Consider the following 57,671-nt stretch of genomic DNA (forward strand, 5'->3'; position numbering starts at 1 on the left):
GTTCGGTAAACTCTTGTTCTTTTTCTCTCCTCAAAAATCGCAATTTCCTATAAAGTGAAAAAGAAAAATCCCGATACCGCCGTGATTTTTTTGACTGCCCGAGACTTGGAAAGCGACCAGTTAAGGGGGTTTGAATTGGGCGCTGACGACTATGTGATAAAGCCTTTCCCTATAAGTGTTTTTCAGAAAAAAGTGTCAGCCCTGCTCTCCCGCATTCAAAAGCAAAGCGCCATAGACTGTTATGATGACGGGAATCTGTTCATCAATTTTTCGGAGATGAGCGCTACGCTTGCAGGAGAAGATATTTCATTCACAGCTATGGAATACCGTATCTTAAAAATATTGACGGCAAATATGCAGATTGTTTTGACAAGGCGTATCTTATTGGAAAAGCTATGGGATGCTGATGGGAATTTTGTTGACGAACACGCATTGACTTGTGCCATCAGCCGCATCAGGGCAAAAATTGAAGCGGGAAGTTTCCAATATATCAAAACGGTTTACGGAATGGGTTATATGTGGGTTGGAGGGCTGAAAAAATGAAAACGGTAAAGTTCTCCATTAACAGGATTTGTGCAGTTATATGTACTTTATTGGCTTTCCTATTTGCAGCCGTCGCTGTTTTTCTTTATCTGTTGACGGATAATGCCGCTGCCGTTTATGCCATCTTGTTTTTAGCCGTTCTTGTTTATGGCGGCATGTTTTCTTTTATTGCCATTGTCCGCAAAAAGCTGACTGCTTTTTCCGATATGCTGTGCAGACAGCTTGACGGGATGATGCAGGGAAATGCAGCGAATTTGGAGTTTGCAGAAGAAGAAAGCCTTTTTTATAAAATCAGCCACCGACTCTCCCGTTTATATGGCATCATGCGTGAAAACCGCCAGAGCATAGCCAGAGAACGGGAGGACTTGCAGGAATTGATATCTGATGTATCGCATCAAGTTAAAACGCCGATTGCCAATCTGAAAATGATAGAGACAACTTTGTTGGAACGGGATATACAAAAGCAAAAGCAGAAAGAATTTCTTTCTGCGATGGGCGAGCAGCTTGACAAACTTGATTTTCTTATGCAGGCGCTTATAAAGACATCCCGATTGGAAACAGGCATTATTTCTCTGGAAAAGAAAAAGCAGCCGATTTATGATACGCTTGCGTCCGCATTGGGCGGGATACTATTAAACGCTGAAAAGAAAAACATTGAGGTTTTGGTGCATTGTCCAGAAAGCATAGAGGTTACGCATGATAAAAAATGGACGGGCGAAGCCCTGTTCAATATTTTGGACAATGCGGTAAAATATACGCCAGAAGGCGGTGAAATCCGTGTCAAAGCAGAAAAATTGGAAATGTATTTGAAAATCGACATCTCTGATAATGGAAAAGGGATTCCAGAAAAACATCATGCGGAAATCTTTAAACGTTTTTACCGTGAAAGCGAAGTCCACGATATAGACGGGATAGGTATCGGTCTGTATCTAACCAGAGAAATCATCACAATGCAGAGCGGATATGTAAAAGTAACTTCCAGTTCTCAAATGGGAGCAACTTTTTCCGTATTTCTTCCTGCTGACTGAAAGCGAAATGTCATCAAACTGCGAGAATTAAAACGTAAATTTCCCTGATACCGTGACATTTCTGCGAGGATTGAATTCTATAATATAGCCATCAAAACGAAAGGATGGTGTTCTTTATGAGCATTTTACAAGTGACAGAGCTAAAGAAATACTATGGGACAGAACCGAACATCACGAAAGCGTTGGATGGCGTGACGCTTGCGATTAACGAGGGGGAGTTTGTTGCCATCGTCGGAACGTCAGGCAGTGGCAAATCAACTTTACTGAACATGATGGGAGGTCTGGATATTCCAACTTCTGGCAAGATCAAGGTCAGGGGAAAAGAACTGTCAGAGCTGAAAGACGAACAGCTCACAATTTTCCGCAGGCGGAATATCGGATTTATATTTCAGAATTATAACCTTGTTCCTGTCCTAAATGTATATGAAAATATTGTACTGCCCGTAGAATTAGATGGGGACAGCGTAGACCAGAAGTTCATGGATGACGTTGTGGGGATGCTGGCACTAAAGGATAAGCTGAATAATATGCCCAACAATCTGTCTGGGGGGCAGCAGCAACGTGTGGCGATTGCCAGAGCCTTAGTTTCAAAACCGGCAATCATTTTGGCGGACGAGCCGACAGGAAACCTTGACAGCAGGACGAGCAGCGATGTTTTGGGGCTTCTAAAAGTCACTACAGGTAAATTCAACCAGACAATTGTAATGATTACCCATAATAGCGAAATTGCCCAGCTTGCTGACCGTATCATCCGTATTGAAGATGGCAGAATTTCACAGCAAGGGGAGGTATCAGCATGAGCGATATTCTATTTGGCAATAATAACCGCCATGCCGTCAAAAAGTTGTCAGACCGTTATTTTAAATCAAATAAGAGCAGAACTATTATTGCCGTTATTGCCATTGTCTTAACAGCTGTATTGTTTACTACTATTTTCACATTAGGCTCTGGATTGATTGACACCGTTCAGGAGCAGAATATCAGAAAAGCGGGCGGGGATGGGCAGGCGGTTTTAAGCTATATCAGTGATGATATTTATAATGACATTGAGGGCAATTCCCTTATCGAAAAGATTGCCTACACGAAAGCAGTTTCCTATCGCATAAAGAACGAAGGATTGGAAAAATGGCGTTCTGATCTGTGGTATATGGACGATACGGCCTTAGAGTTTGCCCGCTATGAACCGACGACAGGTCGTCGACCAGAAGCTGAAAATGAGATTATTGCGGACACAAAGACATTGGACGCATTAGGCATAAAAGCGGGGATTGGTGAAACAGTTTCCTTAAAGTATGAAATCAAAGGGACAGAATATGAGACGGATTTTGTTCTTTGTGGTTTTTGGGAAACAGACAGCCTGAGTAATATTGGACGGATGATTGTTTCCAAATCCTTTATTGACAGCCATTCAGATATTCTGGAATACACATATCGGGAAGATAATGATTATTCGGGTGTTGTGACCGCTTATATCATGTTTCATGGTAAAGGGGACATAGAATCGAAGCTAAGCAGGCTGCTTTCTGAAACAGGCTATACCTGTGACATAATGGGCGGAAGCCCGAAGGAAGAAAACTATATGATTGCCCGTGTCAGCCCTGCATATCAAAGCTCTAACCTGTTTGAAAATCCTACGTTGCTCATTTCTGGCATGGTAGGTATCCTTTTAATAATAGTCACTGGATATCTGATTATCTATAATATTTTTCAGATATCCGTAATACAGGATATTCAGGCTTATGGGCAGTTAAAGACTTTAGGAACAACAAAGCGGCAGATAAAAAAGATGATTAACCGTCAGGCAGCCAATCTTTCTTTGATAGGAGTTCCCATTGGTCTGCTGATTGGATTCTTTCTGGGACGTGCATTAGTGCCATTCCTAATGAATGGGACAATTTATACTGCGGATGCCGGCATAACCGTAACTGCCAACCCGCTAATTTTTATAGGAGCTGCTGCGTTTGCAGTCTTTACCGTCTTGATTAGCGTGCAAAAGCCTGCCAAAATTGCAGGAACGGTATCTCCAATTGAAGCAATCAAATATACGGAAAATGATTCGTCTGCATTTAGAGGAAAGAAACATGCGCTTAAAAATTCTACGCATGGAGCAAAAATCTATCGTATGGCACTGGCAAATTTAGGACGAAACCGTAAGCGTACCGTGCTTGTAATCGTTTCCATGACACTATCGTTGGTGTTGTTTAATACAGTATTTACTTTTTCCAGTGGCTTTGATATTAATAAATATATAGCAAAATTTGTAAATACTGATTTTGTGATTTCGACTGCGGATTATTTCCAATTTCGGTATGAAACCAGCAGCAATGATTTGTCGGAATCTTTTATAGAAACAGTTATGGAAAGCGACTGTTTTGAAGCGGGCGGAAGATTATATACAGCCCGTGTGTTGGAAGAAGCCTTTTCTGCTGAAAGCAACGCTTTTTCAAATTACAATACCGATGAAAATGGCAACCCGCTTGTGGATTTGTATGGGGCAGATGACTTCCTGCTAAAAAATATGGAAGTCGTGGAAGGGGAGATAGACTGGCAGGCTCTTAAAACAGGAAAATATGTTTTGCTTAATGTGGAATGTGACGATAACGGAAATATGATTGACAATCCAGATGTGAAAGTGGGAGATACCGTCCGTTTCAATCATGTTTCGATGGACGGTCTTTCAAGCGTTACCGATAATCGTTTTGACCTTATCGTAATGGCAAAAGTCTGTGTAAATGAGAATACGGCTACTACCCGAAATACCGGCGCAACTCGGTTTTATATGCCGACCGAAAATTATTTGCCGCTTTGCGCTTCGCCGCACCTTGTCAGCTTTCCTTTTAATGTAAAGGGCGGGACAGACACACAGATGAAAGAATTTTTAGATGGTTATGTAAAAGATATAGAGCCAGGCATGGATTTTGACTGTAGGGAAAACTATGTAAGCTCTTTTGAAAATCTGACTTCGTTAATTGTGACAATCGGCGGGACTTTGAGCATCGTGATTGGCTTTATTGGAATTGTAAATTTTGTAAACTCCGTCCTGACAAGCATTATTACCCGCAGGAAAGAGTTTGCCATGCTGCAGAGCATCGGCATGACGGGAAAACAGTTGAAAAAGCTGCTTTCCTATGAGGGTTTGTATTATTCTGCAGGAACAATTCTTGCATCTGTTGTATTTGGAACGCTATTTTCAGTCATAATTGTGAAAGGCATTTCTGACGGTATCTGGTTCTTTACCTACCGCTTTGTGATGTGGCCTATGCTGATTATATATCCATGTCTTATCATTCTGACAGTCTTAATACCTGCATTGCTTTATAAACAGATAAGTAAGACGAGTATTATAGAGCGCCTGCGTCAAAACTAAATTTATCTGTCTAAAACCGAGGAGCGATTTGCCCTCGGTTTTTAAATGTCACAAAGCCGCGAGATTTCGTTTTAAAATTTTGCCATACAAGCGGTTGTCTGTGATATTTCTACGAGATTCTTGTTTTACAATAAAGAAATACAAAATATCATTGCGCCGAATAAAAAAACGATGTTTCGGTGAGCCTATTCGCTATGCTCTAACGTCTCTCCGACTTCGCTTTTTGAAATTTGAAGGGATTTCTTTTGTCTGCAAGCAGCGGATTCTACTTATATATACCATACCAAGAATTGGTAGGTAACTTGTTAAAAAAATCCTCATCAACTTATGACCTGCTGAAAATGCAGGATTATTCCACAAAGGAAATCGCCCGCTTGTTGGATTGACAACAGGGGCTATCTATGCACAAAAGGCACGGACTATAAGCCGACAAGCCCGCTGATGAAAGAGGAGCTTCGGAAACTGGACGAGATTACCGCACAGGTAAGGTATATGTCAAAGCAGAGCATTTCCACCCTCTCCGAGTTACACGCCGACAGGGAGCAAAACCAGAATGAAATGAATAAACCTTATCCACTACCGCCAGCACTTGCGGAATAAGGCACGCCAGGCCATACCAGCCGAAAAAGAAACACTTCGGGCCGAAAAACAGGACGTGACGGAGCAGATAACGGAGCTTAGAAAGCGGCTGAAATATGCAAACAGGATTAAAAAACGCTCTGCCCATATCGACAATTGCTTAAACCAAATCCACGACACGATGGAAAATCGGCGGTTAGATCGGCAGAAACAGCCAGTTAAAACAGACCTCAAGAGGGAGGAATCATTGCGATGAGCAGACTGTCCGAGGAAGAAATACAGGCGATTATGGAGAAATACAAGGACGCCCCTATGGTAAATCCCGACAAAATATATCCCCCTCTGCCGCCTGTCCAGAATGTCGCGCCCCTTGTCCGCATCCCAGAGCTGATGAGCTTTACCGAGAAAATCGGCGGCACGGAATACACCGTCACCGCCCATTTCCGAAAAGACGGGCGGGACTTGCTTGCAACGCTTACGGATATTTTTCGGCATGGCACTACAAAAGAAACATTACGAAAATCTTTAGGCTATGAAATATCACAGTCCACATTCAATCGTATTTTGAATTGTGACGGCGTATATCAAACTTTAGAAGCAAACTTCGTGGCTGCTTATGCAAAATATTTTAATGTAACCGCTGATTATCTTTTGGGAATACGGAAAACCTCTATTGTGAATGAGGATGTTGCTATGATGGAAAAGTCAACCGGGCTTTCAGAAAGCGCTATCAATGTTTTGCGCACAGAAATGAATATAGGATATAAACGCATGATAGAAGCCCTTAATCTTCTAATATGCGATATGTACTATCAGGAAGAGGGGCGGCGGTATCGTCCTTTTGTAGAATTGTTTGCAAATTATCTCAATTTTCAGGATGATAATAAAATGTATGCTCTTAATCAAAGAGAAAATATGAAAGAAGCTCAGCCACATACTATAGACAACGGCATTATATTTTGGGATAGCAAAAACCTTTAGATAACCAAAAAGCAAAAAGAAGAATTGTTCTTAATGGAAATGGAACATATATTGAAAATCTTAAAAGAAGAATATAATAAAAACCTAATTTTTTAGATTAAATTCACATCAAAAAGCACCTGATACCAATTAAAGTATTGAGTGCTTTTCTCTGTTCCATAATCCTATATTCTTCTGAATTTGTCACAACATTGTCACAAATCTTTGCTTATAACCTCTGAAAGTGGCTTATTTACTGCATTCCTGTGAAATACATATCAAGTATTTTTCTTGACGCCTGAGCTTTTACAAATTCTGAAACTTTTCCACCTCTTCTTTCAGGGTATTGGAAATCCTGGTGTTGGCGTCCATATTTTCATGGATGGTTCCCATGGAATCCACAAGCCCTGCGGCGCCTGCAGCCACTGACTCAATGGCCCTTGCACTGTCGTCAATGGTGGCGGCAATGGAACTGACAGAGCCTACCATGGAATTCATGGTATCCTGCAAGCCGGCTGTTTCGGCAGAAAAGCGCTCCATTACGGAAGCAAACATCCCTGCATCCGCATCGTATTGTTCCCCGGTATGTACCAACGCGGCGTAATCCTCCATCACATTCCTGTTTAAGTATTCCATCATTTCATTGGCATTTGCCGCCAGTTCCTCTACCGCTTCCGTAACGATCCGGCTGATTTCCTGAATGCTGCCGGCCGTATTCCGGCTGCTGTCCGCCAACTGCCGAATTTCATCCGCCACAACTGCAAATCCTCTTCCCGCCTCTCCAGCCCTGGCCGCCTCAATGGAAGCGTTCAGCGCCAGCAGATTTGTCTGGCTGGCAATTTCCAGAATCTCTTCCGTCAAATCATTTATCATAGCGACTTTACTGCTGTTTTCCACAGAAGCTTTCAAAATCCCTGTCATATCCGCAACCATGCCGCCGGTATTCTTTTTGCTGGCATCGGCGTTCTCTTTCAGCTCATTGGCGCGCTTTCGTACCTCCATGGCGTATTTCGCCGACTCCTGGGCCTCCTTCTGCATTCTCTGAACTGTTTCACTGACTGTCTCAATCTGGCCGCTGATCCCCAGGGAAGTTGCCGATACCTCCTGCATACTGGCAGACAATTCCTCGGTTGCCGCAGAAGTGTCATTGACGCTGCAGGATACCACTGCCACCTGTCCGTTCACCGCCTCCACGGAATTCTTAAGCTCCAGGGAATAGCCCTTTACATCCTTCATAATATGCTGCAGATTGTCAATAAACGTATTAATTCCCTGCACCATCTGCCCAGTTTCATCCCTGGATCTGGTTTCCACCCGAAGGGTCAAGTCACCCTCGCCCCTCTGGATTTTCCCGATAATTCCATCCAACTGCTTTGTTGCGCTGCGTATGGGCCTTGCCACGCCGCCCACCACATAAGCCACTCCTGCGGCGGCTGCCGCAAGAAAAACAGCAACGCAGAGAACCAGGGTCTGATAAGCCGTCTGGATGCCCTTATTCTGTTCCTCTACTGCAGTATCCATAGCCCTGGCAATCAGATTGTCCAGTTCCGTCAAATCAGCCTTTACCAGCTCGTCAAACTCCACCAGCTTGGAGGTAGCCGTCCGAAAAGCCGCCTGACTGCCGATATCGCCGGAGCTTTTTTTCTGAATCCGCTTATAAATCTTATCGTAGGCAGCCATATTCAGTTCTATGTGTCCTGCAATTTTACTTCCTTCTTCCTCAGGAAAAGCTTCTTTGATTTCCCCCATTCTTTCCGTCAGTTCCAGATCCAGCGCTTCAATCTGACTGGTCAGCTCCTGTATCTGCTCCTCTTTGCTGGTCATCATCATCTCATACAGCAGGGTTTCCTTTTCCTGATATGCACTCCGGAATTCATTTACCAGGTACACATTCGGCACCTGACTGGCTGTAATTCCTTCGCTTTTCTCCTGAATCATCCTGATCTGTCCAAGATTAAACACGATACTGACTCCAAATACAAGAGAAAGCCCTGCCAGTACGGCAATCATTTTTGCAGTGATTCTCCTCATACTCCGTCACACCCTCCTTCGTATCTTGCATACTGTCTGCAATTCTCCCCGGCCGGAATGCTTCTACAGGCTGGTTCTTACCGTCTTAGGCTGATACCCTTTCTGCTCCAGCGCCTTCAAAATCTGCCCCTTATGATCTGTGCCGAAAGCTTCCATGGTAATGCGCAGTTCCACAGCCGCATTCCGGTTGGTGGATACAAACTGGTTATGCTCTAATTTTATAACATTTCCCTGCTCTTTGGCAATGGTATCTGCAACTTTGCACAATTCTCCCGGCTTGTCTGGCAAAAGAACCGACACAGTAAAAATCCGATCCCGGAAAATCAGACCCTGCTGCACAACGGAAGACATGGTGATCACGTCCATATTGCCGCCGCTTAAAATCGCAGCCACACGCTTATTTTCCACCTTCAGATGGCGCAGCGCCGCCACCGTTAAAAGCCCGGAATTTTCCACAACCATTTTGTGGTTTTCCACCATATCCAGAAAAGCCACAACCAGTTCATCATCCTCTACTGTAATAATTCCATCCAGATTTTCCCGGATATAAGGAAAAATCTGTTCTCCTGGCGTCTTTACTGCAGTACCGTCTGCAATGGTGCTGACCCCGGGCAGAGTGGTGACTTTTCCTGCCTTGATGGATTCCTCCATACAGTTTGCCCCGGCAGGCTCCACGCCGATGACTTTGATTTTAGGATTCAAAAGCTTGGCAAGGACAGAAATTCCTGTGGCAAGCCCGCCTCCTCCGATGGGAACCAGAATATATTCCACCAATGGCAGCTCCTTAAAAATCTCCATTGCAATGGTTCCCTGCCCGGTAGCCACTGCCAGATCGTCAAAGGGATGAATAAAGGTATATCCATGCTCTTCTGCCAGTTCATAAGCCTTCTGGCAGGATTCATCATACACATCCCCGTAGAGAATTACCTCTGCGCCGTATCCCTTGGTCCGGTTTACCTTAATCAGTGGCGTTGTGGTAGGCATCACAATGGTCGCTTTCACTCCATAGCATTTTGCCGCATAAGCCACACCCTGGGCATGGTTGCCGGCGGAAGCGGTAATCAGGCCCTTTTCCCTTTCCTCTTCTGAGAGGGTGCTGATCTTGTAATAGGCGCCCCTCACCTTGTAAGCTCCGGTAAACTGCATATTTTCCGGCTTCAGATATACCTTGTTTTTCGTCTGTTCGCTTAAGAAATCACTATATACCAGTTTGGTTTCCAGAGTTACCTCTTTTACTATTTTGCTTGCTTCCTCAAATCTTTCCAGAGTCAACATTCTACTCTTCCTCCTCTGTTTTTTCATCGGTTTCAAACAGCGCCTTTACAAACTGTTCTGAGTCAAACTTCTGCAGATCGTCTATGGTTTCCCCCACTCCGATATATTTTACCGGAATGCCAAGCTCTGACTGAATTGCCACGGCTATGCCGCCCCTTGCGGTTCCGTCCATCTTGGTAAGGATAATCCCGGAAATCTCAGCCACCTCTGAAAACTGCCTGGCCTGGGAAAGGGCGTTCTGGCCTGTGGTTCCATCCAGTACCACCAGTGTTTCCCGAAACGCTTCCGGATATTCTTTTTCTAAAATCCGGTGAATTTTCTTTAACTCTTCCATCAGATTTTTCTTATTGTGGAGACGGCCGGCAGTATCGCACAGCAGCACATCCGCATTTCTGGCCCTTGCCGCCGCCACCGCATCATATACCACTGCCCCAGGATCTGCTCCCTCCTGTCCGCCGATCATTTCCACTCCTGCCCGGCTGGCCCACTCGCCAAGCTGTTCTCCGGCGGCTGCCCGGAAGGTATCTGCCGCCGCAAGCACCACGCGTTTGCCCTGGGCCTTCAGCTTGCCCGCCAGTTTTCCAACGGAGGTGGTCTTGCCCACGCCGTTTACGCCGATCACCAGCACCACAGATTTCTCATTTTCAAACTGATAGGCGGTTTCTCCCACATCCATCTGTTCTTTGATACTGGATATCAGCAGCTCTTTGCACTGGGCAGGCTCCTTGATATGCTGCTCCTTTACCTTTACCTTCAGATTCTCGATAATTTCTGTGGTCGCATGGACGCCCAGGTCCCCCATAATCAGAATCTCTTCGATCTCTTCGTAGAATTCATCGTCAATACTGGAAAATCCGCTGAAAATAGAATCTATCCCGGATACAATATTATCTCTGGTTTTCGTCAGTCCCTGCACCAGCCGTTTAAAAAACCCTTTCTTTTCCTTTTCTTCACTTCCCATTGCTTTTCGCTCCTTCCTGTTATTGGTTACAGCAATCTCTGCTTTCTATCCTAATTATTTTGAATCCGGCTCCACTATGCGCTTAAATCCTCCTCGATTAAGTTCACAGACACCAGAGTGGACACCCCTTTCTCCTGCATGGTAATTCCATACAGCCGATCTGCCGCCGCCATAGTTCCCCTTCTATGGGTAATGACAATAAACTGGGTATGTTCCGTCAGCTTATGCAGATATTTTGCAAACCGCCCCACATTGGAATCGTCCAGCGCCGCCTCAATCTCATCCAACAGACAAAAGGGCGAGGGCTTCAGATTCTGGATGGCAAACAAAAGGGAAATGGCGGTCAAAGATTTTTCCCCGCCGGAAAGCTGCATCATATTCTGCAGCTTCTTTCCAGGCGGCTGGGCAATAATGCGGATGCCGCATTCTAAGATATCCTCATCCTCCACCAGCTCCAGCGTCCCTTTTCCGCCGCCGAACAGTTCTTTGAACACCTTGTCAAACTCTTTCTGAATCTGGGCAAACTTCTCCATAAACTGCCGGCGCATTCCGGTATCCAGCTCTTCAATAATGTCCAGCAGCGTTTTTTCCGCTTCCACCAAATCATCATGCTGGGTTTTCATAAACACATACCGCTCTGACAGATTCCGGTAATCTTCAATGGCATTGACATTCACATCCCCCAGCTTGCGGATTTCATCTTTGATTTCGGAAATCCTCTTTTTCATCTCCCCAGGATTGCTGAATTCCTCCCTGCGCAGCGCCATGGCATTGTGAAAGGTCAGTTCATATTCCTCCCACATATAACTGGTCTGATGCTCCACCGATTCATTCAGCTTCTCCTTCTGGCTGTTTAAGCGGTACATTTCTTTGTCCAGATCATTGATACGTTTGGACAATTCTTCCTGTTTCTGGAAAAATCCCTTGTATTTCTCGGACATCTCTTCTCTTGCTTTCTGTCCTTCCTTAATCTGCTGTTCCAATTCTTCTCGGCTGGCCTCCGATTGTTCCATGTTCTTTCTAATCTCTTCAATTTCCTGCTCTTTTCTCCGGATATCTGTCTGAGACTGGCCCCGTTCCCGCTCTGCTGCCTGCAAATCCTCTTCCAGCTTACGGATTTCGGCTGAAATACGGGACATATTCTCCTGCACGAATTCCGCCTTCTGCTGAAAATTGGCCTCTTCTAACTGCACTCTGGAAACATCATTCTGGCTCTCCTCGGCCAACTTATTCTGCCTCTCCAGAATTTGCTGAAATTCTCCCGTTTCTTCTTCTATTTCCTTTTCCCTGCGGCTGGCCGCCTGAATTTCTTCCTGAATCTGTTCTCTGCTTTCACTGATGTCCAGTAACTGCCGCTCAATCTCCCTGCTTTCCGCCTGAAGGGATACAAATCGGCTGTCATTCTCCGCTTTTAGCTCCCTTGCCCGTTCCAGATTCATTTCCTCCGTGTTCTGTCTCAGCAGCGCCTGTTTCAAATCTTCTTCCTTCTGATGGATATCTTCTTTCAGCAGCTCTCTTGCTGTACTGATATCCTCCAGACGTTTTTTGTGTCCGGCAAGGGCATGCTCCAATTTCTCTGTTCCCTGCTGCAGATCTTCGATTTCCCGTTTTCTTCCCAGCAGATTGCTGGTATTTTTAAAAGCTCCGCCTGTCATGGAACCGCCGGGGCTTAAGGATTCTCCCTCCAATGTCACAATCCGCAGGCTGTACTGATATTTCCTTGCCAGCAAAATGGCATGATCGATGGTATCCACTACATAAGTTCTGCCGAGAAGATATATCTTTAATTCCTGAAATCTACTGTCCGCCTGCACCAGATCGCTTCCGATTCCAATCACGCCGGGCTCTCTTAAAACAGCCTGGTTCACAGCAACCGGCTTCTTTCCCACACTGGTTAAGGGCAAAAATGTAGCCCGCCCATACCGATTCTGCTTCAGATAGCCAATCATTTTCTTGGCCGTATTTTCATCGCTGGTGACAATATTCTGAATGCTGCCGCCTAACGCCGTCTCAATGGCAACTTCATACTTTTTTTCCACCTGAATCAAATCGGCCACTACCCCTAAGAGTCCTGGCTCCGTCTCTTTCTTCTCCATCACCCGGCGGATGGAGTTGCCATAGCCATCGTAGCGTTCCGCAATATTAATCAGAGATTCCAGCCGTGACTTTTCCCTGTGATAACAGGCATTATCCCGCTCCATCTGCTCTAAGGTTTCCGCCCGTTTCTTCTGCCACTCCTGATTTTTTGCTTCCAGCTTTTGTCTCTCTTCTTCTAATTTGCTGCAGCTTTCCCGGGCTTTGCTGCAGTTTTCCTCATACTCTTCCAATACGGACTGCAGCTCCTCCTCTTCGCTTTTCTGTTCCAGCAGCCGTTTGTTTAACTGGGCTCTGCGTATGTTGATCTGCTCCTGCATAGTATCATAACGCTGCTGTCTTGCCTTGATAGAAGCTTTATTGTTCAAAAGCTCAATAATCTCACTTTTTCCGTCCTCAATTTTCCTGCTGCAGCGGGCAATTTCTTCCTGGATTTCCTGATACTTTGCCATCACCTGGCTTTTCTGCTCCTCTAAAGACTTCATCTGATCGTCCAGCTGTAGCTTTTCATTCTGGCAGGCTGCTTTCTGTTCCTGGCGCTCCTTAAGCTCTTTGTCAATGGCCTGCTGTCGTGACTGAAAATGCTCTTCGCTCTGCCTTGCCCCGTGAATCTGCTCTTTCAGCACATTGATCTGGCCCTCCAGCCTGCCCTTAAGCACTGTAGTATTTCCCAGTTCTTCCCGAAGGGCCAAAAGTCTGCCGTCTGCCTGCTGCATCTTTTGTTCCATCTGCTCATATTCTGTCCGGATATTAATATAAGACTGGTTGGATTCTTTCAAATCCTGCTCCACAATCCCCGTTTTTTCTCCCAGGGATTTCACCTCCTCCTCCATGCGCTCCATGTCCATAAGAAACATGTTCACATCATATTCTTTCAGTTCTTCCCTCTTTTTCAGATACAGCTTCGCTTTCTCCGCCTGCTTCTCCAAAGGGGCCACCTGCTTCTCCAGTTCGGAAAGAATATCGTTCACACGCAGAAGATTTTGACGCTCGTCTTCTAATTTCTTCTGCGCCGTTGCTTTTCTCCGCTTAAACTTCACAATTCCCGCCGCCTCATCAAACAGTTCCCGCCGCTCCTCCGGTTTTCCGCTTAAAATCCGCTCAATCTGACCCTGTCCAATGATGGAATAACCTTCTTTGCCAATTCCCGTGTCATAAAATAATTCATTTACGTCTTTCAGACGGCAGGTTGTCCCATTAATCAGGTATTCACTTTCTCCGGAACGGTAGACGCGTCTTGCCACCGTAACTTCCTTATAATCCACATTTAACTGCCCGTCTCCGTTATCCAATGTAATTGCCACATAAGCATAACTTAAGGGCCTGCGGTTCTCCGTACCGGAAAAAATAACATCCTGCATACTGGCTCCCCGAAGCTGCTTCACCCGCTGCTCTCCTAACACCCAGCGCACAGCGTCTGCCACATTGCTCTTTCCGCTTCCGTTGGGCCCTACAATTCCGGTAATTCCATTGTGGAATTCAAACAGAATCTTATTGGCAAATGACTTAAATCCATGAACCTCTATACTTTTTAAATACATCTGTCCCTCCGACGCTATTCCGCCAAATTACGGGGAATCTTAATGTTTTTCTCTTCCTTCAGCAAAAGCAGCGTCTCATAGGCCGCCTCCTGTTCTGCGCTTTTCTTGGTTCTTCCGCAGCCTTTCCCGTAGGGCGCATGACCGATTCTGGCTTCCACGATAAATTTTTTATCGTGATCCGGCCCTTCTTCCGCCAGAAGGCAATACTTCAGACCTTCCCCGTAATTGGCCTGCACCACTTCCTGCAGGATAGTCTTGCTATCATAAAAGAGCTGCTTATGCTCTATGTCGTTTAGCACAAAACGGTGCACAAACTCTTTTGCATTAGCAAAACCACCATCTAAATAAATTGCCCCAATCAACGCCTCTAACACATCGGACAATACTGATTTCCTCTCTCTGCCCCCAGTTTGAGCTTCCCCTTTTCCCAACAAAAGATATTTTCCCAGTTCTAATTCTCTGGTACAGAAGGCAAGGGTAGGTTCACAGACAATACTGGCCCGCATTCTGGTTAACTCCCCTTCCGGATTCCTGGGATATTTATGAAACAGAAATTCGCTGGCTGCAATCTCCAGCACCGCATCCCCCAGAAATTCCAGCCGCTCATAATCTGCCAGCTTGCTCATATGATGCTCGTTCACATAGGAGCTATGGGTCAAAGCCTGTGTCAGCAATCTGCCGTTCTGAAAATGATATCCGATTTTATCTTCCAATTCTTTCTGCAATTTCATCTTAAACCTCCGACGCACTTTTCGAAACCTGTCATGAAATGGCTGCGCAGATATTTCATAGCAGCTCCTTACTCTAACCAAATGCAACCACTTCCCGCAAAATGTGAAAGTGGTTGTCATCTGATATCGCCTGCTCCAGGCAGGCAATTAATCTTTATGCTCACTGTACGGTTCTTTCATCAGTTTGTTGCATTCTTAATCTGCTCTACTGCATCTGCTACCGTTACAATCTTTTCTGCTTCTTCGTTGGCAATCTCAATGTCAAATTCTTCTTCCAGTCCCATGATAATCTGGAAAATATCCAGAGAATCCGCCCCCAGGTCATCTACAAATGTAGTATCCATTGTAATTTCATCCACGTCAACGTTTAATACTTCTGCAATGATTTTTTTTAATTTTTCAAACTCCATTCTTGTTCCTTTCTACTCCTCCATGGGAGATGTTCCAATATTCTTTCTGATTTTTTCATTGATTTCCTGCTCACTGAAAGTGACGCACTGGATAATGGAATTGGTAACTTCCTTGGCCTTAGCACTTCCATGAGTCTTGACTACCAGACCATTCAGCCCCAACAGCGGCGCACCGCCGTATTCTGTAGCGTCAAAGGCTTTCAGAGTCTTTTTCAAAGATGGCTTCACAAGCAGCGCGCCGATCTTGCTTCTGAGGCTTGCCAGCATTCCCCGCTTTATAACGCTTACCAGCGTCCCGCTTAATCCCTCATAAAGCTTCAAAATGACATTTCCGGTAAACGCCTCACACACAATCACGTCTGCTTCTCCATGGGGAATCTCTCTTGCTTCAATACTTCCCGTAAAGTTAATGTCCGGGCAGTTCTTCAGCAGAGGAAATGTTTCTTTTACCAGTGCATTTCCTTTTTCTTCCTCTGCACCAATATTGACAATCGCTACCTTCGGCTTCTTCACGCCCAGCACATTCTCCATATAAATAGAGCCCATCTTCGCAAACTGAACCAGATGCGATGCCCTGGCGTCTACATTTGCCCCGCAGTCAATCAGTAAAGACACTCCCTGTTCCGTGGGAATTAACGGCGCCAGCGGCGGGCGTTCCACGCCCTTAATCCTTCCGACAATAACTTGTCCGCCTACCAGTATGGCCCCAGAGCTTCCTGCTGACACAAAAGCGTCTGCCTTTTTCTCCTTCACCATATTCAATCCCACTACAATGGATGACTGTTTTTTCTTTCGAATTGCCATCACTGGAGGTTCTGCGGTTTCAATTACCTCTTCGGCGTGAATTACTTCAATCTGTTTCCCGTTGTAGGAATGCTTCTCCAGCTCTTTTTTTACCGCATCCTGACGTCCAATCAGATATACCTTAATGTCCTGCCGCAGCGTAACAGCATTGATTGCCCCTTTTACCATTTCGGCAGGTGCGTAATCGCCGCCCATGGCATCGACTGCCACTCTTATCATTTCCTGCATGAAAATTCCTCCTTATGGCTCGCAAACAGGCAATTCCTGTAAAAAATTTCCTGTTTATCGAATACCCACCTAAGAATATACTATAAGTATCCGGAGAAATCAACATAAAAATCAACGAACTGCCATATCATCGTCCGCTTTATATTTGGCGTCCTCTGCTTTGCGGTCTTCTTCACTCATATATTTCCGAAAAATCCGCTCCAGCACATAACTCTGAATCCATGTATAAACAGAGGGAATAATAAAGATCACAAGAGGCGCAATATAAAGCGCAACCCCCGTTACCGCAGCAATCACCAGCATCAGCGCCGTCATAGGCAGATGGGCAATCACCATCAGCGCGGCATTCTTCATAGACTGTTTCCTGGTATTCTCAAAACGGGCCATGTAGGGAAACAGATAGGATATCCATGCAAACCAGATTACAAGCCCCAGAAAGCTTACTGCAGAAAGGGCGGAAAAATAGGTGACGGAAGCGGCGTAAAAATTCGCAATCCGCAAATCAAGCCCCAGCACAATCCCGATTACCAGGGCAGCCAGCCACACCGGCGTGGTCTGCTTAAAATTCTCCCGGAAAGAGGTAACGTAATCCCGGAACATATATCCCCTGTCATGGCGGAGCACCTTATGTACCGTGTAATACAATGCTGTGGATGCAGTTCCTATGGTAATAATGGGAATACAACTTACAAAAAACAGCAGGCTCAGACAAATACAGTCTGTAAATTTGGATAATGACCTCATAATACCGCTGTCCGGATTAAATAGCTTCATATGGCAAATTCCTCTCTCATTTGATATTTTAGTCCTTTCACTTATTCTTACCTATTTCCTCTGAAATGTCAATGTCTGCAATCATAAAATTTCTTTAAACATGAGAATGCCGAAAGAAAAAGAGCCTTCCTAAAGATAGAAAGACTCTTTACGCATCCCGGATTAATCCTGAGGGATAATCTCTTTTTTGTTATAACATCCGCAGTTCTTGCATACTCTGTGAGGCATCATTAACTCGCCGCATTTGCTGCATTTTACCAAAGCCGGCGCAGTCATTTTCCAGTTTGCTCTTCTTCTGTCTCTTCTGCCTTTGGAAGATTTATTTTTTGGACATATCGACATGGTCACACCTCCTTAAATTTGTTAAAAATATCCTGGATTGCTGCCATTCTTGGATCCGGCTCCGTTCTCTGGCACTGACATTCTGCCTGATTCAGATTTGCCCCGCACCGCTTGCAGATGCCCTTGCAATCTTCTCTGCACAGAACCTTCATTGGCCAACTCACCAAAATTTCTCCAAAAATAAGTTGATCTACATCCAGACTTGTTCCTGTCATATAGTTCAGATTCTCCATGCTCTTCTCCTCATTGTCTCCAGTAAGATCAATCTCCTTATCCACCTTAATGGAAAAAGTCCAATCTACCTCCTCCAGACAGCGATCACATGGAATCCGGATTGTAACTTCTGTTTCCCCCTGAATCAACAGGCGTTTCCCGTCTTCATTGACAAACTCCATTACAAAAGGTTGTTTCGTCCGAATGGGAAATTGTCCCAGCCTTGAATCGAAGGACGATAATTCAATTTCTACCTGTCTTGACATTTCCTTATTCTCACAGGAAATTATGTCCGCTAATTCTACTCTCATGACAGTCTCCTATCCACACTTGGTATATTATAACTGTCAAAACATGGTTTGTCAATCATTTATTTTATTTTCTTGTCAGTTCTACCGTTTCACGGGCAATAGCCAGCTCTTCATTGGTAGGCAGGCAAAGTACAGTCACTTTAGAATTTGGCGTGGAAATCACTTTCTCTTCTCCTCTTACCTGATTGGCTTCGTCGTCCAGTTCCACTCCCAGGTATCCCAGATAATCGCAGACGCCCTTTCTGGTATCCGGCCCGTTTTCTCCAACTCCTGCCGTAAAGCAAATCACATCCACGCCGTTCATGGCTGCCGCATAGGAACCGACATATTTTGCCACACGGTAAATATATGTTTCCAACGCCCGGATTCCGCCCTGATCATTCTTCGCAGCGGCAGCTTCCAGATCACGGAAATCGCTGGAAATATGGGATAGGCCCTGAACGCCGGATTTCTTATTCAAAATAGTCATAACTCCTTCCAGATCCAGGTTCTCCTTCTTTGCCAGATATTCCATGGCTCCCGGATCAATGTCGCCGGAACGGGTTCCCATAATCAGTCCTTCTAAAGGCGTCAGTCCCATGGAGGTATCTATAGATTTGCCATTTTTCACCGCACAGATGGAAGCGCCGTTTCCAAGATGGCAGACAATGGTCTTCAGTTCTTCATAAGGTTTTCCAATGATTTCTGCCGCACGTTTGGACACATAGCTGTGGGAAGTCCCGTGGAATCCGTATTTTCTCACTCTGTATTTCTCATAGTAATCATAATCAATGCCGTAAAGGTATGCCTTCTCCGGCATGGTCTGATGGAATGCGGTATCAAACACGCCCACCATAGGCACTCCCGGCATCAATTCCTGGCAGGCCCGAACTCCGATCAAATTGGCCGGATTATGCAAAGGAGCCAAATCACTGCATTCCTCCACAACCTTCAGCACTTCTTCATTCAATACCGTGGAGCATGCAAATTTCTCTCCGCCATGAACCATTCTGTGGCCCACTGCCCCGATTTCCTCAAGGCTGTTCAATGCTCCGGTTTTTTGATTCACCAACGCGTCCAATACCAGCTGAATGGCCTGTTTGTGGGTGGGCATGTCCGCATCTGTGATCTCTTTCTCACAGCCTGCTTTCTGATAGACCAGCCTTCCGTCCAGACCGATTCTCTCGCACAATCCCTTTGCCAATACTTCCTCTGTATCGGAATTGATTACCTGATACTTCAGGGAAGAACTTCCGCAATTAATCACTAATACATTCATTTTCCTTCTCCTCTTCTTTTCCATATTATAGTTCTAACATGTATGTTCCTATTATAAACCAATCTAAATTATGATACAAGGGGCTTTTTTCCAGTTCCTCCTTGTAAACCGGAACAAAATCCTGTACCATATAGGGAAAGCGCATTCAACCTATGCATTTCTTCGCTTCCATATGCAAAGAATGAACCATAAGAACTTCAGGTGCGCCTGAAAAACAAAAGGAGACTGTCAACTATGGAAAATACCGAAAAAACAGAATTATTTGAACAAATGCCCATTCCCAAAGCGGTTATGACACTGGCGGTTCCCACCATTATCAGCTCTTTGGTTATGGTAATTTACAATCTGGCAGACACATATTTTGTCGGCATTTTAAATGATCCCATCCAGAACGCCGCTGTCACATTGGCGGCTCCGGTGCTTCTGGCTTTTAACGCAGTCAATAATCTCTTCGGCATTGGCGCATCCAGCATGATGAGCCGGGGGCTTGGCAGAAAAGATTACGATACTGTCTTTCGCAGTTCCGCTTTCGGCTTCTATTTTGCACTGATGAGCGGAATCCTGTTTTCTGTCCTCTGCACCATATTTCAGGCTCCCATGCTGACGTTGCTCGGCGCAGACAGCCAGACTGGGGCTGCCACCGGAGAATACCTGAAATGGACGGTAAATTTCGGCGCCGCCCCTTCCATCCTGAATGTGGTGCTGGCCTACCTGGTGCGGGCGGAAGGCTCCTCTCTTCACGCCAGTATCGGCACCATGAGCGGCTGCCTGTTAAATATTATCCTGGACCCCATATTTATCCTTCCTCAGGGACTGAATATGGGCGCGGCCGGCGCAGGGCTTGCCACGTTTCTGTCCAACTGCACCGCCTGCGGCTATTTTTTCATCCTGCTGTATGTAAAACGGGGACATACCTATGTTTCCATCCGGCCTTCCCACTTCGGCTTCCGGAAAATCATAGTTTCCGGCATTTTTGCCGTGGGAATCCCCGCCTCTATTCAGAACCTTTTAAACGTAACAGGCATGACTGTGCTGAATAATTTTACTTCCTCTTACGGTGCAGACGCGGTAGCCGCCATGGGAATCGTACAGAAAATCAACATGGTGCCTCTTAACATTGCCTTGGGGCTGTCCCAGGGCATTATGCCCCTGATCAGCTATAATTATGCCAGCGGAAATATCAAACGCATGAAAGACACATTGATTTTCACTGTAAAAATCACCCTCTCTTTCATGATACTGGTTTCTGCCGGTTATTATCTGGGAGCCGGGCCTCTCACCTCGCTCTTTATGAAGAGCCCTGCCATCATAGAATACGGCGCCAGATTTTTACGGGGCCTGTGCCTGGGAACGCCGTTTCTGTGCATGGATTTTCTTGCAGTGGGCGTATTTCAGGCCTGCGGCCTTGGAAAGAAATCCTTTCTCTTTGCCATACTCCGCAAGATTGTCCTGGAAATTCCGGCGCTGTTTCTTTTGAATTATTTCTTCCCACTGTACGGACTTGCCTATGCGCAGCTGACTGCCGAATTTATCCTTGCCATTGCCGCTGTAATTGTCCTGATCCGGCTGTTTCGCCAGCTTGAACAGACATTCGGCAAAGCTGAAAAACCTCTGAACCAAACTTTGTCATAAAAGCCTGTATCACCAAAATGGAACATCTGCCCCCAAAGAAAGGAGACCTCATGAATGTACTTGGAATTATTGCAGAATATAACCCGTTCCACAAAGGACACGCTTATCAGATCGAAACTTTGAGAAAAGAAACAAACGCCGATTACGTCATCATTGCCATGAGCGGAAATTTCGTCCAGCGGGGTGCGCCTGCCCTTATGGACAAATACAGCCGCACCCGAATGGCTCTAAGCTGCGGCGCAGATCTGGTACTGGAACTGCCTGCGCTCTATGCCTGTGCCAGCGCAGAATATTTTGCAAGCGGCGGCGTTGCTTTACTGGAAAGCACCGGCGTGGTAACGCACCTGGGATTCGGCACGGAAACGGAAGATTTTGGTTTCCTGCAGGAAATTGCAGATATCCTCTGCCAGGAGCCGGAAGCCTTCCGGGATGCTTTGCAGCAGGAATTGAAAAAGGGACTGTCATTTCCTGCCGCACGGGCCCAGGCGTTAAAAACCTGTTTTATGGAGCAGCATCCCACATACGCCAAACCGGAAGAAATCTTGGCTTCTCCAAACAATATACTGGCTCTGGAATACCTGAAAGCTTTGTCCCGCCGCTGCTCTGGGATTATTCCCTGTCCTCTGCTGCGCCGGGGGCAATCCTACCACGACACTGCGCCGGGACAGACATTTTCTTCCGCCTCAGCCATACGGGCCAGAATTGCAGAAACGAATTCCCTCTCAGAAAATATCATTCCAGACGCAGAATCAAAAGCCGGCTGTCCCCATAATCCCGGCCGTCTGGAACTGCTGCGCCGCCGAATTCTGCCTGATTTGGATACTTCCATGCCAAAAGCCGCTTCCGACATCTTACTGGCGTATCCCCACCCCTTTTTGCAGGAAAATGATTTCTCCCTGCTGCTTCACTATAAGCTGCTTACAGAATCCTCAGAGCAACTTTCCAGCTATGCAGACAGTTCTCCAGATCTTGCCCGGCGCATGAAGCATGAATCTGGCGCTTTTCTTTCCTGGAGCAGCTTTTGCAGTCATTTAAAAAGCAAAAACTTCACCTATACCCGCTTAAGCCGGGTGTTTTTGCATGCCATTTTGAATATTTACGGAGAGGATTACCAAACCTTTCCCCAACCTTCTTACCTGCGGGCGCTGGGCTTTCGCAAAGAAGCCGTACCTCTGCTGTCGGCCATAAAAGCAAAGGGAAGCCTGCCCTTTATCACCAGCCCGGCTTCCCTATGGGACGGCAAAAGTTCAAGCACTTCTCTGGAATATCTGCCGCTGCCCCATCGTTTCACTGCCTCTCCTACCCAACGTCTCTTTTCCCTGGATCTGACGGCTTCTGACCTGTACCGCATCGGCCTGACTGCCAGGGGAGACAACAGTCTGCAGAATGATTTTAAGCAGCCTCTAATTTTACTGTAGGAATCTTGCCGCATGCCCATAAGCGCAGACGCAAAACCTTATGTTCTCTGCATGCTGAACGATAATTCTTCTCCTGCTTTTGCCGCCCAACATTTTAGAGGCAGAACGCCCTGCTAACACGCCTTTCTAATGATGGAATAGCCGGATTCCAGTAAAGCACATTGCCATATTGTATTTATTGCAGGTCTCAATAACATTGTCATCCCGAATAGAACCGCCTGGTTCCGCCACATAGGCAACGCCGCTTTTGTGCGCCCGCTCAATATTATCGCCAAATGGGAAAAATGCATCGGAACCAAGCGCCACTCCGCTCATCTGATCCAACCATTCCCGCTTCTCCTCTCTGGTAAATATCTCCGGCTTCACCTTGAATATCTTCTCCCAGGCGCCGTCTGCCAGAACATCCATATAATCTTCTCCAATATACAGATCAATGGAATTATCCCTGTCAGCCCTACCGATGCCGTCTACAAATTCCAATCCCAGCACCTTGGGAGACTGACGCAGAAACCAGTTGTCCGCCTTCTGTCCGGCAAGGCGGGTACAGTGGATTCTGGACTGCTGTCCTGCGCCGATGCCGATGGCCTGTCCGCCCTTGGCATAACATACCGAATTGGACTGCGTATATTTCAGGGTAATCATGGCAATTGCCAAATCAATTTTCGCAGATTCCGGAATCTCTTTGTTCTCTGTTACCACATTGCCAAAGAAATCACTGTCAATGTTTAACTCATTCCTGCCCTGTTCAAAGGTAATGCCAAATACCTCCTTCCGTTCCAGAGGGTTCGGCACATAATCCGGATCAATCTCTATGACATTGTAATTCCCTTTCTTCTTGGCTTTCAGAATCTCCAGCGCCTCCGGCTCATATCCCGGTGCAATTACGCCGTCAGAAACCTCCCGTTTGATAATTAGAGCCGTGGCTTTGTCACAGACGTCAGACAGAGAAATAAAATCTCCGAAAGACGACATACGGTCTGCCCCTCGGGCTCTTGCATATGCATTGGCAAGAGGAGTAAATTCTTCCATATCATCCACCCAGTAAATTTTTTTCTCCACATCCGTTAAAGGCAGTCCTACTGCAGCCCCGGCAGGTGAAACATGCTTAAAAGAAGCAGCTGCCGGAAGCCCTGTGGCCTTCTTCAATTCCTTGACCAATTGCCATCCGTTGAAAGCATCCAGAAAATTAATATAGCCTGGCTTGCCGTTTAACACTCTAATAGGAAGCTCTCCTTTCTCCATATAGATTCTGGATGGTTTCTGATTGGGGTTACATCCGTATTTCAATTCTAATTCCTGCATAATTCCCTCCACTCCGTATCTTTTCCGTATTGTATGCCTCGCTTGCTCAGACACAGGCAGGTTTACTTGTTCTTATTAATAATAACAGTTTCACAGCTCCCTGTTTCAATCTCAATATATCTCACAAAAAGGGAAACTTTATTCTCTTCATTCAGGCTGTCCCAAACTTTCCTGGCGAACTCATGAATCTCCCCGTCCAATTCCACCAACTTCGGCTCTCCTTCAAAACTGGGCAGCGGATTCCCGTCTCCCATATAAGTATGGATAAAATGCCCTTCCCCGGCTGATGGATTCTCATAGGCAAAAGTATAGCGGTTACAGGAACCTGGTTCTCCGTGGTTGCTCTTTAAAATAGACATTGCATAATTGTAGCTGCCATGCTCCACATGCATAATACCGGAAATCCGCGGGGTATAGTTGGGCGCGTCCGGCTCAAATTCTCTGGTACGCAAAGACTGTTCAAAGGTCTGCTGCTTATCCATCAATTCATAAATGGTATCTGTTTGATCCCCGTTTGTTACAATTGTCTTATTGCCCAGCACTCTCACCGGCGCATAGATAATCAAACTGGGATCGCTTAGCTTAGACGGATCAAAGGCCTGGGTACGGATGCCTTCTCCATCCTCCACAAAAATACGGTTCCTGCTGTTCTCGCTTCTTCCCATAATAAAATAGGCGGTCACCGCATACCTGCCGTCTTTGGACTTTCCAATTACAATTCCCCTTCCCGGATATGAATTACCCTTTAACTCTGTTTCCAACGATAACTTATTCACTCCTTGGTATCCTCCTTATGCTTGATGTCTTTGATTTTTTTAATTATGCCGTTCTCAGGGCATATTTGAAAATGTTTTCCGCAAAACCCGCATCAGAAAAATTTCCTTTTTTCAATTAATTTTAGGATGCCCTATGCCCATTCTACCATGTACTTTTTCCCATTACAAGTAAAACAGGGAAGAACTTGTTACTGTTCTTCCCTTCGGCAGCCCTTACCTTAGAATGTATCTGAAAATATCATAGCGCTGTTCCTCTCTTCAAGGATATCTTATCACTTTATTCTACTGCTGTATTATTCCTGTTTCTGCGCCAGAAATTCTTTTCTCTTGTCCAGAAGCTCATCAATTGCATTTACCAGCTTGCCGATCTCCGGTTTGGTCAGCTGAGCGTCTGCTCCCAGCATCTCACCCTTACGTCTCATTTCCTCATTTACAAGAGATGAGAAAATAATAACCGGGATATGCTTCAGGTCATCATCCTCTTTAATCAGCTTGGTAAGACGATGTCCGTCCATCAGCGGCATCTCTATATCCGTAATTACCATATGTACTTTGTCATTCAAATCCCCGGACTTCCTGAAATCACAAAGTTTATCCCAAAGTTCCTGCCCGTTGTTGTTCACATTCAGCTTAGTATATCCTGATTTCTTCAGACAATCTGTAATCAGTTTAGACAACAGCGGAGAATCCTCGGCTACCATAATCGGGGAATCGCTTCTATTGCGCTCTTCCAAATCATCAAGATCAGAAATCTGTAAGCCTGTCTCCGGACTGATATCCGTTACAATCTTCTCAAAGTCTAAAATTACAATTAATCGATCTTCCAGTTTAATCACTCCGGTGGACACTCCATTCTCTTCTATATTAATGGTAGCGTCAGGAGTTATAATGTCTGCCCAGGAAAGCCTGTGGATGCCGCATACTTCATCCACATGGAACGCAATGTTCAGCTTATTAAAATTAGTAATGATAAATAATCCGTCTCTGTCAATATCTGGAAGTCCCAGACAATTGCGCAGATTAATTACACTTATCATGGTATCTCTTGGCATAAATATACCTTCCACACTTGGATGTGCATTAGGAATCGGAGTAACGGGCTGATATGTCAAGATTTCCCGTATTTTCGCTACATTGATACCGTAATGATTTCCAGCTAATGTAAATTCTAATACCTCCAGCTCATTTGTTCCATTCTCCAAAAGAATATTTGTATCCATAATAGTAACTCTCTCCTCTCCGGTATATTTCCGTGCAATGTTCAAACATGCTTTGCCTACATTATAGCACATACTTTCTGAAAAATATATAATGTTTTTTCAATTTATTCAAAATTTATTTCATATTTATCTCAGTTGTCGTTTCATTCATCTGCAGCATGAGCTGAATAGATGAAATACTCTCTGCGTTTGCCGCCGGCACTTCAAAAATCAGAATTCCCGCAACAGTCTGTCCTGCTTCCAACGTACCGATATAAGTAGACAAATCATTCTCCAGCATGGTGACCTCATTCTTCACTCCGGATTCTCCATTTATCTTCAACGTAAAAATTGGCTGTTTTCCTAACAAATCACAGGTCACCGCTTCTGCCCCTGTATTGGTTATATTCACATTCAATATTACGTATGTATTTCCGTCCTTCGCATCCAGTGAAAAATAATCTCCCTGCTGATAAGAATTGCTGACAGAATAATCCTTGTAAGAAAATTCCAGACCCGGAACCGCTAAAGCTTCCGTCATGGTAACTGCGTTAACCGCCGTGTCCTCTGAGCCGGACGCCTCGCTTTGTTCTCCGCCTCCCTGCTCTTCGCTGCTCTCGATCTGTTCTTCCGGTTTCTTCTCATCCTGTTCTGCCGGGATTTCCTCTTCCTCTTCTTCCTTCGGGTACACTGCCGCCATTCCTTCTTGCTGATGAGTATTATGTTTTGCAAGGGTTCCGGCAGAGTAATTGACAATAACCATTGCTTCACTCTCTGTTAATGGGACCATCTCTTCTCCGCAGCCGGCAAGAAGCAATGCTGCAGCCACCAGAACTGATCCCTGTTTTATGAATTTCTTCATAAGTATGTCTCCTTTTTATGCTAAAGCATATTCCTGTTTCTCTATCTTGTATTTTACCATTATTTATTCCATAGGGCAACCACAATTTCTTGTTTTTCTTTTCCGTTCTCAGAAACCTGGAAATATATGTCAGGCTACTGGCTTCTGCAATCCAGTTCAAACCAGAATTTTACGCCGTTTTCTTCGTTGCTGACGCCGCACTCCCTGTGAAAAGAATCCATAATTGCCTTTACAATGGACAGTCCAATCCCATTCCCGCCATATTCCCTGGTTCTGGCCTTATCCACTTTGTAAAATTTATCCCAGATATGTTCCAGTTCTTCTTCGGGAATATGATTGCCTGTATTAAAGACCTCCACCCTCACAGTCTCTGTTTTGGGCCGTACAAATATTTCTATCCTTTTTTCACCGGAAGCATAATGAATGGCATTACTGATATAATTAGTCAGCACCTGCTCGGTCTTGAATTCATCCGCCCAGACATACAGCGGCTCATTGCCATGCATCTGCAGTGCAATACCGCTCTGTTCCCGCAAGATAGCGGTGGCGTTGATGACGCCCCGAATTACTTCTATCAGATCAAACCGCTCGAATACTATCTGGTCGCTGCCGGATTCCAGTTGGTTTAAAGTAAGGAGATTCTTCACAAGCTGATTCATCTTATCCGCTTCATCCATAATCACATCACAATAAAATTCCCGGCTGTCCGCATCATCATTAATACACTCCTTAAGCCCTTCCGCATAACCCTGAATCAATGCAATGGGCGTTTTCAGTTCATGGGAAACATTGGAAATAAATTCTTTGCGCATCTCATCTATTTCCGTTTTCTTCTCAATATCTCTTTTCAGCTCATTGTTTGCGCTTTTTAATTCGGAAATGGTCTGTTCCAGCGTTTCCGACAACTGATTCATATGCTCTCCCAGTATATCTATCTCATTCTTTCCTTTGCTTTGGAACTTTGCATCAAAATCTAAATTCGTCATCCGGCTTGATATCTCCGCAAGCTGCAGAATAGGATTTGTAATTCTGCGTGTTACCGCATAAATAATCACTGCGCAGAGAATTACTGCCGTAACCCCTACATAAGCCAGAAAGCGATTGGCAATGTCCACGCTTTCTTTGATGCTCTCAAGGGCTGTGCGCATCAGGAGAAAATTTCCATCCGGCAGATTTCCCAATAAAACAAGATATTCTGTTTTGAGCCTTTTATCTGTGGTCTTTTCCACCATATATTGTTCGGTATTTAAGAGCGTCTCAGCATTTTTATCTTTCCGAAAAACCAGTTCCAGAAACTGCAGCAGCAATGTTTCATTGTCCCCTACATTGGAATCTATAATGGTACTGTCAGAACTGATAATCATTCTGGTAATATTGCTGTTGGAGCATTGCTTTTCCAGACGTATCGCAAACTCTTCTGTCCAGCCTTCCTCTGACATACTGACGCTGTTGACCATTTCAAAGGTATCCAGAAGCTTCTGCTGCTTATCCTTCACATAATAAGGCTCTAAAAGGGATGTATTAATAAACCAGCACAGTAACACTGTGCCGGCAACGATACTGAGCATAATAGCTGTCAGCTTACCTGTAATAGAATATTTCATGATTCTACCTCAAACTTGTAACCCATGCCCCAGATAGTTTTGATATAATTCCCTTTCTCTCCTAATTTACTGCGTAATTTCTTTACATGGGTATCTATGGTTCTGGCGTCGCCGAAATAATCATAATTCCAGACATGATTCAGGATTTTTTCTCTGGAGAGGGCGATTCCTTTGTTCTCAATGAAGTAAGTAAGCAATTCAAATTCCTTATAGCTTAATTCCATCTCTCTCCCGTCCACCAGAGCCTGATGCCCCAGCCGGTCAATGAGAATTCCGCCGATTTCCAGGGTTTCTTCATCCTTCTTCCCTGTGCGCCGCAAAATGGCTTCTACTCTGGCCACCAGAATCTTGGGACTAAAGGGCTTGGAAATATATTCATCTGCGCCGATATCAAATCCCATCAACTCATCGCTCTCTTCTCCCTTTGCCGTCAGCATAATAATCGGAACCTTAGAATTCTCCCGTATTTCCTTGCACACTTCCCATCCGTTGAATTTAGGCATCATTACATCCAGAATAATCAGCGCAATGTCTTTCTGCTCATAAAATATATTTAACGCTTCTTCTCCGTTTTCCGCTTCCACCACTTCAAAATCCTGTTTCACCAAAAAATCCCGCACAAGCTTACGCATCCGGCTCTCATCATCCACTACCAATATTTTCAGCTTCTCCATTTACGTTCACACCCTCGCTTCCATCAATAATAATCATCCACATGGTATCATGTAATTATGGAAAATCTGTGAAAAACCCAATATTTTCGCACTTTCTGCTAATCCAGGCTTCTTACAGACAAGCATTTCCTTATCGCTTCCCTGATCCCTGTTCTACAGTTCCAATTCCTGCTCCCTGTTCTACAGATCCAATTCCTGCTCCCTTTCTTTCACTCTCTGCTCCCTCTCGTTTAACTCCTGTTCCCATTCTGTGTATTGATTGATGATTTTATTCTCATAATTGATGATATTCGGACTGTTATCCAGCAGCGTAATCACAATCATTCCGATTGCCACAAGGAGCAGAAAGAAATTGACTGCGATACTGAACCGCAGCATCCCCCTGCTGCTTTTCAGTCTCTCTTCCGTCCGCCGCTGCTTTAACTCAGCTGCACGGCGTTTCTGCTTCTCCTGTTCCAAACTCTCCTCATACCACTCTGCCATTTCTTCTTCGCCAGAGAGAGGCGCAGAATTCTCTTTTCTTACCTGCACAGCCTTTTGCACCTGCTTCCTTTCAGGCGCCGATACCGATTCCAAACCATTCTTAGAATTTTCCTGCACTCTGGTAAGATAATCCCTGAGCTGTTTTAAATACATCTTTCCTACCGGAGTCTCAAAAACCTGTTCCTCTGTCAGCTTCCGGTACATTTCCTGTACCATCCGGGGATTGTCCATATCCAGTTTTTCCTTGACATATTTTATGTTTTCCGCTTCATGCAGCGCCTTGCGAACTTCTTCCGGATCCGTAAATGTAATTCCTTCCACTGTGATACTGTTCTTTTCCATATTTTACCCTGCCTTATTCTGCCTGTACCGTTCTTTACCGTTATTATATTCTATCCTTCTTCCTTTGACAAGCCGGAATCGCCTGCCCCTGCCGGCAGATACCGGGCAAAGACGGTTTTTCCAGATTTTTCAGAAAAAGAAACAGCCGCCACATTGTAGCAGTGACGGCTGACCGCTGTTCGCGGAATCATACATTATCTTGCGGGAAAAACCGATTTTCATAGCTTCTCCGAATGGAATAAAAAGTTCGTCTTAATTCGTCTAACTGGAGCTGAGGGGAATCGAACCCCTGTCCGAAAGTCAATTCACTATGGCGTCTCCCATTACAGTCATTCCTTTGACATTCCCTCTGCCGAACGCCGAGTGACAGGCTTCCGGTTTCAGTAGCTTCATCATACGCCCGCATGCGCAAAGCTTTGCATACGTCGTTTCCCACATCGTCGAAGCCGGTTGCTTAAACTGTGGGTGGTCTAAGGCCGACTGCTGCAACTAGGCAGCGATTGCTAAATTATCTTCAGCGTTTATATTTATTGTTCCCGTTGTTGAGGCGGTCAGGAGCCGCCAATGGCTTCCATAGCTGCACAACCCCCGTCGAAACCAGTACAACCCCTGGTTCGCTGATGTCTCTAGCTTCCATCTATTATAAATTCATCCTTACTTTTTGTCAAGGATTTTTTCCGCTAGCCGGAAATTATGATTCTTTCCGTTTTCCGAAAATCTTATCCGCCAGCAATTCCAAAATAACCGCCAGCACAAAGAAAAACACCACTGCCACCACTGCTTTTCCAATCAGGATTTCAAAGGAATGCTTCTCCTGCCATTCATTGTCAATCGCATACCAAATATACTCTGTGGAAACCTGGTTCTCCTGGCAAATGTCTGCCAGCATGTTTTTTGCTCCCTGGGAAAATCCATGTTTCCTCCCGATAGGAATTGCGTCTGTTTCTCCTTTTTTAAGGGCTTTTGCCGTATTCTGGCTGACCTGGGCCAGAATTTTGCTTCCATCCTCCAATTCCAGAATATAGTAGGGAACATAATCCAAAGAAACATCTATTGGCGACTGTTTCACCGTCGGTTTCTGTCTGCCAACTGCTCCGTTTCGCCGTCTGCGGAAAGGATCTGCCCAATCTGCCAGGCTGTAAACATTGGTTTTCTGTATGGACTTCGGAACCACTTTGACGTAATCCACATCATTCAGCACTTCCTCCCATTCTGACTGGCTCTTCACTTCCGGAATTCCTTCTCCTGCAGGATATCCCATATAGGCAATGCCTGGATTTGCTTCTATTTCCTGGCTGCCGATGGATTCCGGCTGATTCATCTTCAGCAAAATCCCTTCCATATTAAATCCGCTGAACACAAATGTGGCTGCCACCAATGAAACGATTACAATGATAAAATCCAATACTTTTTTCATGACATATTCTCTCCGCAAATTATTTTTCGGCATGTTTCAGACAATCATACCCTCATATCAAATCTCTGGTACATGCTTACAGAATTTTCTCTTTTGGACATACTCCGCAAACGCTGCAGCTCTTCGGAATTCTCCTCAATATTTTCTTTCTGCATATCAAGCTGCTCTGACATACTTTCTGCAGCTTCTTCTGTTATTTCCTCTGCCATCTGCTCCTGAGTCTCCTGCAGCTCTTCTTGAACCTCTTTCATAGACTCTGACACTTCGTCCAGCATTTCGTCCAGAATGCTTTCGTTCTCTTCGGTGCCCAAAGCTTCCTCCGCCATTTCTTCCTGTCTTTCTTCCGGCGTCTTGGGCTCCAGCTTCTTGGCTGCCTCGGCGTTCTTCTTGCCCTGTTCTTCTGCCTCATCCAGAATATGAGACATCTGTTCCTTATTGTAAGCCGCCTTAACTGCCGCAATCTCATCCTCATAATTATGAAGTAATTCCAGCTTCTCGGCAATTTCTTCTACGGTGCCGCATTCCTTCTGCTTCAGATTTTCTTTCTGCTTCTCCCAGAATGCAATCTCATTTCCTGCCTTTTGCTGCCGTTCCATTTTCTCTTTTGTGCTCTTTAACATACTATTATGTAGACCTGGCAAACTTCCGGCAAAAATGCTTTTTGCCTGATAACTGCCGGCAACATGGCTTCCTGTACTAACTGTAAACATATTCATAAAAATCACCTGCACTTTCCTGTACTGCCCCGGATGAAAAAACGAATTTACCATTTTCTTCTATCTTTATTTCGTCACAACCGTCCTGATTATTAACGGACAATGCGATAAAATATCTTATCATTTACAACTGGATATCTACAAACCTGCCGCTGGTTTTTACTTTATCCTTCTCATCCTCATTCTTGTTCTCTTCTGCTTTTTCCGAAGGATTCTTAAGCTTTTCTTCCCGCTCCTCTTCCCCTGACTCTTTCATTTTCTGGCCGGCTTCTTCCAATGTATCAACCTGAGAAGCCGTTGCTTTTTGAATCCGTTCTTCCAGTTTGGCAAATTTTCCTTCCTTCTCTTCCACGTTCAGGCCCCTGTCCTGATCCAACTTGATTTCACCCTGGAGAACTCTTGCTTCTCCTTTTAAATGCTCTGCTGTATTTCCATAAGTTTCTGCCTGCTTCATGGCAGTGTCTGCAGATACCAGGGCCTCCATGCCTGCCTTTGACATGCCAAATCCCGACGCTGATTCCCCTTCTCCCTGCCTTTCTTTCTCTATTCCCTGCTTTGCAGATTTCTGTGCCTGCTGTTTTTCCCGCCGCAATTCAATCTGACGCTGGCGGATCTGGTTATTCAAATCGGTAATCTTCTGCTGCAGCTCCTGGCGCTTCTTCATTTTTTCTTCTGCACTCATCTCTTGATCGGCTGCAAGTTCCTGCAGGCTTTTTTGTGCATCGGCGATCTGCTTTAGCAGGCTTTTGGTCACTGCATCGGTTGTCTGAGAAATATTTTGCCCTGCCATGCTGTTGATTCCGTTGTTTCCATTAATCTTCATTTTCTTCCTCCCTGTCTAAAATGATTCTTCTTATACTTTCACCATTGCTCACCATAAGGTAAGGAACGTAAATCCCTCCGTAAGCCGCCGCAACGTCCCTTGCTTATACCTGCACGTCTAACCGGCTGCCAGTTCTTTTGTTTCTGGCTGTACGCTGGGATTCCTTCTTTTTCGGAACAATCCGCGACGCCCAACTCTTCTTATCCTGTCTGGGCAGCATGCACTGGAACGCATTTTTTTCCTTACTTCCTGGTGATTTAGAAATGCTCCATGCTCCGAGTCCGCCATTGCTGTCTATAATAAACCCAAAAGCCTGCAGCCTGCTTCCATTTTTCTGAAAAGTTCCAGGCAAAGTTTTCTGCAGATTTGCGCAATCATAAATCAATGCCTCATAATCCAACTGTTTCTCCGGATTCTGTTCCATCTCTTTTAAGATATTTGGCGATATCGCAATATTGTTCACGCCTTTTCAGGAAAAGGAAGCTGTGTTTGTAGAAAAATCCGTATCCGGAAATTTTTCTGACAGCTGTGACAACATTGCTTTTCCTTCCTTCGGTTCTGCCTGTTTTGCCTTGGCGTAGGCGTACGCCTCTTCTGTAACCCAGCTGTTTCCAACCTTTACCGCCATCTTTCCTACCTCCATTCTTCACTTTGACCGAATCATCATTTGGCTGCATGCGGTTTACCCGCTACAATACTTTTAAAATACTGTTCAGTAAATCTTTCTGTTCTTCATAGGGAATCACGAGGCCGCCCTGCCCTTCTCTGTAATCCACAAAAACGCAGCAAACGCCGCCTCTCATGCCGGGCAATTTCATAAATCCGCCGAATCCCAGATAAAAAGTACGTTCCCAAATCCCATATTCTGTAAGCAGCTCCTCCATCGCTTCCGGTTCAATATATACATTCTGTCTGTCTCTGAAAACGACCTGTTCCAGAGCTTCACTGTCATCGTTCAAAACCTTGTTTCCCTGGGCGTTCACCAGTATATATTGATCCAGTTCCGTATACCTGGGATAGGAACTATAAGATACAAAGGCAAGCATCCCTGTCAGAGTTAACAGGCAGATCCCGCTAAGACAGACAGCTCCGGCTTGTTGGTAAGGCCGAAAAGCCATAATATTACGGATGCGCCGCCTAAATTCCCGATATCCTCCAAATCCTGCCTGAAATATCCAGTGCATAAGGTGAGGAAGGGATTGGGCCAAAGCAGGCACCGCAGCAAATCCCACAAAAAATAAAACCACAAATGCCCCAGACGGATATGTATTTTCTCATGGAGTATCATAAGCTCTGTTTCTTCTCTGCTGCAATGGTCGATTAATTCTACCCAAAGGAGTTTTCCCGCCGAACCCCCGGCCTGGCCAACAGAACTCTTCCTGATACAACGCCATTTGGGTTAGCAGCCGCTTCCTCTTTCTTCTCTGCCTGCAAAAAACAAAAAGCTTCCCAACGCCCCAAACAGATAAATCCTGCAAATCCATGGCTGAGCCACGCAGAGATTTCCCCACTGGTAAAATATTTTCGTCAAAAAATTCAGCGCTGCCGCAGGATAAACGGCCATATGCCCTGCTCCCGGCCAATCCTGTGCCAGATGGTAAGCTTTTGCAAAGGGATTTTCATAAAATAATTTCAATTTACCCACAAATGGAGCCAGAATAAACAGCGACCAAAGAAACCCTTTTTAAAATACCGCCCGTTTTAAGGCTGTCTGGCGCAGCAAGAGCACCGCCAGCAGAATCAGATAGGAACAGAGCACAGATCTGCCAAGCAGCGTCGTCAGATACACAAAGCAAAAATTAATAAACTGCCAGTACATTTCCAGATTCAATGTTTTCTCCGCCCTTCGGAATGTTTTCCCTTGTTCTCTTCTATAATTCCCTCCAGCTCCTGGATCTGTTCTTCGGTGAGGGTAATATTCCTCAGAAGCGCTGCAAATGCATTCGCTCCACTCCCGGAAAAATAGCTGTCTGCAAATCTCCTGCTCTTTTCCTGCAGGCATTTTTCCCTGGATTTGAGCGGGAAATAGCGGTACACTCTGGCGTCTTTTTTATCTGACACATAATCAATAATTTTCTTCTTGTACAGACGGTTTAAGAGCACGCGGACCATCTTAGAAGCCATGCTTCCCTGAAGCTTTTCAATTATTTCAGCGGAAGTCAGGCAGTTTTCCTCTTCCCAGAGAATTTCCATAACTGCCCATTCGCTTTCGCTGGGAGTGGTTTCTTCTTTTGGCATATGTTCACCTCGTTTTTTGTTGTTAGTTATATCGGAATGTTTGGGAATTGAATTAACAGTTGTTATCCAACAAAAGAAAAATTTGAGGAAACCAATAAATAATAGGTTTCCTCATGATTATCATCAGGTCTCCTCCCGGCTTTCTTCCTTTTGGGCTATGCCTGGTTTTTGAGCCGGGTCCCTCCTCATGATAAGTATCAGGTTTCCTCCCGGCTTTCTTCCTTTTAGGATGCGCCTGGTTTTTGAGCCGGGGCCCTCCTCATGATAAGTTCCTCACTTTAAACTCGCGTTCTGATTCACGGCGCATGTCTTTTTTGGCAATGTCCTGGCGTTTATCATAGAGCTTCTTTCCTCGTGCCAGGGCAATTTCCACTTTTACCAGGCTTCCTTTGAAATACACCTGCAGCGGCACCACCGTGTAGCCTTTCTCCGCCATCTTTCCTGCAATTTTATTGATTTCATATTTATGCATCAGAAGTTTTCGGGGACGGAGGGGGTCTTTGTTAAAGATATTTCCCTTTTCATAAGGGCTGATGTGCATTCCGTAAATGATGACTTCCCCGTTCTCAATGCGGATAAAGGATTCCTTTACGGAACATTTTCCCATCCGCAGGGACTTTACTTCCGTCCCTGCCAGGCTGATTCCCGTTTCGTATTTATCCTCAATAAAATAATCGTGAAATGCTTTTTTGTTATTGGCAATTAATTTCTTACTTTCTTTTCCCATCTGCTTATCCTCTCCTGTGTTTTCCTGAAATACGGCGCTTTTACATTTCCCAGCGCGTGTTTGAGAAAGCATTTTTCAAACACGCGCTAAGCGTTGGCGTCCTCCGGCAGCACAAAATCTATGGTGCGCATCAGGGGATCGGTACTTGCCGCCACAACCCGCAGCTTCTGTCCCAGCTTATAGCGTTTTCCCGTAGTTTCCCCCACCATCTCATGGGCCGCTTCCTCATAATGATAATAATCGTCCTGCAAATTCGTCACATGCACCATACCCTCCACCGTATTGGGCAGCTCCACATACATACCCCAGGAAGTGATGCTGGAAATCACGCCTTCAAATTCTTCTCCAATACGCTCTGACATGTACTGGACTTTCTTTAATTTCTCTGTCTCCCGTTCTGCTTCCTCTGCCCGCCGCTCTCTGGCGCTGGACTGAGCCGCCACCTCCGGCAATAATTTGTCATAATGGGAGATCCGTTTCTCATTCATCCTTCCCCGCAGGGTTTCCTTGATAATACGGTGAATCTGCAGATCCGGATACCGGCGGATGGGCGAGGTAAAATGACAGTAATACTGAGCTGCAAGCCCAAAATGCCCGGTATTCTCTGTGGTGTACTTTGCCTGCTTCATGGAACGCAGGGTTAAACGGCTGATCAACGCTTCCTCCGGCGTATCCTCAATTTTGACCAACAATTTCTGCAGCTCCTTGGGATGGATTTCGTCCTGGCTGATTCGGATGGAATAGCCGAAATTATTAATAAACAGGCTGAGCTTCTGTATTTTCTCCGGATCAGGCGTATCGTGGGTACGGTATACAAAAGGAAGCTCCTGCCAGAAAAAATCCTGGGCCACCGTTTCATTGGCAATCAGCATAAAATCTTCAATGATTCTGGTAGCTACATTCCGCTCATAGGGTTTGATTTCCAGCGGTCTTCCCTGCCTGTCCAAAATTATCTTAGTCTCTGGAAAATCAAAATCAATGGAACCCCGTTTTCTCCGCTTTTCCCGCAAAAGAGCCGCAAGCTTTTCCATTTCCTCAAACATGGGAACGAATTCCTTGTATTCCTCCCGTTCTTTCTCATCGTTATCCTTTAAAATCTTCCGTACGCTGGTATAGCTCATGCGTCGATCCACACGGACCACTGTTTCTGCAATTTCATGATCAATAACATTTCCTTTCGGATCAATTACCATGATGCAGCTCAGCGCCAGCCGGTCTTCCCCGGCATTCAGGGAACAGATTCCGTTGGACAAATGATGGGGCAGCATGGGAATCACCCGATCCACCAGATACACGCTGGTTCCCCGTTTCAACGCCTCCACATCCAAAGCGCTTTTCTCCTGCACATAATTGGTTACATCTGCAATATGCACTCCCAGACGGTAATTTTCCCCCTCTCTTGTCAGCGATACAGCGTCATCCAAATCCTTGGCGTCCTCTCCGTCAATGGTTACCATCTGCCAGTCCCGGATATCTTTGCGCCCCGCCATGTCCGCAGAGCTTACAGGCTTTCCCACATTTATGGCCTGCTTTAATACTTTATCCGGAAATTCCGTGGGCAGGTCATAGCCTTTTACAATGGACATAATATCCGTTCCCGGATCATTGATATGCCCGATAATCTCTACTACTTTTCCCTCGGGCTTGCGTTTTTCACTGCCGTAATCGGTCAGCTCCACCACCACCTTATGTCCGTCTACCGCCCCCATGGAACGCTCGGCAGGCACAAAAATATCTTGTCCCAGCTTCATATTGTCCGGCACAACAAACCCGAAATTTTTGCTTTTCTGAAAGGTGCCTACTGCCTGAATGACTCCCCGCTGCAAAATTTTAATCACTGCTCCCTCCCGGCGCTTCCCGGCTTCCGCTTTCCCTGGCAGCAGCGCAACCTGCACCACATCTCCATGCATGGCTCCATTAATCCGCTCTTCTGGTATGAAAATATCCTCCGGCTCCCCTTCTATCGTAACAAATCCAAATCCCCGGACGTTTCCGGTAAAAGTCCCCCTTAAGAATTTCCCTTCTGCTTTGGAATACTTGCCCCGTTTGGAAACCTCAATCTTCCCCTCTTCCATAAGTTCCGAAAGCACTTCCTCCAAATCTTCCCGTTCTGCCCTGGGCACATCCATCAATACAGCCAGTTCCTTTATTTTCATGGGCACGTAGAGATCGCTGCACATGAATTCATAAATCATTTTCTTTCTGCTCTCTAACAAACTTTTCTCCATCTATTTCTCCTAATGATACGAAAAAACTGCCGCAAAGCGACAGTCTCTTGTGTGAAATACAGCTGTTTATAAACTTCCGATATTTAATACAGCGGCAATTACCAGGAACAGAATTACCAGCACTCTGGTAATCTTAACCATAACTCCCTCTCTGGAACGGCCCTTATTCTTGCCCCAGTATGTATCTGCAGCGCCGCTGATGGTTCCAAGTCCTGCAGATTTGCCCTCCTGCATTAAAACAATTACTGTCAATCCAATGCTTATTAAAATAAATACTACGGTTAAAATCGTCTTCAAAACTGCCATTTTTCCATACCTCCTGTGACTGTTATGTTCACAACTTGTTTCATACTAACACATTTCGGACTTCTTTTCAAGATTTTTGCACAAATTTTTAAAAAGCCGCCGCAGAAAGCTTACCCTTCTTTGATAAAATGATGATTTTCCTGCGGCGGCGTTTGCCTTAAAACTTGTTAAAAGGATTCTTATATTCCGCCACCACGCCAAGCTGTTCCTCGATTCTGAGAAGCTGATTGTATTTGGCGGTGCGCTCTGCCCGGCAGGGTGCGCCTGTTTTAATCTGTCCGGCATTCACAGCTACTGCCAAATCTGCAATAAAAGTATCCTCTGTTTCTCCGGAACGATGGGAAATCACAGCGCGGTACGCATTCTTATGGGCTGTTTCGATGGCTTCCATGGCTTCTGTCAGGGTTCCGATCTGATTTACCTTAATCAGAATTGCATTGGCAGTCTGAAGCTTAATGCCCGCATCCAGACGTTTGGTATTTGTCACAAACAAATCGTCGCCCACAAGCTGTATCCGCTCTCCCAACTGCTCTGTCATGGCCTGCCAGCCGTCCCAGTCCTCTTCGTCCAAACCGTCCTCAATCGAAATAATCGGAAATTTCTCAATCAATTCCCGGTAATATTCGATCATTTCTTCTGTGTTTCTTGCAATCTTTTCTCCTTTTACTTTCGACTCTCCCGGAAAATGATACATTCCTGTCTTCTCATCGTAAAGTTCGCTGGCCGCTGCGTCCAGGGCGATTTTAAAATCTTCTCCCGGCACATACCCGGAAACCTGTATGGCATGTCCAATCAGTTCCAGTACAGATAAAGCATCCGGCAAATCCGGCGCAAATCCGCCCTCATCTCCTACTGCGGTAGAGAGCCCTTCTTTTTCACAGATTTTTTTCAGGTTGTGGTAAACTTCCGCACACATCCGCAGCCCTTCCCGAAAGCTTTCCGCTCCCACAGGCATAATCATAAATTCCTGAAAATCCACCGTATTGTCTGCGTGGCGGCCTCCATTTAAAATATTCATCATGGGCACCGGCATCTGCTTTGCATTTGTGCCGCCCAGATATTGATACAAAGGAAGCTCCATGGCTTTTGCCGCCGCTCTTGCCGTTGCCAGAGATACGCTTAGCATGGCGTTGGCGCCCAGGTTGATCTTGTCGTCTGTGCCGTCCTCGGCAATTAAAATCCGGTCTATTTCCACCTGGTTCAGGGCATTTTTTCCAATCAGCGCTTTGGCAATTTTGTCATTCACATGCTTTACTGCATTCTGGACGCCCAGCCCGAAATACCTGGGCTCCCCGTCTCTTAATTCCACAGCTTCAAACTGCCCGGTGGAAGCTCCGGAAGGCACGGCCGCCCGTCCGGTGGTCTTTTTCCCGTTGCTTGCCGCTTCCACAGTCACATCTGCTTCCACCGTTGGATTTCCCCGGGAATCTAAAATTTCTCTTGCATGGATATTGGTAATTTTCAAAGAAAAACTCATGTCTGGTCTCCTTTCCCTTGGGAACTGTGCCAAAATAGAATGTTCAGGCGAAAGCTATTTTTGCACAGTTCATCTTTCTTGCAAAGTTTTCCTGTATACAGTATTTGCAGGAATTTTGCAATTATACGGAATTTGACACAGAACTGGTGAATTTACCCCCGAGAACATATTTATTCGCCAAATAATCTGTGTTATTTTGCGCATCGCTGTCCATGCGACTCTCTTATCATCTGTCAGGTCCGATACAGTCCACATCCATAATAACTTCATGTCGGAATACTTCTTTATTATTGTTTTCGTCATAAACTGAAAGATAATATTTTTTGCTCTTATCATACTTCTTATTCTTGAATGTAAAACGCATACGGAACAATCTTTTCTGTACATCTTCCTCTCTTTTGTCTGCCACATAAATATTTTCATTGGAAATCTTTTCATTATCCTCTGACAGAAAATACAGCTTATATGTTGTACCCTTTACCACATCACTGACTGGCTCCGACTGAATAAAATCAAGTGCAACAATCAGGTTCGTTATTTTCTGCACCAGGCTCACAAGCATAATTTGAACAGTACGTGTTTCCACTGCGCCCTTATCCATCTTAATATCAATCACTGGGACTAACATTTCCTGTGGTGATGAACCGCCATGCACATAGTTCAAGCCGGCGTTCCCCTTTGCAGAAAATACGCTTGTGCTGCAAGGATAGGATATCATTTTATCGTCTTCATTTCCCAAAATATATCCCAATCCAATATTCAATACCCCATCATCTAATACCGGCTCTTTTGCAACAATGTACCTGCGTTTCTTTAATTTGCCCGGCTCTTCTGCCGTACTGATTTTATCGCTCTGCTGCACCGGATTTCTCTTATAAATAAATCCGTGGTCGGATGTCACAATAAAACGATAGGTGTTTGCACTACCTGCAATCCGTTGGATCAGTTCCGCAATCTCATCTACTGCTTTTGTACAAGCCTGGAACACCTCATCCTCCGTATGCTCTCCGGCATTGTCAATCTGGTCATGATAAATATAGACTACCTGTTGTGATGTGAAAATTTCTCTTAGGTTCATGCCCCTTAGATTTTTCATATCACTGTACTTTACACAACGGCTTTTCAATACATAGGACTGCAATACTGCCTGCCTTGTCGGCGTATCAACTGCATAGGTTCCATCCACAAGCTCCTTGAATTCATCCGTCAGTTCTAAGGTCTTATGGGGCAGAAGGGCCTCCATGCCAAGCCTTGTATAGGATGGAAGCACACTAAGCATGGGCTTAATAGACAAGGAATCCTTACATTTCGGGTTGTCCTTCATTCTCTTAAATAATTCACATCCAACCTCATAGCGCATACCGTCAGAAATAATTACTGCTGTACGCTCTTTATTGGGACGTACATATTTACGAAAGAAATCTCTCTGCAACGGTATCACTGTAAGGGCGCCCTGTTCCTGCAAACCTTCATTCCACTTAGGCATCATTTTTCCAAGATATTCATTTGTATAAATATTTTCCACAAGTTCACGAAGTTCCTCTAAACCAGACGTATCTTCTAATTCGTCATAGTTCGTATAGAACTCCCTGTAATTGCAATCTATCACCCAATCATTTGCTGCATAATGATCTATCATTTTCCTAAATCCATCCAGCGGCTCATAGTTTGCCTGACTGATGATAAAATACGCATTGTTAAGCATCTGGTAGACCTTTGCATACTTTCTCCCAAAGTGCATCTTAGAACGCATCTCACAGATTTCACACAAATTTTTATTCTCCAATCTGGCAATCAAGTCTTCTGCCAGCAGCCTCTCTTTGATCCAGCGTATCAAGATAATGTCAATTTCCGCAAAGGAATCACATTCCACTAAAGTTTCCTGCTCATAGGCGGAAAGTATCTTTCCCGCATCCAGTACTCCTGCCGCATAAGCCGACAGTTCATCATATTTATCCCGATACAATACGTGATTCATCAGATTGTCCATGAATGCGATAATGTTGCCGGACTTATAAGACACAAATCCCTTCCATTCTTTTGGAAGCTCTGCACTGATCTGTCGGTCTGCATAAGTGACAAACATGGAAATCACAAACTTTTCTAAAGTCGGCGCCGGGGATGAATAACCAAACTGCTGCTCTACATATTTCCAGAATGATTCCAATAAATCAAATTTCCCAAAGTCTGCAATAAACTTATTATCCTCTAAAGTATCATCTGTAAGCAGTGTCCGGATCACTTCATCAAAAGAACAGATACGCGCCCTGCAAACCGCACTCATAAGCCCGATCAGAATTTTTTCCTCATTGAAATTCTCTATTTCTAAATCGTAGAAACGCTGCGTTCTCTCTTTATTGCCAAAGAATTTCATATGCTTTTCTATCATAGGCTTATACTTCTCCTCTATCCCCAAATCAACCGACAAAAGAGACGCCCGATCAGCATAAAATCTTTTTGAATAAGCAAGCGTATCCTCCAGATGATTTTCAGATACCAGAGGTTTTGGAAAAGGTGCATAAACCAGATAATTTGTGGTGGTATCCACCTTTTCTAAAAAATACTTTGTATAAAACTGATTCCCCTGCTCCAGTTGATATACTGTTGCATTGGCAAGTGCAATCCCCTCGATATCCTCTGCAAATTCGCCCTTCTCGTCATACCAAAAAACAATTTTTCTGGCGTCTCCGGTAAATTCTGCATTCAGCTTATCTACAATTTGTTTTAAATTTAATTCTGCCATGATTTATACCTCTGAACATTCCATATTATAGATTGGATATTGTGGATACTTTTCTCTCCATTCATTGAAATCCACCAGACAAAAATCATCTATTACCCTTTTGTGAATTTTATTCTGTGAATTATATTTAAATGGAAGCTGACGCACCATCTTCATAACAAATCTTTTCTTCAAAGCATTATCCAAACCAGGATTGCACTCCAATAAAAGGACATATTGTACTGTTTTTTCTGCCTGATTTTTATTACACGCCCATACAAGAAACATTGTTCCATAAAATTTTTTCGCTATTTTTTTCCAAAACACTTCTGTATCCGTCTTTTGTTTCAAAGCTTCAGGATTCTTTGCATTTTTTATATTTCCATTCTTGTATTCAAGACAGATCAGTTTTTCTTTATCCTCTATCACAAAATCAACATCTGACAAATATTCCGAATACATATTTGCCAAATCATGCGGTTCAAACACATCTGATGCATTTGAAAAATCAAACTGTACATTATGGTTCTCGTCCCAATATATTTTTTTATTCCTATCGTCCTGCATATACTATACCCTAATCCCCTAAATTTTTCTTTAGCGCCTCATCCAATAATCTGTCATCCGCATCAACAATCTTGTTCCCGTTCAATTCACTTAAATAATATGCTGACTTTCCGAAAACGCCAGTTTCCTGGGAAATAGATTCTTCGGGCAATAAGTATTCTTTTTCCACCTCTGATGTCTCTTTATACAAATTATGGTATTGCACCTGTTCTTTAAACTTTCTTCGAATTTCAAACCATTTTGCAAGATTATAACTATGTGTCGCAATAAATATCTGTACCCCTGCTGTTTCCAATTCCAATAATATATCTACAACAATTGGAAACAATTCAGGATTCAGGTTTGCCTCCGGCTCATCCCAAAGCAAAACCGTGCCATTTTCCAACAAACCATTGCGTATCAATTTCCAAAGCAGGCCTAATTTTCTTAACCCTTCTGCCTCCAATGAAAAGTCCATCTTTCTTCCGTCCTTCTTCAGCACATAAAAAGTGTCATTTTCCATCAGGATTGTCCCATCAATTACATCACTGATTTTACCCAAAATTGTATTCATGTAATCCGGCAATTGTCTTGATTCCGGCAAAGAAGCATTTACAATAATATCAACTTGCGTACTATCAAAAGGAAGTTTATACTTTTGATTCAATGCAAGAAATCCCTGAGAATGTGATAACATCTCCATCGTTGGTATAAAAACTGACGGAATATTCAATCCAAACCAATCACCACAATCTAAAATTTCCTTATGAGACAAACTGTCAGTGAATTTATGCCTTCCATCAGATACCTCAAAATAAGCATATCCGTCCCCACTTTTGTTCTTCAGTAAATCAACGTCTGAAAGATTATGAGAAAAAAACTGTGTCAGTCTCTGGGTCTTTCCTGCATCCTTTTTTGACATGGACCATTGCGTCGCTGCGTAAATCATCTTTAGAATTGTAGTCTTTCCTGCGCCATTCTCTCCAATAAGTATATTAATGCCATCACAAAATTTCAAGGCAAACCCTTGGCTTATTATGTCACCCTTTTTTGAATCAAATTCTTTGCTGTCTTCATTGTTCTTATTCCACTGCCTTTGAAATGCCATTACGTTTAATATTTTAATTGACTTAATTGACACCCGAATTCCTCCCTACTGTTTCTATAAAATATTTATTTGATCTTTTATATCTTTGCCAACACCTGATATTTCTTCCCATCCCTTGCGGTCTGTACCTTTTCATAATTAACTTTTACACCATCGTCCAAATCTATTTCTATTCTTGACAGCGCCAAATGTCCTATTTTTTCATCGTATTCCTGACATTCTTTTAATTGTTTTTGTAATTTTTCTTTTCGTTTAGTGGCTGCCGCCACTTCTCTTGCATTTCCACTATTATCAATCATGTCTTGCATACGCTCCATTTCACTTTCATAAATGCGTTCCATGCGGTGTAAATAATCTACTCGTAAGTTTCCAATTGTATCTGCATTATAGCGGTGCATATAAATAAGCGCTTTAAAACCGTTTCGTTTCCCACTGTCAAAGAGCCAGTAAATCGGGCGTTTCTGGTATACTTTTAGATGGTCAGCATAAAAATCTTTCAGAAAATAGTTACGGATGACTTCTCTTGAAGAATTCCCTTTATTCCCTAATGCCTGTGCAATAAAATCCAGATTTTCTTCTAAAGTTTCCTCACCATAGATAGTTTTCACAAATTCTGTAAATCTGTTCACAACATCATCTGTAAAATATTCTTCATCTGTAATTGGAATGATATTATCTGCATCTATTTTCCAACACTCCAATGGTTCTTTTCCTTCTACTGGTAAATAATAAAATGGCGTTCCCAATTCTCCAAATGTATATTTCCCATCCAGTCGAAGATTCGCAGTATCGGCAAAGGTTCCACCATAATATGTATATATATCTGCCATATCTCCGCCTGCAAACATCAGACCCGCTTGATCGAGAGAATATCGCCCGAACATACAGCCTACCGCATAGGAAATAAAGCTGCGGATATCTCTGCCTAAATCAGCTTTGCGGACTGTAATATCTTTGTCTGCTACTTCTGGTGTCAGTTCATCTTGTAAACCGTAAATATCAATGAAAATGCGGTTAAGTTCTTCTTCATTTGATTTCAATTCCGAAAAGTGAGTTTCACATTCATTTGCCCACCAAAAGAAAGCATCTTCTACACGATACTGCCATTTACCCTCATTAGCTCTTTCTTTTGACTTTAAACTTAATGCCACTAAAGGATGTTGTTGAAAATCCCACGAAGTTTCAAAAGAATCCCAATCATGTCTACATATTTCAACATTATGTTCTGACAGTACATTTACTTCTAACATGTTTTCATTGCATTTTTCAAATGGCAAATTATTCATATCTGCGTTTTGTAAAGACAAACTTGGATTAAGGATATTTATAAAATATTGTGTAACACATGAATTTAAAAAGGCTAATATATATAGCAAATTATCATCTTCTGAAAAAAGCATTGGTCCTTTATTTGAGTCAAAGATGTGCATATTACTATATCTAAAAGAATTTTTACCTGTTGTTAATGAACTCCATGTTATTCCAGGATGAAAATAAAATGCAATACCTGTAAATCTTACAGCTTTATTAATTTTATAATATTTTTTCAATGCTTCTCCTGCATTGTAAAACATAACCACTAAATCATTGTTCCCATACCAAGTCCTAAATTCTCCACCTTTGTTGTGAGGGAACCATTTACATCCACTTTTAGCAGAATCTTCTACGCTTTTAGAGCATAATGATATGTCATCAAAGCATACTTCATACCACATTCTGAGATATAAATCATTATTGCCAGTTGTTAATCCTCTCGTAACTTCAGAAACACTTGATAATGGCAAAAAAGTATAAAAATCCTTAATTGCATTAGAATGCACCCAATATGCCACCGGACTTCCCGGAATTTTCGTAAAATTATCCTGCACCGCCATATAGCGATTTTCTCCTGCAAGAAACATCTCTTCCTTGCCTTTCTGGGTCGTCGGCTCAATCAGTCTGCAATATACTCCCTTATATTCCTCCACATGGCTTTTCCTCATCACAAAGCTGGTGGTCTGCACAACTTCCCCGCCAATTTCTTCAAAGGCTCTTGCCCCTAAATGAGCCATATTCACAGTATCTATCATTTGCAATTTAGCCCGCAGTTTTTCAAAGCTGGACAAAAACATCCATGCATGCTGTGTAATCATAGCTTGATAGCCATTCTTACATAACATCTCCCCACATCTCACAATAAACACCGCAAACAGATCACTCTTGCTGTCTGGATAATTCTTCTTTACATATTTATTTAATTTCTCATTTCCATTTGAAATCCCCATATAGGGGGGATTTGTCACTACAATATCATACTTCTGTGATAAAATTTTTGCCTGCTTTGCCAATGTTGGAACGATCTGATTGCATTCATTATACCAACCAATCATAATAACATTTTCAAGAGTCGCTTCTGCCGTTTGCTCCCATGCTTTCAGGAATCCATCATAATCACGCATCTCTACATTAAGAATCGAACCATACTCCTTCGCGTCCACAAACGTATGCAATAAATACTGCAAAGTTTCCCTATGTTCCTCCCGAAGCAGGAAATCCCCCATTTCCTTGTCATACTGTATGCCGTTACTTTCCTGTATTGCACACAAATTAGGCTCTATCCCAAGAGTCAAAAATCTTCTGTTATAAGAGCGCGCTTTCATCATGATTGCAAAGTACGCAAGCTGGAACGCACGATCATCAATATCAAGACCATAAATGCTATTCTCCACAATACTCTTAGCAGCATCCCTTCGGCTATATCCATAGCTTTCATATATCTGCATTAAGACATCAAATGCATACACAAGAATGTGGCCGCTCCCCATGCATGGATCAATGATCTTGATTTCTTCCGGCTTTGTATTTTTATATTCTTCCCGGATCATTTTCAGCTGCTGTTCCACATCCACTTCCTGCTCTGCCTCATTCAGATAGTAGATCCATTGTTTTTTCAGTTCTTCATCTTCATGTCCTTCCAACCACAGTCTGCCGACGCTGTTTTCTATCATGTAACGGACAATCCAGTCCGGCGTAAAAAGCTGAGTGGCTGCCGGAATACGTTCTTTTGTAATTTTTACATTCTTTTTCAGTAACGCAAATGTTTCGTCTTTCGGCTCTGTATTGTAATACTGATACATCCAGCCAATAATTTCTACCTGCCCGGTTGGCTTTCCATCCGCTCCAAGATTGCTGATATTGAAGTCACTTTCCGCGATGTCATGTATCAAATGGTAGACAATACCATCCTGATCTGTAACAGAAACATTCAATAAAAGTTCGGTATAATCAGAGGTCTTTTCAAACAGTTTCGGCAAATACCCATTCAACCCATTGCATTGTTTGATAAAAAGAAAACGAAAAAGCGCATCCACCTGATTGTCATTTTTCAACTGCAGAATATGTTCTGTTTCTTGCTGTGTAAACTCGATTTCAGCATCAAAGGGGGCTGTTACCAAATCCGGTTCCAGCTTCCCGCTTTCCGAAGATAATACCCGGATATGTGCCGGCATATAATCATTGACCTCCATAAATCGTATTGCAATCAGGCGGTTGAACCATGTATAAGCCACTTCCTCTAACACATTGCGGTATGCGTCTTTATACTCTAACTGTAACGCTTTTTTCCGGATTACGCTTACCAGTTCCCTGCGCTGCTTTATTTCCTCCCTCTGAATGGCGTACGGTTCCTTTGTTCCAATATCATAAAATTCTGCATCCTGCGTCGATTGAGGCAGAGCGTCTTTGACGCCTTCCTCTGTTATGCCTAACAGTCCTGCTTTATATCTAATGTCTGCAATCAGTTTATTTCTCGCCCAGATAGAAAAATTTTTTATGGCTGTCTTATCCATACCAACACTCCTAAAATTCAATATTTACAATCGTATCTGCATCCAGCTCACTCATTAATTTTAACCGAAGTTCATCAATATAACGTTCTACATCTTCCTTATTTTCAATGTGCCATGAGGAAGTTTTTGCTATTTTCTTGAATGAGATATTTTTTACTCGTTTACACTGAAACCCATTTTCTTCTGCAACTTTACTTACTTGCTGCTCTATCAAATCTGTATCATACCGTCCGTTTTCTTTTGCCTCCGCTTCAAGTTTCTTTCTAATTTCTTCCGCTTTTTTTATAGCAATTTCCTGATCCAGCTTATCCATTTCATTCAAAAGACGGATTTTTAAGGTTTCTGCCCGGTCAGCGTAACCTCGCAATATAGACACATTCGTGCAGCCGTTTGCTCCGTTCTCAATTTCACGGAACAATTCAATATACCTGTTTTGTTTACTTTCTTTATATTCCTTTGTATTTAACACTTCAAACACTCTCTTCCTGGATTCTGACACGGAATCAAGCACAGGTACCAGCTGTTCATCCAACACTTTCGTATATGCATCTGTAAACTGTTTCAATAGTTCCGGAAGTTTTGGAATATCTGCGAATGGTTTCTCTTTTTTTATAATTGTCCGAATTGCGTCCACAACGTTCTCCAGTTCGGCGTCTACGATATAAGTTTTACTGTCATCATATTTTTCCAGATATAATAATGCCTTGTCGAAAATGCTTTTCTGTTCCCCTGCGAAGAATGCCTTAATTGGTTCATAGTCTTCTGCAAAATCAAGCAAGTCATCCTGTTTCCTGGATACTGTCTGGAAAAATTCTACCGGAGACTGAATCTGCACAATATCCGACATGATGCTAATACCTTCTTCCATCACTTTTAATCCTGGATACTTAGCCCTGTCATAATCTTTTTTTGCAACCCGAAGTTCTGTAATGAGCTTATCTGCAAAGGAAAGAAAGAAATTCATGACTGCGTCTTCATCCTCAGAGGGACTAGTGGTATGAAACAGTTCTTTTAAAATATCGCGAACTGTTTTTTTATCTTTATCCGCTACGCGGATACGCTCTTCCAGCATCAGCTTTTCTGCAAAGGCTTTCTTTGTAATATAATTGACGATTTCCTCTGGCTCCTTATTCATCATAGTAACACTTGCGCCGTTAACAGAAAAAGACACATCTCCCCGCTTGAACAGTTTCGCCACAAGCCACTGAATATCACTTTCTACAAATCCATAAGGCGCTTTCATAAATCTATCCTTTATGGATTTCATGGATGTCTTTACATGCATCCGACTGTTTCCTGCAACATACTGTAATACATCATCCAGTGCATGGACATTAGGCTCTGTGCCGTCCTCCAGATTAAGGGTAATCTGATTGCTGCTTTTCAAGAGCCTTCGAATGTCATCCTCTCCCATGACAGCGTCAATATAATCCAGTTTGTGATATACGGTCTTTACTAATCTGTTCAAAGCTTCACCGATTCTTGCTGACACATCTTTTACACTGATCTGCGCCCGATCCCCATTCACATAGATCACTGCTTCCTTTAAGGATTCCGTCAAAAACAACTTGGCATTACTGTTACGCTCACTCATTTCCAGTCTTTTTGCCTCCTTGATGCTCTCATACTTGGATAATGCAGAAAATGTATTTAATCGCAGGAATTTTTCAATCTTCAGGTATCTCCGTATCTCATCTATAAATGCACGGTCATCTGGAAGAACTGCAAGCACTTCTCTCCCCTGTCCTGATACCATTCTAAGTGTTGTTTCATCCGTGCTATAATCAGACGCCGGAGTAAGAATATGCACCCCGATATCAAAATTCTGTGTGGACTTATATGGTCTGTCATCCACAGTCTGATTGAACGAAAAGGAATACCTGCCGCCTAATACAGGATATTTATATTTCTTATCTGTAAAAATATCCTCGAAAATCATTTCAGATACTTTATTGATAATCTCTGCCGTCTCTATGCTCTGGCTTTCAATTTCTCTGTTGATTTCCTGCTCTTCGTCCGTAAGGAATACATAAATATCCCCATTTTTCTGAACAAGGTTCTGACGTATCAACACTTTCAATGCGTCTTCTACTTTTTCCTTCAGCGCAATTCTGTCATCATCAATATTGGATGCCATGAGACTTGTAATATTGTCGATATTTGCTGTAACAACTTTATCCACATACTTAATCATGAAAAGCACTTTGAGGACGTCCACTGCAAATACTTTTTCTTTGTGTTCCGGATTGATCCTGTCATTCTCATAGGCCCGAATAATAACTCCACGGTGGCTGTGGTCTAAGAAATTTTCCAGCGCATCATAAAAAGCATGAAATGGAATAATGGTCCCTACTTCATTTTCTTTATATTCCATTGCTGACTCTTTAAACATTGCCAGCATGGAACGTTCTCCTTCTGACAGATGCTTTCCAGATGCACCATGGGTACGAATAGAGGCCAATACACTTGCAAGGAGATTGAATTGATAAGGCACAAATGGATACACGCACACAAAATCATTTTCATCTGCATACAATTTCTTTTCCACGCCATCATGAAATGTAATCAGGTTCTTAATAATAGTTGCCTTCTGACCATATAACAAGCGTAAAGTCTGTGCAGGAGTCTCCTTCTTTTCCAGGATTCTTTTCTTGATTACTTCATCTACATTTGCAGAAGAAAGAGATAACCTGGTATCAAAACGTCCCTGAATTTTTGAAAAATCATTTCCCTTTACCTTTGTCACGGAATCAATATCCTGCTGGCTGGTTACAATCACCCACGCCTTACCCATACATTCCTTGCCAAGTTCTTCTGTTACGGTCTGTAAGTTTAACATCAGCTTTGAGTCTTCTCCGATATACTGACCAATTTCATCTACCAGGAAAACTACATGATGGTGATTCCCCTTGCGGTCAATATAGGCTTTCACACGTTTTGCAAAATCCTCAATGCTAATCTGATATGGTTCTGCCGCCTTTTCACACCAGTTACGAGCCGCCGCCTCACTCATAAATTCCATTTCGGCGAGAACTTCCACAACATCATCCTGAATAAAATCAAAGTCCTGTCTGGAATCTTCCCATGCTTCTCCGTACATTTCTTCAAATTTCTGTTTGAACTCCTGGTATCGTCCTTCCTCTGTCAGCTTCCTTTCCAAATCTGCCACGAAAGGCATTGCTCCACAAAAGCCCTGCATTTCATGAAATACTTTTAAGAATACATGAACGATTGCATCCTTATTCTGTTTGCTGCCTCCGTCGCTTTTCGAATCTATATTAAAAAGCACAACATCTGTATCCGTATCAGCTGCCAGCTTCATATCTGCAAGCACATTTTTGTCTTCAATCTTTTTATCCTCTGCAAAATAATCAATGGCCCTTTTATCGCCCACAGACTTATTTTCCAGCAAATAAGAAAGGATTTTTAAAAAGTGAGATTTACCGCTTCCAAAAAAACCGGAAATCCATACGCCCATTTTGGGAGTAGCGCCAACAATCCCCTTTTTATATGCGGAAAAGAAATCCGCAAAGTGTTTCTGTAATTCCTTTGTCACTACATACTCATCCAACTCCTGGGCTGCGTTTTCCGCTTCACTCTGCCCCACAATGATTACGCCCTGTATGTCACGGTCAATCTCCTTTTCAAACATTTCTTTCATTAACATTTGTCGTACCCTCCTGAGAAATCATTCGTTTTCATCCTTCCATTACTGACTTTGCTTTATGTTATCTACCGAACCAGGCGGAACGCCCGATAATAATTGTCTTCCGGATATTCATTAAAAATGATTAACTCCTGTTCGGTGTAGGTGCCCGGATAGAATAAAACCATAGGTACGCTTGCAAAAGCCTGAGGCATATTGTAGAGAATTTTATTAAACACTTCCGGAGCCTGCAGCAGCGGGAAACATTTTCCTACCCCAGTCAAAAACACTACCGCATTCTTCGGCGTATGCTCTGCAATATATTTTACCAGCAGGTTCTCCTTATCCGTAATTTTTAACGTATGCTGAATCGCATCCTGCAGCTTCCTGATGCCGCGCTTTTTTTCCTGTGCGTAACACTTTTCCATAAAGTTCTTGCTTTGCAGGTGCTCTATCATCAAATCGTATAAATCATATACCATCAGTTCAAAACCATCTGCTCCTTTGAGGTTTTTATTTTTCAAACAGGAAATCTTATTTCTTACTGTCAGTTCATCTTCCGGCGCATAATCAAACACCCAATAGTTGACCTCATTTGCCTTTCCCTTTGTCTGCCTGAAAGATGGTTTCTTTATCATCAATTCCATCTGCTCTAACCGTTCTTCAATATTTGCCATCATCTTACCCCCGAAAGAGCCTTTACGATCGGCTCCATATCATTGTCTGCAAGCCATCTTTCCATATCCGGTTCTAAGATCGGCTTGAAGATTTTTCTTACATCCCTGCCCTTATCTGTCATACCAGCCTCAAATAGAAATGTCTTATAATTTCTCCCCAATTTTGCAATTGTGGCGTCCGTCCATCCAGCTACTTTTTCACTTTGCAGCTGTTTGTCCTTAAAAAAAATATTTAAATCCCCTGGCTTATACTCATTGCTTCCAATGATCATTTTCTCTCGTATCACGTCATACACAAAATCAAAAAATAACGTGTCATTTGCCATAACTGCTGCCAGATTAAAAATTTTTTGCGACGATACGTCTCCCTTTAAAAACACCGGATAAAAACTGTCCCCCATCCCTTTGATTCTTGACGATACTGTATTGAAAATCTGTGCTGCTCTATCTGGCGTAGATGCTGCAAATATGTTTTCTGTTCTGCATAACTCTTTTACAGCTTCAAAACTCTTTCCCTCAGACAACAGCTTTACCTCATTGCGAAATTCCATAAACCAAAAAGAATGCTTGACTGCTCCAGCGCTATATTCCTTTCTTTCCATGTAATCTATACACCTTTCCATTATGATTCTTTGCTCTTATACTCAAGAGCATACTTATTTGCGAAATGATTTGCGGATCTTTTTGAAATAGTGAAAACTTGTTGGCAAATCATTTCGCTCACGGGTATATCTGCTCCATAATCTGGATTTGGTAAAATATCTAAGATATCATCTATCGTACTGTCATACATGATTTTACCATAGATTTGATGGAAATGATACTGAAAATCAGGCATTGAAAAAGGGGCTGTCGGAAAATGAAATTCAGGCACAAGGTATGGTTTTGATTTTCAAGAATTTCTACCATATATTGTGTATAAATTTCATTTCCCGACAGCCCTATAAAATCTAACTTTAAATGCGAAAGCAATGGGATAAAATTACAACGCATTTATCTTTTTGCTACACGTGAATCTCAGCCGTCACGCCCAACATTTCTTTCCGCTCCTCCAGCATGGGCCGTACCGCCTGTTCCAGGAACTTCTCTACCTGTAAGGGCGCCCGTCCCACATACTTGGAAGGCTCCATCGAACATTTTAGCTCTTCCAATGTTAAGTTAAAAGCCGGATCTGCCGCAATCAGTTCCAGAAGGTTGTTATCCTTCCCTTCCTCTTTGACATTTCTTCCTGCTTCCATGGAAAGCTGACGGATCTTTTCATGCATTTCCTGACGGTTGCCGCCGTTTTTCACAGCATCCATCATAATGTTTTCCGTTGCCATAAAGGGCAGCTCCGCCATCATATGTTTGCGGATCACTTTCTCATATACCACAAGACCGTCCACCACATTCAGGCACAAATCCAGAATGCCGTCAACGGCAAGAAATCCCTCCGGCACCGACAAACGCTTGTTGGCCGAATCATCCAGCGTCCGCTCAAACCACTGGGTTGCAGAGGTAATGGCCGGATTCAATGCGTCCACCATCACATAGCGGGCCAGAGACGCAATCCGCTCACTGCGCATGGGGTTGCGCTTATAGGCCATGGCTGAGGAGCCAATCTGATTTTTCTCAAAAGGCTCTTCCACTTCTTTTAAATGCTGCAAAAGCCGGATGTCATTGGACATTTTATGGGCGCTGGCTGCAATTCCTGCCAGAATATTCAAGACTCTTGTGTCCACTTTTCTGGAATAAGTCTGCCCCGACACTGCATAACATTCTTTAAATCCCATTTTTTCGGCAATCATGGGATCAATTTTGTCAATAGTTTCCTGATCTCCTGCAAACAACTCCTGAAAGCTTGCCTGAGTGCCTGTGGTTCCTTTGGAGCCTAAAAGCTTCAGGCTTCCCATCACATACTCCAAATCCTCCAGATCCATCAGAAATTCCTGCAGCCATAAGGTTGCGCGTTTTCCTACGGTAGTGGGCTGGGCCGGCTGGAAATGTGTAAATGCCAGGGTAGGCAGCTCCTTGTAAGTATCTGCAAATTTTGCCAGCTCGGCAATGACATTTACCAGTTTTTTCTGTACCAGCTTCAGGGCTTTATCCATGACAATGATATCGGTATTATCCCCCACATAGCAGGAGGTTGCGCCTAAATGGATAATCCCGGCTGCTTTGGGGCACTGCTGGCCGTATGCGTATACATGGCTCATTACATCATGCCTTACCAGCTTTTCCCGTTCTCTTGCCACCTCATAATTGATGTCCTCTGCGTGGGCTTTCAGTTCCTCGATCTGTTCCTGCGTAATGACAGGCTTGCCATTCTCGCTTAATCCCAGTTCCATCTCTGTTTCCGCAAGGGCAATCCATAATTTTCTCCAGGTACGGAATTTCATATCCGGGGAAAAAATATACTGCATCTCCTTGCTTGCATATCTCTCTGACAATGGGCTGTTGTATCTGTCTGTCGCCATTGATGTTCTCCTTCCTTAATGGTTATATTTAAGAGTATACGGATTTATTACTCCGGCGGTTAAATAGAAATCTGCCGGCAAATCCTTTATTTGGCTCATAGATATAAACCTGCCGAAAAAGCATTTCTATCTCTCAAAATCTCCGCGAATATCCTCTGCCGGCGGTTCCATGGGGTATTTCCCGGTGAAACACCCCTTACAAATAGGCAGTCCCTCAGACATTTCGCTAAGCCGGTCAATCTTTAAATACCCCAGGGTATCAGCTCCGATCACCTGACGGATCTCTTCTACGGTACGGCTGCAGGCAATTAACTGCTTCTGCTCTGGAATATCCGTTCCGAAATAACAGGGCCACAGAAAAGGCGGAGAAGAAATGCGCACATGCACTTCAGCGGCCCCGGATTCCCGAAGCATTCTCACAATCCGGCCGGAAGTGGTTCCCCGTACAATGGAATCGTCTATCATAATCACCCGTTTTCCTCGGACCGCATCTGACAGCACATTCAGTTTTATCCGCACACTGGATTCCCGGCTGCTCTGCTTCGGCTTGATAAAGGTACGGCCGACATAACCGTTTTTGACAAATGCATTGCCATAAGGAATACCGGATTCCATGGCATATCCCAAAGCCGCCGCATTACCGGATTCCGGCACGCCCACCACAAGATCCGCCTCCACCGGAGAATCTATGGCAAGAAACCGGCCGGCCCGGATTCTTGCGGCGTATACGCTTACTCCGTCAATTCGGCTGTCGGGCCTTGCAAAATAAATATATTCAAAAATGCATCTTGCCTCCTGCTCCCGCGGCAGGCACAGGCTGGTATCCGACTTCATTCCTTCCGGCGTAATTGTCACCACTTCGCCTGGAAGGACGTCCCGTACAAATTCCGCCCCGATGGTCTCCAGGGCACAGGTCTCAGAAGCAAGGATATAAGCATTCTCCCGTTTTCCAATGCAAAGGGGCTTAAATCCAAAGGGATCTCTGGCCCCAATTAATTTCCGGGGACTCATCACCACCAGGGAAAATGCTCCTTTCAGCTTCTTTGCCGCCCGGCACACTGCATCCTCCACCGTATGGGTATTCAGCCGCTCTCTGGCAATATGATAGGCAATCACTTCAGAATCAATGGTGGTCTGGAAAATCGCTCCGGTATACGCCAAATCCTCCCGCAGCTCATTGGCGTTGATTAAATTACCGTTGTGGGCAAGCCCCAAAGTTCCCTTGACATAATTCAAAACCAGGGGCTGGGCGTTTTCCCGGGTAGAAGCCCCTGCCGTAGAATAACGCACATGTCCCACGCCGATGTCTCCTTTCATGCCCTCGAAAGATTCCTGGGTAAAAACCTCGTTAACCAGGCCCATGCCTTTCTGGGAAATCACTTTGCCTTTCGGCCCTTTGGTGTCGCTGACTGCAATTCCGCAGCTTTCCTGCCCCCTGTGCTGTAAGGCAAACAACCCGTAATAAATGGTGGACGCCACATCATTTCCGTCAAAATCATAGATGCCGAAAACGCCGCATTCCTCATGCAGCCTGTCGGAATCCATACTTAATGCCATTTTACTATCCATACTTGTTCTCCAGTCATTGTATGCAACGAGAACGACTCTCTCAAGCAAATTTCTCCCCAGTCAAAAGTTCATATGCTTCTTTGTATTTATCCACAGTCTTTGCAACCACTTCCTCCGGCAGCAGATACTCACTGTCGGGATTTTGTTTCAGCCAGTCTCTGACAAACTGTTTGTCAAAGGAAGGCTGTGATTTTCCAGACTCATATCCTTCCAGAGGCCAGAACCTGGAGCTGTCCGGCGTCAGCATTTCGTCGCCCAGAACCACAGTCCCATTTTCATCCAGTCCAAATTCAAATTTGGTGTCTGCAATGATAATTCCTTTGCTTAATGCATATTCTGCACATTTTTTATATAAATTGATGGTGCATTCCTGAATCTGTTTTGCATACTCCGCACCTTTGCCCGGATGCAGCTTCTCTAAAATCTCGGCACTTTCCTCAAAGGTGATATGTTCGTCATGAAGCCCCAGCTCTGCCTTGGTAGTAGGGGTATAAATAGGCTCCGGCAGCTTGTCCGATTCCTTCAGCCCTTCAGGCAGGCGGATTCCACAGACGGTTCCGTCTTTCTGATAGCTTTCCCAGCCGCTTCCGGTAATATAGCCCCGGACAATGCACTCCACTGGAAGCATATCCAGCTTCTTACACTTCATGCTGTTTCCGTCAAAATTCTCATTACGGAAAAATTCTGGCATATCTGCCACATTGGTGGAAAGCATATGATTTGGCACGATATCCTTTGTAAAATCAAACCAAAATTTAGACATCTGCGTTAAGATTGCGCCTTTCTGGGTAATTTTATTTTTTAAAATTACGTCAAAAGCTGAGATCCTGTCTGTCGCCACAATAATAAGGTTGTCTCCATTGTCATAGACTTCACGTACTTTTCCTTCTTTTACTGGTTTAAATTCCTGAATACTCATCGTTTCCTCCATTCTTCGGAACAGCCCTGGCATACTCTGGGAATCTGAAAACCTCGCATTGAGCTGATTTCCTGTGAGAAACTTCGGGACTGTCCGTCTTCTGGTATCCTGCTCATGTATCGGATTTATTATAATACAGGGGGTTTTGATTCGTCAATGGATATTTTTCCACGAAAAAACTTCGAAAAAAACGGCAGAAACAGGTTCTTTCGCTCAAATCTGTCTCTGCCGTTTTATCAGTTTTGATAAGCTTATACGTCACAAAATTACTTTTTGATACAAAGCAAAGTCTCTTATCTTACGTCTTACATCTTCCGGATCGATATTATAGGTAATGGGGGCGATATCTGCAAATGCCGGCTTGCCTCCTGCTTCTGGTTCAAATCATAGGTCGCAGTTCCTAAGGCTTTCTCTATCCTTCGGATTTGGCAGACCATTGCAGCAAATTCATCCTTTTCCATGGAAAAAGCAGCATCCACTCCTCCATCTTCCCGTTTTAGCTGTAACGTCAACGGGAGACGAAAAAC

Annotated in this window: 52 protein-coding genes and 1 other RNA gene (2 of these 53 only partly in view); 7 read left to right on the forward strand and 46 right to left on the reverse strand. The window is 44.0% G+C overall.

Going from position 1 to position 57,671, the window contains the following annotated elements; genetic code table 11:
• Window positions 1–54: 54 nt before the first annotated feature.
• The 5 genes from E5329_RS00005 (at window position 55) to E5329_RS29545 (ending at window position 6,498) form a co-directional block, all read left to right on the forward strand.
• A complete protein-coding gene (locus E5329_RS00005) occupies window positions 55–543 on the forward strand; it encodes a response regulator transcription factor (protein WP_330571855.1) in 489 nt (162 codons plus the stop codon).
• The gene (locus E5329_RS00010) at window positions 540–1,571 is read left to right on the forward strand and encodes a sensor histidine kinase (RefSeq protein ID WP_135987538.1); all 1,032 of its coding nucleotides are present in this window, start codon (window positions 540–542) and stop codon (window positions 1,569–1,571) included. Before E5329_RS00005 ends, E5329_RS00010 begins: the two co-directional genes overlap by 4 nt.
• A 116-nt stretch (window positions 1,572–1,687) precedes the next feature.
• Window positions 1,688–2,371: an ABC transporter ATP-binding protein gene (locus E5329_RS00015; RefSeq protein WP_135987539.1), complete on the forward strand. Its 684-nt coding sequence runs from the start codon at window positions 1,688–1,690 to the stop codon at window positions 2,369–2,371.
• Window positions 2,368–4,938, forward strand: coding sequence for an ABC transporter permease (locus E5329_RS00020; RefSeq protein ID WP_135987540.1), 2,571 nt, complete (start codon window positions 2,368–2,370; stop codon window positions 4,936–4,938). Before E5329_RS00015 ends, E5329_RS00020 begins: the two co-directional genes overlap by 4 nt.
• 831 nt (window positions 4,939–5,769) lie before the next feature.
• Window positions 5,770–6,498, forward strand: a complete 729-nt coding sequence (locus E5329_RS29545) for a hypothetical protein (protein WP_168356459.1) — start codon at window positions 5,770–5,772, stop codon at window positions 6,496–6,498.
• Window positions 6,499–6,783: 285 nt separating this feature from the next.
• On the opposite strand, the gene E5329_RS00035 is transcribed toward E5329_RS29545, so the two are convergent.
• From E5329_RS00035 to E5329_RS00085, 11 genes are all read right to left on the reverse strand, one after another.
• Window positions 6,784–8,508, reverse strand: coding sequence for a methyl-accepting chemotaxis protein (locus E5329_RS00035; RefSeq protein ID WP_135987541.1), 1,725 nt, complete (start codon window positions 8,506–8,508; stop codon window positions 6,784–6,786).
• A gap of 63 nt (window positions 8,509–8,571) precedes the next feature.
• A complete protein-coding gene (gene ilvA, locus E5329_RS00040) occupies window positions 8,572–9,783 on the reverse strand; it encodes a threonine ammonia-lyase (protein WP_135987542.1) in 1,212 nt (403 codons plus the stop codon).
• 1 nt (window position 9,784) lies between these two features.
• On the reverse strand, window positions 9,785–10,744 hold the full coding sequence (gene ftsY / locus E5329_RS00045; RefSeq protein WP_135987543.1) for a signal recognition particle-docking protein FtsY: 960 nt from the start codon (window positions 10,742–10,744) through the stop codon (window positions 9,785–9,787).
• 74 nt (window positions 10,745–10,818) lie between these two features.
• Complete coding sequence (gene smc / locus E5329_RS00050; protein WP_135987544.1) at window positions 10,819–14,379, reverse strand: chromosome segregation protein SMC; 3,561 nt, start codon at window positions 14,377–14,379, stop codon at window positions 10,819–10,821.
• A gap of 14 nt (window positions 14,380–14,393) precedes the next feature.
• On the reverse strand, window positions 14,394–15,110 hold the full coding sequence (gene rnc / locus E5329_RS00055) for a ribonuclease III (RefSeq protein ID WP_135987545.1): 717 nt from the start codon (window positions 15,108–15,110) through the stop codon (window positions 14,394–14,396).
• A 179-nt stretch (window positions 15,111–15,289) separates the two neighbouring features.
• Complete coding sequence (acpP, locus tag E5329_RS00060; protein ID WP_135987546.1) at window positions 15,290–15,520, reverse strand: acyl carrier protein; 231 nt, start codon at window positions 15,518–15,520, stop codon at window positions 15,290–15,292.
• 12 nt (window positions 15,521–15,532) lie between these two features.
• Window positions 15,533–16,552: a phosphate acyltransferase PlsX gene (gene plsX / locus E5329_RS00065; RefSeq protein ID WP_135987547.1), complete on the reverse strand. Its 1,020-nt coding sequence runs from the start codon at window positions 16,550–16,552 to the stop codon at window positions 15,533–15,535.
• A 111-nt stretch (window positions 16,553–16,663) separates the two neighbouring features.
• A complete protein-coding gene (locus tag E5329_RS00070) occupies window positions 16,664–17,326 on the reverse strand; it encodes a YesL family protein (RefSeq protein WP_135987548.1) in 663 nt (220 codons plus the stop codon).
• Window positions 17,327–17,488: 162 nt separating this feature from the next.
• Entirely contained in the window at window positions 17,489–17,668 is a 180-nt protein-coding gene (rpmF, locus tag E5329_RS00075; protein WP_135987549.1) for a 50S ribosomal protein L32, read from the reverse strand.
• Window positions 17,669–17,670: 2 nt separating this feature from the next.
• A complete protein-coding gene (locus E5329_RS00080) occupies window positions 17,671–18,192 on the reverse strand; it encodes a YceD family protein (protein WP_135987550.1) in 522 nt (173 codons plus the stop codon).
• Between the two features lie 64 nt (window positions 18,193–18,256).
• Window positions 18,257–19,450: an acetate kinase gene (locus E5329_RS00085; RefSeq protein WP_135987551.1), complete on the reverse strand. Its 1,194-nt coding sequence runs from the start codon at window positions 19,448–19,450 to the stop codon at window positions 18,257–18,259.
• A gap of 234 nt (window positions 19,451–19,684) precedes the next feature.
• On the opposite strand from E5329_RS00085, the gene E5329_RS00090 reads away from it, so the two are divergent.
• Both E5329_RS00090 and E5329_RS00095 read left to right on the forward strand, forming a co-directional pair.
• Window positions 19,685–21,082 carry an MATE family efflux transporter gene (locus tag E5329_RS00090; protein WP_135987552.1) on the forward strand — a complete coding sequence of 466 codons (1,398 nt, stop codon included), beginning with the start codon at window positions 19,685–19,687 and terminating at the stop codon, window positions 21,080–21,082.
• A 50-nt stretch (window positions 21,083–21,132) separates the two neighbouring features.
• Window positions 21,133–22,500 carry a tRNA(Met) cytidine acetate ligase gene (locus E5329_RS00095; protein ID WP_168356460.1) on the forward strand — a complete coding sequence of 456 codons (1,368 nt, stop codon included), beginning with the start codon at window positions 21,133–21,135 and terminating at the stop codon, window positions 22,498–22,500.
• A gap of 126 nt (window positions 22,501–22,626) precedes the next feature.
• On the opposite strand, the gene E5329_RS00100 is transcribed toward E5329_RS00095, so the two are convergent.
• Window positions 22,627–23,802 (reverse strand): phosphoribosylaminoimidazolecarboxamide formyltransferase, encoded by a 1,176-nt coding sequence (locus E5329_RS00100; protein ID WP_135987554.1) that lies wholly within the window; start codon window positions 23,800–23,802, stop codon window positions 22,627–22,629.
• 62 nt (window positions 23,803–23,864) lie between these two features.
• Window positions 23,865–24,578, reverse strand: coding sequence for an IMP cyclohydrolase (locus E5329_RS00105; protein WP_135987555.1), 714 nt, complete (start codon window positions 24,576–24,578; stop codon window positions 23,865–23,867).
• 293 nt (window positions 24,579–24,871) lie between these two features.
• Window positions 24,872–25,798 (reverse strand): chemotaxis protein, encoded by a 927-nt coding sequence (locus tag E5329_RS00110; protein ID WP_135987556.1) that lies wholly within the window; start codon window positions 25,796–25,798, stop codon window positions 24,872–24,874.
• Between the two features lie 115 nt (window positions 25,799–25,913).
• Window positions 25,914–26,639, reverse strand: a complete 726-nt coding sequence (locus tag E5329_RS00115; RefSeq protein ID WP_135987557.1) for a DUF4352 domain-containing protein — start codon at window positions 26,637–26,639, stop codon at window positions 25,914–25,916.
• 134 nt (window positions 26,640–26,773) lie between these two features.
• Complete coding sequence (locus E5329_RS00120) at window positions 26,774–28,243, reverse strand: sensor histidine kinase (RefSeq protein ID WP_135987558.1); 1,470 nt, start codon at window positions 28,241–28,243, stop codon at window positions 26,774–26,776.
• Entirely contained in the window at window positions 28,240–28,917 is a 678-nt protein-coding gene (locus tag E5329_RS00125; RefSeq protein WP_135987559.1) for a response regulator transcription factor, read from the reverse strand. Before E5329_RS00125 ends, E5329_RS00120 begins: the two co-directional genes overlap by 4 nt.
• A gap of 180 nt (window positions 28,918–29,097) precedes the next feature.
• Entirely contained in the window at window positions 29,098–29,742 is a 645-nt protein-coding gene (locus E5329_RS00130) for a hypothetical protein (protein ID WP_135987560.1), read from the reverse strand.
• A 50-nt stretch (window positions 29,743–29,792) separates the two neighbouring features.
• Window positions 29,793–29,933: a hypothetical protein gene (locus tag E5329_RS29550; protein WP_168356461.1), complete on the reverse strand. Its 141-nt coding sequence runs from the start codon at window positions 29,931–29,933 to the stop codon at window positions 29,793–29,795.
• Between the two features lie 72 nt (window positions 29,934–30,005).
• Window positions 30,006–30,352: a transfer-messenger RNA gene (ssrA, locus tag E5329_RS00135) on the reverse strand.
• 81 nt (window positions 30,353–30,433) lie between these two features.
• Entirely contained in the window at window positions 30,434–31,159 is a 726-nt protein-coding gene (locus E5329_RS00140; RefSeq protein WP_135987561.1) for a hypothetical protein, read from the reverse strand.
• Between the two features lie 44 nt (window positions 31,160–31,203).
• Window positions 31,204–31,875, reverse strand: a complete 672-nt coding sequence (locus E5329_RS00145) for a hypothetical protein (protein WP_275442871.1) — start codon at window positions 31,873–31,875, stop codon at window positions 31,204–31,206.
• A gap of 124 nt (window positions 31,876–31,999) precedes the next feature.
• The gene (locus E5329_RS00150; RefSeq protein WP_135987562.1) at window positions 32,000–32,698 is read right to left on the reverse strand and encodes a FlxA-like family protein; all 699 of its coding nucleotides are present in this window, start codon (window positions 32,696–32,698) and stop codon (window positions 32,000–32,002) included.
• A gap of 103 nt (window positions 32,699–32,801) precedes the next feature.
• Entirely contained in the window at window positions 32,802–33,161 is a 360-nt protein-coding gene (locus tag E5329_RS00155; RefSeq protein ID WP_135987563.1) for a DUF6033 family protein, read from the reverse strand.
• 6 nt (window positions 33,162–33,167) lie between these two features.
• Entirely contained in the window at window positions 33,168–33,326 is a 159-nt protein-coding gene (locus E5329_RS29555) for a hypothetical protein (protein WP_168356462.1), read from the reverse strand.
• Between the two features lie 61 nt (window positions 33,327–33,387).
• Window positions 33,388–33,657: a hypothetical protein gene (locus E5329_RS32465; protein WP_135987564.1), complete on the reverse strand. Its 270-nt coding sequence runs from the start codon at window positions 33,655–33,657 to the stop codon at window positions 33,388–33,390.
• Between the two features lie 98 nt (window positions 33,658–33,755).
• Window positions 33,756–33,986 (reverse strand): hypothetical protein, encoded by a 231-nt coding sequence (locus E5329_RS32470; RefSeq protein WP_135987565.1) that lies wholly within the window; start codon window positions 33,984–33,986, stop codon window positions 33,756–33,758.
• 111 nt (window positions 33,987–34,097) lie between these two features.
• Window positions 34,098–34,334, reverse strand: coding sequence for a hypothetical protein (locus tag E5329_RS00170; protein WP_135987566.1), 237 nt, complete (start codon window positions 34,332–34,334; stop codon window positions 34,098–34,100).
• A 48-nt stretch (window positions 34,335–34,382) separates the two neighbouring features.
• Window positions 34,383–34,529, reverse strand: a complete 147-nt coding sequence (locus tag E5329_RS29560) for a hypothetical protein (RefSeq protein WP_168356463.1) — start codon at window positions 34,527–34,529, stop codon at window positions 34,383–34,385.
• Window positions 34,526–34,936 carry a BlaI/MecI/CopY family transcriptional regulator gene (locus E5329_RS00175; RefSeq protein WP_135987567.1) on the reverse strand — a complete coding sequence of 137 codons (411 nt, stop codon included), beginning with the start codon at window positions 34,934–34,936 and terminating at the stop codon, window positions 34,526–34,528. Before E5329_RS00175 ends, E5329_RS29560 begins: the two co-directional genes overlap by 4 nt.
• A gap of 259 nt (window positions 34,937–35,195) precedes the next feature.
• Complete coding sequence (gene smpB / locus E5329_RS00180) at window positions 35,196–35,663, reverse strand: SsrA-binding protein SmpB (RefSeq protein ID WP_135987568.1); 468 nt, start codon at window positions 35,661–35,663, stop codon at window positions 35,196–35,198.
• An 86-nt stretch (window positions 35,664–35,749) separates the two neighbouring features.
• Window positions 35,750–37,891 (reverse strand): ribonuclease R, encoded by a 2,142-nt coding sequence (gene rnr / locus E5329_RS00185; protein ID WP_135987569.1) that lies wholly within the window; start codon window positions 37,889–37,891, stop codon window positions 35,750–35,752.
• A 66-nt stretch (window positions 37,892–37,957) separates the two neighbouring features.
• The gene (gene secG, locus E5329_RS00190) at window positions 37,958–38,197 is read right to left on the reverse strand and encodes a preprotein translocase subunit SecG (RefSeq protein WP_135987570.1); all 240 of its coding nucleotides are present in this window, start codon (window positions 38,195–38,197) and stop codon (window positions 37,958–37,960) included.
• Window positions 38,198–38,354: 157 nt separating this feature from the next.
• Window positions 38,355–39,674, reverse strand: coding sequence for a phosphopyruvate hydratase (gene eno, locus E5329_RS00195; protein WP_135987571.1), 1,320 nt, complete (start codon window positions 39,672–39,674; stop codon window positions 38,355–38,357).
• Between the two features lie 226 nt (window positions 39,675–39,900).
• Entirely contained in the window at window positions 39,901–42,417 is a 2,517-nt protein-coding gene (gene pglZ, locus E5329_RS00200) for a BREX-1 system phosphatase PglZ type A (RefSeq protein WP_135987572.1), read from the reverse strand.
• Window positions 42,418–42,420: 3 nt separating this feature from the next.
• The gene (locus E5329_RS00205; protein WP_135987573.1) at window positions 42,421–42,867 is read right to left on the reverse strand and encodes a hypothetical protein; all 447 of its coding nucleotides are present in this window, start codon (window positions 42,865–42,867) and stop codon (window positions 42,421–42,423) included.
• A gap of 106 nt (window positions 42,868–42,973) precedes the next feature.
• Window positions 42,974–44,083 carry an AAA family ATPase gene (locus E5329_RS00210; protein ID WP_135987574.1) on the reverse strand — a complete coding sequence of 370 codons (1,110 nt, stop codon included), beginning with the start codon at window positions 44,081–44,083 and terminating at the stop codon, window positions 42,974–42,976.
• Between the two features lie 44 nt (window positions 44,084–44,127).
• Entirely contained in the window at window positions 44,128–47,877 is a 3,750-nt protein-coding gene (gene pglX, locus E5329_RS00215) for a BREX-1 system adenine-specific DNA-methyltransferase PglX (RefSeq protein WP_135987575.1), read from the reverse strand.
• Between the two features lie 10 nt (window positions 47,878–47,887).
• Window positions 47,888–51,544 carry a BREX system P-loop protein BrxC gene (gene brxC, locus E5329_RS00220; RefSeq protein ID WP_135987576.1) on the reverse strand — a complete coding sequence of 1,219 codons (3,657 nt, stop codon included), beginning with the start codon at window positions 51,542–51,544 and terminating at the stop codon, window positions 47,888–47,890.
• 65 nt (window positions 51,545–51,609) lie between these two features.
• Window positions 51,610–52,203 carry a DUF1788 domain-containing protein gene (locus tag E5329_RS00225; protein ID WP_135987577.1) on the reverse strand — a complete coding sequence of 198 codons (594 nt, stop codon included), beginning with the start codon at window positions 52,201–52,203 and terminating at the stop codon, window positions 51,610–51,612.
• On the reverse strand, window positions 52,200–52,802 hold the full coding sequence (locus E5329_RS00230; protein ID WP_135987578.1) for a DUF1819 family protein: 603 nt from the start codon (window positions 52,800–52,802) through the stop codon (window positions 52,200–52,202). The genes E5329_RS00225 and E5329_RS00230 overlap by 4 nt, the downstream gene beginning before the upstream one ends.
• Before the next feature lie 402 nt (window positions 52,803–53,204).
• Window positions 53,205–54,656 (reverse strand): adenylosuccinate lyase, encoded by a 1,452-nt coding sequence (gene purB, locus E5329_RS00235; RefSeq protein WP_135987579.1) that lies wholly within the window; start codon window positions 54,654–54,656, stop codon window positions 53,205–53,207.
• Window positions 54,657–54,782: 126 nt separating this feature from the next.
• Entirely contained in the window at window positions 54,783–56,225 is a 1,443-nt protein-coding gene (purF, locus tag E5329_RS00240) for an amidophosphoribosyltransferase (RefSeq protein ID WP_275442873.1), read from the reverse strand.
• 40 nt (window positions 56,226–56,265) lie between these two features.
• Entirely contained in the window at window positions 56,266–57,144 is an 879-nt protein-coding gene (locus E5329_RS00245; RefSeq protein ID WP_275442874.1) for a phosphoribosylaminoimidazolesuccinocarboxamide synthase, read from the reverse strand.
• A gap of 305 nt (window positions 57,145–57,449) precedes the next feature.
• Window positions 57,450–57,671: the 3' portion of an N-acetylneuraminate synthase family protein gene (locus E5329_RS32475; protein ID WP_135987580.1), read on the reverse strand. The gene runs 18 nt beyond the window's last position; the window shows 222 of its 240 coding nt (coding positions 19–240); its start codon lies off the right edge, out of view — the gene reads right to left on this strand; it ends in the stop codon at window positions 57,450–57,452.
• Window positions 57,592–57,671: the final stretch of an N-acetylneuraminate synthase family protein gene (locus tag E5329_RS00260; protein WP_275442875.1), read on the reverse strand. It continues 322 nt past the right edge of the window; 80 of the gene's 402 nt are visible here — the last part of the coding sequence; the start codon falls outside the window, past its right edge — the gene reads right to left on this strand; its stop codon occupies window positions 57,592–57,594. Before E5329_RS00260 ends, E5329_RS32475 begins: the two co-directional genes overlap by 98 nt.

Source organism: Petralouisia muris (assembly GCF_004793545.1).
Lineage (GTDB): Bacteria > Bacillota > Clostridia > Lachnospirales > Lachnospiraceae > Petralouisia > Petralouisia muris.

Coding starts and splice junctions, on each gene's coding strand:
- E5329_RS00010 (WP_135987538.1), top strand. CDS start 540: ATGAAAACGGTAAAGTTCTCCATTAACAGGATTTGTGCAGTTATATGT.
- E5329_RS00015 (WP_135987539.1), top strand. CDS start 1,688: ATGAGCATTTTACAAGTGACAGAGCTAAAGAAATACTATGGGACAGAA.
- E5329_RS00020 (WP_135987540.1), top strand. CDS start 2,368: ATGAGCGATATTCTATTTGGCAATAATAACCGCCATGCCGTCAAAAAG.
- E5329_RS29545 (WP_168356459.1), top strand. CDS start 5,770: ATGAGCAGACTGTCCGAGGAAGAAATACAGGCGATTATGGAGAAATAC.
- E5329_RS00035 (WP_135987541.1), bottom strand. CDS start 8,508: ATGAGGAGAATCACTGCAAAAATGATTGCCGTACTGGCAGGGCTTTCT.
- ilvA (WP_135987542.1), bottom strand. CDS start 9,783: ATGTTGACTCTGGAAAGATTTGAGGAAGCAAGCAAAATAGTAAAAGAG.
- ftsY (WP_135987543.1), bottom strand. CDS start 10,744: ATGGGAAGTGAAGAAAAGGAAAAGAAAGGGTTTTTTAAACGGCTGGTG.
- smc (WP_135987544.1), bottom strand. CDS start 14,379: ATGTATTTAAAAAGTATAGAGGTTCATGGATTTAAGTCATTTGCCAAT.
- rnc (WP_135987545.1), bottom strand. CDS start 15,110: ATGAAATTGCAGAAAGAATTGGAAGATAAAATCGGATATCATTTTCAG.
- acpP (WP_135987546.1), bottom strand. CDS start 15,520: ATGGAGTTTGAAAAATTAAAAAAAATCATTGCAGAAGTATTAAACGTT.
- plsX (WP_135987547.1), bottom strand. CDS start 16,552: ATGCAGGAAATGATAAGAGTGGCAGTCGATGCCATGGGCGGCGATTAC.
- E5329_RS00070 (WP_135987548.1), bottom strand. CDS start 17,326: ATGAAGCTATTTAATCCGGACAGCGGTATTATGAGGTCATTATCCAAA.
- rpmF (WP_135987549.1), bottom strand. CDS start 17,668: ATGTCGATATGTCCAAAAAATAAATCTTCCAAAGGCAGAAGAGACAGA.
- E5329_RS00080 (WP_135987550.1), bottom strand. CDS start 18,192: ATGAGAGTAGAATTAGCGGACATAATTTCCTGTGAGAATAAGGAAATG.
- E5329_RS00085 (WP_135987551.1), bottom strand. CDS start 19,450: ATGAATGTATTAGTGATTAATTGCGGAAGTTCTTCCCTGAAGTATCAG.
- E5329_RS00090 (WP_135987552.1), top strand. CDS start 19,685: ATGGAAAATACCGAAAAAACAGAATTATTTGAACAAATGCCCATTCCC.
- E5329_RS00095 (WP_168356460.1), top strand. CDS start 21,133: ATGAATGTACTTGGAATTATTGCAGAATATAACCCGTTCCACAAAGGA.
- E5329_RS00100 (WP_135987554.1), bottom strand. CDS start 23,802: ATGCAGGAATTAGAATTGAAATACGGATGTAACCCCAATCAGAAACCA.
- E5329_RS00110 (WP_135987556.1), bottom strand. CDS start 25,798: ATGGATACAAATATTCTTTTGGAGAATGGAACAAATGAGCTGGAGGTA.
- E5329_RS00115 (WP_135987557.1), bottom strand. CDS start 26,639: ATGAAGAAATTCATAAAACAGGGATCAGTTCTGGTGGCTGCAGCATTG.
- E5329_RS00120 (WP_135987558.1), bottom strand. CDS start 28,243: ATGAAATATTCTATTACAGGTAAGCTGACAGCTATTATGCTCAGTATC.
- E5329_RS00125 (WP_135987559.1), bottom strand. CDS start 28,917: ATGGAGAAGCTGAAAATATTGGTAGTGGATGATGAGAGCCGGATGCGT.
- E5329_RS00130 (WP_135987560.1), bottom strand. CDS start 29,742: ATGGAAAAGAACAGTATCACAGTGGAAGGAATTACATTTACGGATCCG.
- E5329_RS29550 (WP_168356461.1), bottom strand. CDS start 29,933: ATGATTCCGCGAACAGCGGTCAGCCGTCACTGCTACAATGTGGCGGCT.
- E5329_RS00140 (WP_135987561.1), bottom strand. CDS start 31,159: ATGAAAAAAGTATTGGATTTTATCATTGTAATCGTTTCATTGGTGGCA.
- E5329_RS00145 (WP_275442871.1), bottom strand. CDS start 31,875: ATGAATATGTTTACAGTTAGTACAGGAAGCCATGTTGCCGGCAGTTAT.
- E5329_RS00150 (WP_135987562.1), bottom strand. CDS start 32,698: ATGAAGATTAATGGAAACAACGGAATCAACAGCATGGCAGGGCAAAAT.
- E5329_RS29555 (WP_168356462.1), bottom strand. CDS start 33,326: ATGGCGGTAAAGGTTGGAAACAGCTGGGTTACAGAAGAGGCGTACGCC.
- E5329_RS32470 (WP_135987565.1), bottom strand. CDS start 33,986: ATGATACTCCATGAGAAAATACATATCCGTCTGGGGCATTTGTGGTTT.
- E5329_RS00175 (WP_135987567.1), bottom strand. CDS start 34,936: ATGCCAAAAGAAGAAACCACTCCCAGCGAAAGCGAATGGGCAGTTATG.
- smpB (WP_135987568.1), bottom strand. CDS start 35,663: ATGGGAAAAGAAAGTAAGAAATTAATTGCCAATAACAAAAAAGCATTT.
- rnr (WP_135987569.1), bottom strand. CDS start 37,891: ATGGAGAAAAGTTTGTTAGAGAGCAGAAAGAAAATGATTTATGAATTC.
- secG (WP_135987570.1), bottom strand. CDS start 38,197: ATGGCAGTTTTGAAGACGATTTTAACCGTAGTATTTATTTTAATAAGC.
- eno (WP_135987571.1), bottom strand. CDS start 39,674: ATGAGTTTTTCTTTGAAAATTACCAATATCCATGCAAGAGAAATTTTA.
- pglZ (WP_135987572.1), bottom strand. CDS start 42,417: ATGGCAGAATTAAATTTAAAACAAATTGTAGATAAGCTGAATGCAGAA.
- pglX (WP_135987575.1), bottom strand. CDS start 47,877: ATGGATAAGACAGCCATAAAAAATTTTTCTATCTGGGCGAGAAATAAA.
- brxC (WP_135987576.1), bottom strand. CDS start 51,544: ATGTTAATGAAAGAAATGTTTGAAAAGGAGATTGACCGTGACATACAG.
- E5329_RS00225 (WP_135987577.1), bottom strand. CDS start 52,203: ATGATGGCAAATATTGAAGAACGGTTAGAGCAGATGGAATTGATGATA.
- E5329_RS00230 (WP_135987578.1), bottom strand. CDS start 52,802: ATGGAAAGAAAGGAATATAGCGCTGGAGCAGTCAAGCATTCTTTTTGG.
- purB (WP_135987579.1), bottom strand. CDS start 54,656: ATGGCGACAGACAGATACAACAGCCCATTGTCAGAGAGATATGCAAGC.
- purF (WP_275442873.1), bottom strand. CDS start 56,225: ATGGATAGTAAAATGGCATTAAGTATGGATTCCGACAGGCTGCATGAG.
- E5329_RS00245 (WP_275442874.1), bottom strand. CDS start 57,144: ATGAGTATTCAGGAATTTAAACCAGTAAAAGAAGGAAAAGTACGTGAA.